57 protein-coding genes (1 of these 57 cut by a window edge) are annotated in these 55,771 nt (G+C 70.1%); 44 read left to right on the top strand and 13 right to left on the bottom strand.

The annotated features are described in order from the left end of the window. The first annotated feature begins 417 nt into the window (after window positions 1–417). The 9 genes from O9344_RS05505 to O9344_RS05545 all read left to right on the top strand — a co-directional run bounded on the left by O9344_RS05505 (window position 418) and on the right by O9344_RS05545 (window position 5,783). Entirely contained in the window at window positions 418–792 is a 375-nt protein-coding gene (locus O9344_RS05505; protein ID WP_298473908.1) for a hypothetical protein, read from the top strand. Between the two features lie 26 nt (window positions 793–818). Then, entirely contained in the window at window positions 819–1,223 is a 405-nt protein-coding gene (locus O9344_RS05510; protein ID WP_298473911.1) for a hypothetical protein, read from the top strand. Between the two features lie 31 nt (window positions 1,224–1,254). Then, window positions 1,255–2,406: a phage portal protein gene (locus tag O9344_RS05515; RefSeq protein ID WP_298473914.1), complete on the top strand. Its 1,152-nt coding sequence runs from the start codon at window positions 1,255–1,257 to the stop codon at window positions 2,404–2,406. 47 nt (window positions 2,407–2,453) lie between these two features. After that, window positions 2,454–2,675, top strand: coding sequence for a hypothetical protein (locus O9344_RS05520; RefSeq protein WP_298473917.1), 222 nt, complete (start codon window positions 2,454–2,456; stop codon window positions 2,673–2,675). 118 nt (window positions 2,676–2,793) lie between these two features. After that, window positions 2,794–3,324 (top strand): TIGR02281 family clan AA aspartic protease, encoded by a 531-nt coding sequence (locus O9344_RS05525; RefSeq protein ID WP_298473920.1) that lies wholly within the window; start codon window positions 2,794–2,796, stop codon window positions 3,322–3,324. 41 nt (window positions 3,325–3,365) lie between these two features. After that, complete coding sequence (locus O9344_RS05530) at window positions 3,366–3,563, top strand: hypothetical protein (RefSeq protein WP_298473923.1); 198 nt, start codon at window positions 3,366–3,368, stop codon at window positions 3,561–3,563. Beyond that, a complete protein-coding gene (locus O9344_RS05535) occupies window positions 3,560–4,027 on the top strand; it encodes an HK97 family phage prohead protease (protein ID WP_298473925.1) in 468 nt (155 codons plus the stop codon). Before O9344_RS05530 ends, O9344_RS05535 begins: the two co-directional genes overlap by 4 nt. Before the next feature lie 86 nt (window positions 4,028–4,113). Beyond that, on the top strand, window positions 4,114–5,370 hold the full coding sequence (locus O9344_RS05540) for a phage major capsid protein (protein WP_298473927.1): 1,257 nt from the start codon (window positions 4,114–4,116) through the stop codon (window positions 5,368–5,370). Window positions 5,371–5,417: 47 nt separating this feature from the next. Next, on the top strand, window positions 5,418–5,783 hold the full coding sequence (locus O9344_RS05545) for a hypothetical protein (protein ID WP_298473930.1): 366 nt from the start codon (window positions 5,418–5,420) through the stop codon (window positions 5,781–5,783). A gap of 4 nt (window positions 5,784–5,787) precedes the next feature. On the opposite strand, the gene O9344_RS05550 is transcribed toward O9344_RS05545, so the two are convergent. Then, window positions 5,788–6,642 (bottom strand): trypsin-like serine protease, encoded by an 855-nt coding sequence (locus O9344_RS05550; protein WP_298473932.1) that lies wholly within the window; start codon window positions 6,640–6,642, stop codon window positions 5,788–5,790. Then, a complete protein-coding gene (locus tag O9344_RS05555; protein WP_298473934.1) occupies window positions 6,642–7,385 on the bottom strand; it encodes a trypsin-like serine protease in 744 nt (247 codons plus the stop codon). The genes O9344_RS05550 and O9344_RS05555 overlap by 1 nt, the downstream gene beginning before the upstream one ends. Before the next feature lie 142 nt (window positions 7,386–7,527). On the opposite strand from O9344_RS05555, the gene O9344_RS05560 reads away from it, so the two are divergent. From O9344_RS05560 to O9344_RS05595, 8 genes are all read left to right on the top strand, one after another. Beyond that, window positions 7,528–8,100 (top strand): hypothetical protein, encoded by a 573-nt coding sequence (locus O9344_RS05560; RefSeq protein ID WP_298473936.1) that lies wholly within the window; start codon window positions 7,528–7,530, stop codon window positions 8,098–8,100. Next, on the top strand, window positions 8,097–8,429 hold the full coding sequence (locus O9344_RS05565) for a head-tail adaptor protein (RefSeq protein WP_298473939.1): 333 nt from the start codon (window positions 8,097–8,099) through the stop codon (window positions 8,427–8,429). The genes O9344_RS05560 and O9344_RS05565 overlap by 4 nt, the downstream gene beginning before the upstream one ends. Then, window positions 8,426–8,701: a hypothetical protein gene (locus O9344_RS05570; RefSeq protein ID WP_298473942.1), complete on the top strand. Its 276-nt coding sequence runs from the start codon at window positions 8,426–8,428 to the stop codon at window positions 8,699–8,701. The genes O9344_RS05565 and O9344_RS05570 overlap by 4 nt, the downstream gene beginning before the upstream one ends. Continuing rightward, window positions 8,698–9,108: a DUF3168 domain-containing protein gene (locus tag O9344_RS05575; protein ID WP_298473945.1), complete on the top strand. Its 411-nt coding sequence runs from the start codon at window positions 8,698–8,700 to the stop codon at window positions 9,106–9,108. Before O9344_RS05570 ends, O9344_RS05575 begins: the two co-directional genes overlap by 4 nt. 71 nt (window positions 9,109–9,179) lie before the next feature. Further along, window positions 9,180–9,587 carry a phage major tail protein, TP901-1 family gene (locus tag O9344_RS05580; RefSeq protein WP_298473948.1) on the top strand — a complete coding sequence of 136 codons (408 nt, stop codon included), beginning with the start codon at window positions 9,180–9,182 and terminating at the stop codon, window positions 9,585–9,587. Window positions 9,588–9,597: 10 nt separating this feature from the next. Further along, the gene (locus O9344_RS05585) at window positions 9,598–9,972 is read left to right on the top strand and encodes a gene transfer agent family protein (protein ID WP_298473951.1); all 375 of its coding nucleotides are present in this window, start codon (window positions 9,598–9,600) and stop codon (window positions 9,970–9,972) included. Next, window positions 9,972–10,133, top strand: coding sequence for a phage tail assembly chaperone (locus O9344_RS05590; RefSeq protein WP_298473954.1), 162 nt, complete (start codon window positions 9,972–9,974; stop codon window positions 10,131–10,133). Before O9344_RS05585 ends, O9344_RS05590 begins: the two co-directional genes overlap by 1 nt. 34 nt (window positions 10,134–10,167) lie before the next feature. Then, window positions 10,168–10,764, top strand: a complete 597-nt coding sequence (locus O9344_RS05595) for a phage tail tape measure protein (RefSeq protein ID WP_298473956.1) — start codon at window positions 10,168–10,170, stop codon at window positions 10,762–10,764. A 12-nt stretch (window positions 10,765–10,776) separates the two neighbouring features. Here the strand turns inward: O9344_RS05595 and O9344_RS05600 are convergent, their stop codons facing one another. Further along, the gene (locus O9344_RS05600; protein WP_298473959.1) at window positions 10,777–11,019 is read right to left on the bottom strand and encodes a YdcH family protein; all 243 of its coding nucleotides are present in this window, start codon (window positions 11,017–11,019) and stop codon (window positions 10,777–10,779) included. 81 nt (window positions 11,020–11,100) lie between these two features. On the opposite strand from O9344_RS05600, the gene O9344_RS05605 reads away from it, so the two are divergent. The 18 genes from O9344_RS05605 to O9344_RS05690 all read left to right on the top strand — a co-directional run bounded on the left by O9344_RS05605 (window position 11,101) and on the right by O9344_RS05690 (window position 32,925). Beyond that, complete coding sequence (locus O9344_RS05605) at window positions 11,101–11,727, top strand: DUF2460 domain-containing protein (RefSeq protein ID WP_298473962.1); 627 nt, start codon at window positions 11,101–11,103, stop codon at window positions 11,725–11,727. Between the two features lie 3 nt (window positions 11,728–11,730). Continuing rightward, complete coding sequence (locus tag O9344_RS05610; protein WP_298473965.1) at window positions 11,731–12,615, top strand: DUF2163 domain-containing protein; 885 nt, start codon at window positions 11,731–11,733, stop codon at window positions 12,613–12,615. A 40-nt stretch (window positions 12,616–12,655) separates the two neighbouring features. Further along, window positions 12,656–13,099 carry an NlpC/P60 family protein gene (locus O9344_RS05615; RefSeq protein WP_298473967.1) on the top strand — a complete coding sequence of 148 codons (444 nt, stop codon included), beginning with the start codon at window positions 12,656–12,658 and terminating at the stop codon, window positions 13,097–13,099. Further along, entirely contained in the window at window positions 13,099–16,929 is a 3,831-nt protein-coding gene (locus O9344_RS05620; protein WP_298473970.1) for a glycoside hydrolase/phage tail family protein, read from the top strand. Before O9344_RS05615 ends, O9344_RS05620 begins: the two co-directional genes overlap by 1 nt. Before the next feature lie 26 nt (window positions 16,930–16,955). Then, complete coding sequence (locus O9344_RS05625) at window positions 16,956–17,192, top strand: hypothetical protein (RefSeq protein ID WP_298473973.1); 237 nt, start codon at window positions 16,956–16,958, stop codon at window positions 17,190–17,192. 85 nt (window positions 17,193–17,277) lie between these two features. Continuing rightward, window positions 17,278–17,583 carry a PepSY domain-containing protein gene (locus tag O9344_RS05630; RefSeq protein WP_298473975.1) on the top strand — a complete coding sequence of 102 codons (306 nt, stop codon included), beginning with the start codon at window positions 17,278–17,280 and terminating at the stop codon, window positions 17,581–17,583. A 33-nt stretch (window positions 17,584–17,616) separates the two neighbouring features. Beyond that, window positions 17,617–18,294, top strand: a complete 678-nt coding sequence (locus O9344_RS05635) for a response regulator transcription factor (protein WP_298473979.1) — start codon at window positions 17,617–17,619, stop codon at window positions 18,292–18,294. Window position 18,295: 1 nt separating this feature from the next. Then, complete coding sequence (locus tag O9344_RS05640) at window positions 18,296–19,684, top strand: sensor histidine kinase (protein ID WP_298473981.1); 1,389 nt, start codon at window positions 18,296–18,298, stop codon at window positions 19,682–19,684. Window positions 19,685–19,773: 89 nt separating this feature from the next. After that, window positions 19,774–20,220: a glycine zipper 2TM domain-containing protein gene (locus tag O9344_RS05645; protein WP_298473984.1), complete on the top strand. Its 447-nt coding sequence runs from the start codon at window positions 19,774–19,776 to the stop codon at window positions 20,218–20,220. Between the two features lie 162 nt (window positions 20,221–20,382). Beyond that, on the top strand, window positions 20,383–21,759 hold the full coding sequence (locus O9344_RS05650; RefSeq protein WP_298473987.1) for a hypothetical protein: 1,377 nt from the start codon (window positions 20,383–20,385) through the stop codon (window positions 21,757–21,759). A gap of 158 nt (window positions 21,760–21,917) precedes the next feature. Then, the gene (ccmI, locus tag O9344_RS05655) at window positions 21,918–23,021 is read left to right on the top strand and encodes a c-type cytochrome biogenesis protein CcmI (protein ID WP_298473990.1); all 1,104 of its coding nucleotides are present in this window, start codon (window positions 21,918–21,920) and stop codon (window positions 23,019–23,021) included. A gap of 35 nt (window positions 23,022–23,056) precedes the next feature. Then, window positions 23,057–23,530, top strand: a complete 474-nt coding sequence (gene ccmE, locus O9344_RS05660) for a cytochrome c maturation protein CcmE (RefSeq protein WP_298474075.1) — start codon at window positions 23,057–23,059, stop codon at window positions 23,528–23,530. Beyond that, a complete protein-coding gene (locus O9344_RS05665; protein ID WP_298473993.1) occupies window positions 23,530–25,515 on the top strand; it encodes a heme lyase CcmF/NrfE family subunit in 1,986 nt (661 codons plus the stop codon). Before ccmE ends, O9344_RS05665 begins: the two co-directional genes overlap by 1 nt. 5 nt (window positions 25,516–25,520) lie before the next feature. Continuing rightward, the gene (locus O9344_RS05670) at window positions 25,521–25,994 is read left to right on the top strand and encodes a cytochrome c-type biogenesis protein (RefSeq protein ID WP_298473996.1); all 474 of its coding nucleotides are present in this window, start codon (window positions 25,521–25,523) and stop codon (window positions 25,992–25,994) included. 111 nt (window positions 25,995–26,105) lie between these two features. Next, complete coding sequence (locus tag O9344_RS05675) at window positions 26,106–27,647, top strand: Do family serine endopeptidase (RefSeq protein WP_298473999.1); 1,542 nt, start codon at window positions 26,106–26,108, stop codon at window positions 27,645–27,647. Between the two features lie 202 nt (window positions 27,648–27,849). Next, window positions 27,850–28,524 (top strand): response regulator transcription factor, encoded by a 675-nt coding sequence (locus tag O9344_RS05680; RefSeq protein ID WP_298474077.1) that lies wholly within the window; start codon window positions 27,850–27,852, stop codon window positions 28,522–28,524. Window positions 28,525–28,577: 53 nt separating this feature from the next. After that, complete coding sequence (locus O9344_RS05685; protein WP_298474002.1) at window positions 28,578–29,981, top strand: HAMP domain-containing sensor histidine kinase; 1,404 nt, start codon at window positions 28,578–28,580, stop codon at window positions 29,979–29,981. Next, entirely contained in the window at window positions 29,950–32,925 is a 2,976-nt protein-coding gene (locus O9344_RS05690; RefSeq protein WP_298474005.1) for a bifunctional [glutamine synthetase] adenylyltransferase/[glutamine synthetase]-adenylyl-L-tyrosine phosphorylase, read from the top strand. Before O9344_RS05685 ends, O9344_RS05690 begins: the two co-directional genes overlap by 32 nt. A 12-nt stretch (window positions 32,926–32,937) precedes the next feature. Here the strand turns inward: O9344_RS05690 and O9344_RS05695 are convergent, their stop codons facing one another. Further along, window positions 32,938–35,244: an ATP-binding protein gene (locus O9344_RS05695; protein WP_298474008.1), complete on the bottom strand. Its 2,307-nt coding sequence runs from the start codon at window positions 35,242–35,244 to the stop codon at window positions 32,938–32,940. Between the two features lie 149 nt (window positions 35,245–35,393). Continuing rightward, window positions 35,394–38,036 carry an aminopeptidase N gene (pepN, locus tag O9344_RS05700; protein ID WP_298474010.1) on the bottom strand — a complete coding sequence of 881 codons (2,643 nt, stop codon included), beginning with the start codon at window positions 38,034–38,036 and terminating at the stop codon, window positions 35,394–35,396. A 148-nt stretch (window positions 38,037–38,184) separates the two neighbouring features. Between pepN and O9344_RS05705 the strand changes: the two genes are divergently transcribed. Both O9344_RS05705 and O9344_RS05710 read left to right on the top strand, forming a co-directional pair. Beyond that, window positions 38,185–39,006 carry an alpha/beta hydrolase gene (locus O9344_RS05705; RefSeq protein WP_298474013.1) on the top strand — a complete coding sequence of 274 codons (822 nt, stop codon included), beginning with the start codon at window positions 38,185–38,187 and terminating at the stop codon, window positions 39,004–39,006. A gap of 67 nt (window positions 39,007–39,073) precedes the next feature. Further along, the gene (locus O9344_RS05710; RefSeq protein ID WP_298474016.1) at window positions 39,074–39,436 is read left to right on the top strand and encodes a cytochrome c; all 363 of its coding nucleotides are present in this window, start codon (window positions 39,074–39,076) and stop codon (window positions 39,434–39,436) included. A gap of 261 nt (window positions 39,437–39,697) precedes the next feature. Here O9344_RS05710 and O9344_RS05715 read toward each other — a convergent pair whose 3' ends face one another. The 8 genes from O9344_RS05715 to O9344_RS05750 all read right to left on the bottom strand — a co-directional run bounded on the left by O9344_RS05715 (window position 39,698) and on the right by O9344_RS05750 (window position 49,478). Continuing rightward, entirely contained in the window at window positions 39,698–40,915 is a 1,218-nt protein-coding gene (locus O9344_RS05715) for an acyl-CoA dehydrogenase (protein ID WP_298474020.1), read from the bottom strand. Window positions 40,916–40,985: 70 nt separating this feature from the next. Further along, window positions 40,986–42,215: an MFS transporter gene (locus O9344_RS05720; protein WP_298474022.1), complete on the bottom strand. Its 1,230-nt coding sequence runs from the start codon at window positions 42,213–42,215 to the stop codon at window positions 40,986–40,988. Window positions 42,216–42,297: 82 nt separating this feature from the next. After that, entirely contained in the window at window positions 42,298–43,914 is a 1,617-nt protein-coding gene (locus tag O9344_RS05725; protein ID WP_298474025.1) for an ABC transporter ATP-binding protein, read from the bottom strand. Beyond that, window positions 43,911–44,843: an ABC transporter permease gene (locus tag O9344_RS05730; RefSeq protein ID WP_298474029.1), complete on the bottom strand. Its 933-nt coding sequence runs from the start codon at window positions 44,841–44,843 to the stop codon at window positions 43,911–43,913. The genes O9344_RS05725 and O9344_RS05730 overlap by 4 nt, the downstream gene beginning before the upstream one ends. Then, window positions 44,840–45,781, bottom strand: a complete 942-nt coding sequence (locus tag O9344_RS05735) for an ABC transporter permease (protein WP_298474032.1) — start codon at window positions 45,779–45,781, stop codon at window positions 44,840–44,842. Before O9344_RS05735 ends, O9344_RS05730 begins: the two co-directional genes overlap by 4 nt. 66 nt (window positions 45,782–45,847) lie before the next feature. After that, window positions 45,848–47,452: an ABC transporter substrate-binding protein gene (locus tag O9344_RS05740; protein ID WP_298474035.1), complete on the bottom strand. Its 1,605-nt coding sequence runs from the start codon at window positions 47,450–47,452 to the stop codon at window positions 45,848–45,850. Window positions 47,453–47,600: 148 nt separating this feature from the next. Further along, the gene (locus O9344_RS05745) at window positions 47,601–49,040 is read right to left on the bottom strand and encodes an amidase (protein ID WP_298474038.1); all 1,440 of its coding nucleotides are present in this window, start codon (window positions 49,038–49,040) and stop codon (window positions 47,601–47,603) included. Between the two features lie 78 nt (window positions 49,041–49,118). Further along, window positions 49,119–49,478 (bottom strand): hypothetical protein, encoded by a 360-nt coding sequence (locus O9344_RS05750; RefSeq protein ID WP_298474040.1) that lies wholly within the window; start codon window positions 49,476–49,478, stop codon window positions 49,119–49,121. Between the two features lie 111 nt (window positions 49,479–49,589). On the opposite strand from O9344_RS05750, the gene O9344_RS05755 reads away from it, so the two are divergent. From O9344_RS05755 to O9344_RS05785, 7 genes are all read left to right on the top strand, one after another. Continuing rightward, window positions 49,590–50,375 carry a hypothetical protein gene (locus O9344_RS05755; protein ID WP_298474043.1) on the top strand — a complete coding sequence of 262 codons (786 nt, stop codon included), beginning with the start codon at window positions 49,590–49,592 and terminating at the stop codon, window positions 50,373–50,375. Window positions 50,376–50,470: 95 nt separating this feature from the next. Continuing rightward, window positions 50,471–51,406 (top strand): FAD-dependent oxidoreductase, encoded by a 936-nt coding sequence (locus O9344_RS05760; RefSeq protein WP_298474045.1) that lies wholly within the window; start codon window positions 50,471–50,473, stop codon window positions 51,404–51,406. Between the two features lie 98 nt (window positions 51,407–51,504). Further along, complete coding sequence (locus tag O9344_RS05765) at window positions 51,505–52,701, top strand: M20/M25/M40 family metallo-hydrolase (RefSeq protein ID WP_298474047.1); 1,197 nt, start codon at window positions 51,505–51,507, stop codon at window positions 52,699–52,701. 84 nt (window positions 52,702–52,785) lie between these two features. Then, the gene (locus O9344_RS05770) at window positions 52,786–53,709 is read left to right on the top strand and encodes a dihydrodipicolinate synthase family protein (protein ID WP_298474049.1); all 924 of its coding nucleotides are present in this window, start codon (window positions 52,786–52,788) and stop codon (window positions 53,707–53,709) included. 355 nt (window positions 53,710–54,064) lie between these two features. Beyond that, window positions 54,065–55,288 (top strand): site-specific integrase, encoded by a 1,224-nt coding sequence (locus tag O9344_RS05775; RefSeq protein WP_298474052.1) that lies wholly within the window; start codon window positions 54,065–54,067, stop codon window positions 55,286–55,288. Window positions 55,289–55,324: 36 nt separating this feature from the next. Then, window positions 55,325–55,603 (top strand): type II toxin-antitoxin system RelE/ParE family toxin, encoded by a 279-nt coding sequence (locus tag O9344_RS05780; RefSeq protein ID WP_298474055.1) that lies wholly within the window; start codon window positions 55,325–55,327, stop codon window positions 55,601–55,603. Window positions 55,604–55,616: 13 nt separating this feature from the next. Beyond that, on the top strand, window positions 55,617–55,771 hold the 5' portion of the coding sequence (locus O9344_RS05785; RefSeq protein WP_298474058.1) for a HigA family addiction module antitoxin. It continues 136 nt past the right edge of the window; the window shows 155 of its 291 coding nt (coding positions 1–155); its start codon is at window positions 55,617–55,619; the stop codon falls past the right edge of the window.

Here is a 55,771-nt window from a genome sequence, read left to right on the forward strand (position 1 = left end):
TCAATCACCGCCGCCTGATGCGCCCCATCGGCGATATCCCGCCCGCCGAAGCCGAGGAGCGCTACTATGCCATGCTGGACCAGGCAGCCATGGCCGCATAACTTAACCCAAAAGGCCTCCGGCGAACCGGGGGCGGTTCAGTCCGGGTCGATTTGCCGTGGAGTCTTTTCCAGCTCCTATTGGAAGACGATTTAATCAAGCCGAGCCTGACTTGAACGACCTCTTTGGCAACCGCAACGGTTGCAACACTTGCGGTGTCAGAACGCCCGGTACAGTCTCAGGTCATTGGTATTTCGATCATCAGCCAAACACAGGTTGGAATCCTTGGGGGCGTCCACAAGATGTCTGGCCCCAGTGCCAGCACTGCAGCAACACCCAGGGTGCCTACGTCCGATGGTTGAGAAACAGAGGTGAGCAATGATGCAAACCGCAATCGTTCGCCCAGAGCACTCCATCCTGTTCATCGAAGACCGCTCGGGTGGCGAAGTCCCCATCTTCATGCCGGAGGATTTCCCAAACCAGGCCTGCGCCACGGAGACCTCGATCTGCTTCATGCTCCTGCCCGAGCCCGACGGGCCGACCGAAGTCGTCATCGGCACCCGCGCGGAGGTCGATCCCGGCCGCGAGCCGAAATTCGTCAGGGAGATCCCCACACCCTCGCGCCTCATCCGCGTCGTCGAGGTCGACGACACCGAGGTCTTCGCTGTTCCCGTGCCGGGCGTAACGACGCGGGTCAGCCTCTGGTTCAGCCACCCGCGTTGGCCCGACAAGGTCATCATCGGCCTCGGATGACGTCGCGGTCGGCTGTTCGGCATTGATTGGAGGCCGAGCGGTTCGCGAATGAGGGACCCGGAATGAAGCAAAGCGTCTCCACAAGCCCCATTAACTCGATCCTCTTCATCGAGGACCGCCCCACCTCGAACATTCCGGTTGTCGATCCGCCGACCGCACCGGCCTGGGCCACGCCCGACTGCATCATCATCAAGGCCTATCCGGAACAGGATGGCCCGACCGACGTGCTCCTCGGCGACCACACCGACGTGGATCCGGGCCGGCCGCCGGACTTCACCTCGATGCTCAGGACTCCTGGTCGCCGCGTATTGGTCAGAGACGCCCTGGATCAGGCGGTCATCACCATGCCATCGGACCGAGACCTGACCCGCATCGCGATCTGGCTAAGCCATCCCGAGTGGCCCGAGAAGGTCATCATCGGCCTCGACTGACATCCCCACCCCGCCCCTCGCGGAGCCTCCCATGTCCTTCCTCTCCCGTCTCCTCGGCACCCCCGAGGCGAAGCGGTCGCGCACGGCCGCCCTCGTTGCGCTGTCGCCGCTCGGTCGGCCCGCCTGGTCCGCGCCCGAGCCGAAGCGCTTCCATGGCGAGGCGCTGGCGAAGAACCCGGTCGCCGCCCGCGCCGTCGCCCGCGTCGCCCGTGCGGCCGCCGAGATCCCCTTCCAGTTCACCCAAAGCGGCTCGGATGCCCCCGCCCATCCGGCGGCGCTGCTCATCGAGCGGCCGAACGAGACCCAGGACCGCGTGGCCCTCGCCGAAATGCTGGCGACGCATCTGCTCCTCACCGGCAATGCCTATGTCGAGGCGGTGAGCGTCGAGGGCCGTATCCGCGAACTCCACGTCCTGCGCCCCGACCGGATGCGCCTCGTGCCGGGCGCCGACGGCCGGCCCGCGGCCTACGACTATGAGCTCGACGGGCGGTCGCTGCGCTTCGTGCAGGAGGGCGCGGTGCCGCCGATCCTCCACCTCACCCTGCCGCATCCCTTCGACGACCATTTCGGCCTCGCCCCGCTCACCGCGGCGGCGGCCGCCATCGACATCCACAATGCCGCCACCGCCTGGACCAAGGCGCTGCTCGACAATGCCGCCCGGCCCTCCGGGGCCCTCGTCTATTCCGGCGGCGACGGCACCCTCACCGAGGAGCAGTATGAGCGGCTGAAGGCGGAGCTGGCGGAGGGGTTTTCCGGCGCGCGCAATGCCGGCCGTCCGCTGCTGCTGGAGGGCGGGCTCGACTGGAAGGCGCTGTCGCTGTCCCCGAAGGACATGGATTTCATCGAGGCCAAGCACGGCGCGGCGCGCGAGATCGCGCTCGCCTTCGGCGTGCCGCCGCTCGTCCTCGGCATTCCCGGTGATGCAACTTACGCCAATTACCAGGAGGCCAACCGCGCCTTCCACCGCGACACCGCCCTGCCGCTCGCCCGCCGCATCGTCGGCGCGCTCGTGGGCTGGCTGGTGCCGGAGGGAACGCTTCACGCCACGCCCGACGAGGACGCCATCGGCGCGCTCCATGCCGAGCGCGAGAGCCTGTGGCGGCGCATCGGCGCGGCGGGGTTCCTGTCGGACGGCGAGAAGCGCGAGGCGCTGGGCTATCCCAGGCAGAAGCCGGGGGTGTGAGGAGCCCATCCTGCCCTTCCTTTCCGCCCCACCCCGAAAGGATCGCCATGCTCCCCCAGGGCGCCGAACCCGTCGTCCGCGCCTTCATCGAGCGCGCCGACATCGCCGCCCTGGCCCTGTTCATGTGGGCCTCCGTCACCACCGGCCTCCTCGTCTGGACCTTGAGGGAACTCGCCGCCGCCAACCGTCGCTTCGACGCCTTCGTGCGCGAACTCGCCCGCTTCAACGCCCGTGCCGGCCGGCCGCACGGCTCCCGCGAGGACGAATGACCCCATGTGTCTCAATTGCCGTTGACCGCCCCTTCACCCTGCGGACAAGCGCCGCCGCCGCCTTAACGCCTCGCCAAGGACGAAGCCGCCAGCATGGCCGCGCACGGAGCTTGCCGTCATGCTGCCGAAAGCCTTCCTCCTGTTCATGCTGCCCGTCGCCGGTCTCGCGGTGCTGCGGCCCGACGCCTTCGAGACGCTGCTCGGCGCCTCCGGCCATCGCTCGCAGCAGGCAGCCGCCGTCACGCCCGCCGCCATACCGGCCGGCGGCAATGGCGGCTATCCCGCCAAGCGCCTCTATGCCGACCGCGACGGCCATGTCCGCGCCCGCGCTCGCGTCGACGGGCGATCCTTCGACGTTCTGGTCGATACCGGCGCGACCATCGTCGCCCTGACATGGAATACCGGCCTCGACCTCGGCCTCGTCCGGCCGGGCATGGTGATGGACGCGCCGATGCAGACCGCCAATGGCCGGGTCGTCGGCAAGCGCGTCACCATCCCGCGCCTCGAGGTGGAGGGGATGAGCGTCGCCTCGGTCGATGCTGTGGTGCTGCCCGCCGGGGCGCTCGCCACCAACCTGCTCGGCATGAGCTACCTGTCGCGGCTGCGCCGCGTCGAATTCGCCCAGAACACGCTGCTCCTGGAGCAGTGAGGCGCCCTCCCGCGGGAGGGCCTATCCCGCGGGACCATCCCATGATCGACCAGGTTCTCCGCCGGCTGCGGCCGGAACGCCGACCCATGCCCGACGCCGACCCGATCCGGCGCTTCGTCGAGACCCTCGCCACCCTGGAGGAGAGCCGTCCGCGCCCCGTTCGCGGCGGGGGCGGGCGCATCAGCGCCCTCGACCCCGGCGGCGCACCGTTCAGCCGGACCCCGCGGAGGCCATCATGAGCGCCGCGCTCCATCGCTTCGCCGCCCCGCCGGCCCGGCTCGACCCGGCCACCGGCATCTTCACCGGCTATGCCTCGCTCTTCGGCATTCCCGACGCCCAGAACGACGTGGTGGAGCGCGGCGCCTTTGCCGCCTCGCTGCTGCGCCGCGGCACGGGCGGAATTCGGATGCTCTGGCAGCACGATCCGGCCGAGCCCATCGGCACCTGGCTGTCGCTGGCGGAGGATCCGGTGGGGCTTCGCGTCACCGGCCGGCTGGTGACGGCGACGGCGCGGGGGCGGGAGGCGCTCGACCTCCTCGCCGCCGGCGCGGTCGACGGCCTCTCCATCGGCTTCAAGGCGATCCGTGCCGAGCGCCGCCGCCGTGACGGACCCCGCCGGCTCCTGGAGGTCGATCTCTGGGAGGTCTCGGTCGTGACCTTTCCGGCGCTCGCCGGAGCGCGGGTGACGCGGGTCGCGGCGTAGGCCCGCTCTCGCATCTTCAACCCCCCGAGCCCCGCCATCGCGCGGGGCATTTTGCGTTTCCACCCCCCTCAAACCCCGAGGAATCCATGCCCGAGATCCACACCGACGCCTCGCCCGAGACCAAGACCCTGCTCCCCCACGAGGCGCAGCTGACCCATCACGAGGTCATGCGCCTGTTCGAGACCTTCAAGGAGGCGAATGACACCCGCCTTGTCGAGATCGAGCGGCGCGCGAGCGATGTCGTCACCGAGGAGAAGCTCGCCCGCCTCGACCGGGCCCTCGACGAGCGGCTCGCCCGCCTCGACCGCCTGGTGCTGGAGGCCCGCCGCCCGCAGCTCAGCCCCGAGCGTCGGGAGGCGCGGACGGGCGCGAGCGAGCACAAGGCCGCCTTCGAGGCCTATATCCGCTCCGGCGAGACCGGGGCCTTGCGCGCGCTGGAGACCCGCTCCCTCTCGGTCGGCTCCGGCCCGGATGGCGGCTATCTCGCCCCGCCGGAGATCGAGACGACGGTGACGCAGCGCCTCTCCGCGCTGTCGCCGATCCGCGCCATTGCCGGCGTCCGCCAAGTCTCGGGCGCCACCTACAAGCGCCCCTTCGCCAAGGCGGGCCCCGCCACCGGTTGGGTCGGCGAGACCGCGGCGCGCAGCCAGACCGACGCGCCGCTCCTCGCCGAGCAGGTCTTCCCGGCCATGGAGCTCTACGCCATGCCGGCGGCGACCCAGACGCTCATCGACGACGCGGCGGTGGATCTCGAGAGCTGGATCGCCGGCGAGGTCGAGACCGTCTTCGCCGAGCAGGAGGGCGCCGCCTTCGTCCATGGCGACGGGGTCAACAAGCCGACCGGCTTCCTCACCCAGACGCTGGTCGCCAATGCGGCCTGGGAATGGGGCAAGATCGGCACGGTCGCCAGCGGCGCGGCGGCGGGCTTCCCCGAGGAGGATCCGGCCGATGTGCTCTTCGACCTCGTCTATGCGCTCAAAGCCGGCTACCGCCAGAACGGCCGCTTCGTCATGAACCGCAAGACGCAAGGCGCGCTGCGCAAGATGAAGGACGGGTCGGGGGCCTATGTCTGGGCGCCGCCGGCCCAGGCCGGCGGGCAGGCGAGCCTCTTCACCTTCCCCGTCACCGAGGCCGAGGACATGCCGGATATCGCGGCGGGCGCGACGCCCATCGCCTTCGGCGACTTCCGCCGCGGCTATCTGGTGGTCGACCGGGTCGGCCTGCGCATCCTGCGCGACCCCTATTCCGCCAAGCCCTATGTGCTGTTCTACACCACCAAGCGCGTCGGCGGCGGCGTGGCGGATTTCGACGCCATCAAGCTCTTGAAGGTGGCGGCGGGCTGATCCGGCATCGGCCGGACTGATCGGCTCCGGCGGACGGGATAGGCTTGTTGCCTGCCCATTCGCCAGAGGTCGCCATGGTGATCGGCACGCGGATTCTGACGCTGCGCACGGAGGCGGGTGAGGTGCCCGTGCCGGTGACGATCTATGGACCCGAGGCGGGGACGGATGGCGGCTGGCTCTGCCGCTACGAGATTGGCTGGCCGGATGAGCTGAGGGTGAGCGTCGCCGGGGGTGTCGATGCGCTGCAGGCCGTTCACCTGACGATGCAGAAGATCGCTGTCGATCTCTACACCAGCGATGAACACCGCGAGGGGCGTCTCTCCTGGTCCGGTCAGGGCGGGGGCTACGGCTTCCCGATGCCGAAGGGCGGCCGCGACCTGCTCGTCGGTTTCGACAAGCAGTTCGACGGCTGACCCCTCAATTCCCGCCGCGATCCAGCCGCGCCCAGGGCGGCAGGCCCTGGCGCTCCGGCGCACGGGGCGGCGGCAGGGTCGCAACCACCGGATTGGGCGGGGCGACGGCCTCGCCGGTCGCCATGGCGCCGCGGATCCAGCCGGCAATGCCGACCACCGGCATGGCCACGGTCAGCGAGCCGCAGCCGCGCGTCTCCGGCGGGCCGGAGACGAGGCTGACGACGCCGACCACGCTGCCGCCCACCATGGCGGGGCCGCCGGAATCGCCCTGGCAGGCCGAGGGGCCGAAGCCGCGGGAGAGCCGCTGCAGGTCGCCGAGGGCGGTGTAGCCGGAAGGCGAGCGCTGGAGCACGGGCAGCGCCACGCGGCGCAGCTCGCCGGCGCTGCGCATATTGTCGAGCTGCTGCCGGCCGAAGCCCGCAATGGTGACGCGGCTGCCGGGCGCGGGATCGCGCGTGCCGATCGGCGCCGGGCCGAAGCCGGCGGGGGGAAGGTCGCGTAGCGTCAGCACGGCCACGTCGATCGGGGCGGTGCGGCCGCCCTGGGCGGAAACGCCGGGATGGCCGGCCGCCGCCAAGACCGGGGTCAGCGCCACGATGCGGCCCTGGCGGATGAAGGCGACGACGGCGAGCCTGGCGCCCGCCACGCAATGGGCGGCGGTGAGCACCGTGCGCCGGCCGATCAGCGTGCCGGTGCAGCCATTGGCGTCACCGGTGACGATGAGCACGGAGGACCGGGCAAGCGCATCGCCGGGCGGCACTGCCTGCCCGCCAATGATGGCGTTGGCCGGCGTCACGGCCGCAAAGGCCGCGGCCAAGGCGCCGAGAACGAGAGATCGTGCGGGGGACACGACAGGCATCAGGAACCTCCAAGGCCGCGAGCGGCTTCCTCGATCCAGCGACGGTGCGGGGCGACGGGGACCGTGCCGGTCAGCGCGCCGCAGCGCGCGCTGCCACGCCCCGTCGTCCAGCTGACAATGCCCGATACGACCGGGCGCCCTGCTTCGGATGCATAGACCGGACCGCCGGAATCGCCGGTGCAGGCACCGAGCGCCTGGGGGCCCGGCCCGGTGAGCCGCACCTGATAGGTCGAGGGACGGCCGGTGACGGAGAGGGCGGCCGCCCTCAGCGTGCCGGCGCTGCGCCCGTCGCCTTCCGCTGCCGGGCCGAAACCGACGAGGCGGATGGATGTTCCGGGCGTCGGCAGGCTGCCGCCGGCGAGCCCCGCGGCGCGGCGGCCATGGCCGATGGGCTGCGCGGTGCGAACCACCGCGAGATCGACGGCGGTGCGGCGGGCCTGCCAGTCCGCCCGCCGGTATTGCGGATGAACGCGGCTGCCGACGACCTCGTTGATCAGCGGCTGGCGGCCGGAGCCGAAGACCAGCACGGCGATGCGCCCCGCGCCGTCGACGCAATGGGCGGCGGTCAGCACCAGCCGCTCGCCGATGACGGCGCCGGTGCAGAAGCCCTGGTTGCCGGTGATCATCACCGTTTCCGCCGACGCCGGATCGCCGGCGCCGACGGGAGATCCGCCGATCACGGCGAAAGCCGGGGCGGGGGAGAGACAAACGAGCGCCGCGAGCGCCCGGGCGAAAGCCTGCACGTGAACCTCTGATCCCGGACAAGAGCGGGCCGAGAAGGCCCGCCGCCGCCCGCCCTGTCAACCCGCGCCCGGTTCCGCCGCCGACACGCCCGCGTGAACCGCCGGGCGGCGTGCCGCCACTCAAAGCCCATGCGAGGCCACGATGAGCCTGATCCAGACCGCCCCTCCCGCCGGGGAGCCGCTTCCGCTTGCCGACCTCAAGGCCTTCCTGCGCCTCGACGGCGCCGAGGAGGACGCCCTCGTCCTCTCCACCGCCGCGGCGGCGCGGGCCCATCTCGAGGCGATGACCGGCCGGCTCTTCCTCAGCCAGGGCTGGCGCATCCGGCGCGATACATTTCCGCCGACCGGCCGGCTGATGTTGCCCATCGGGCCGATCCTGTCGCTCGATGCGGTGACGGTCGCGGGGGAGGGCGGTCCGGTCGCCGTTCCGGTCGACCGGTTCCTCCTCGATGGCACCGCCGCCCCGCCGCGCCTCGCCTGGCGGCCAGGGAGCCTGCCGCAGCCGGCAACCCCACTCGCCGGCATCGCCCTCGACGTCACTGCCGGCTTCGGCACGGCGGAGGACGTGCCGCCCTCGCTCCTGCAGGCGCTGCGCCTGCTCACCGCCCACTGGTTCGACAACCGCGCGCTCATCGCCGTCGGCCACGAGGTCGCGGTCATCCCGCGCATGGTCGAGGACCTGGTGGCCCCCTTCATCATGAGGAGGATCGCATGACAACCGGCCTCTATCCCGGCACCCTGCGTCACCGGCTCTATGTCGAGGCACCCTATGAGGTGCCGGACGGCATGGGCGGCGTCACCCGCGCCTTCGAGACGGTGGGCCTCGTCTGGGGCCTCATCGCGCCGCTCGGCGGCACCGAGGCCCTCGCCGAGGATCGCCTCGCCCAGCGCCTCACCCACCGCATCGTCATCCGCCGCTTCGCCGGCCTCACCGCCGCCCACCGCCTGCGCAAGGGCGCGCGGCTCTTCGACATCCGCGCCATCCGCGAGGACGTGCCGGTGCGCTCCTACCTGACCCTCTTTGCCGAGGAGGTCACGCCGTGAAGCCCCTTGTCACTGTCGCCTATGGCGGCTTGTCCGGCATCGGCCGCCTGCCCCGCTGGACCACGCCCTTCCTCGTGCGCCTCGCCGACCGCTTCCTCATCGCCGCCGCCAATGAGGGTCCACCGCTGCGCCTTGTTACCCGCGCAGATGGCGGGCTCGCCCTGGTCGATCCGGCCACGGACGCCTTCGCCCGCGAATATGGCGCGACGGGACGCCCGGCGACGCCGCGCCTCGGGCCGGCCGCCGACCGCATCCGCGGAGGCCTCGCATGACCGCGCCCGCCTCCCTCGCGCTCAGGCGCGCGCTGCATGACGGGCTGCTCGCCCATGCGCCACTTCTGGCGGTTCTGGGCGGGCCGAAGGTCTGGGACGAACCGCCGCGCACTGCCGCCTTTCCCTATGTGACGCTGGGCGAGGCCCGCACCACCGACTGGTCCACCGGCGACGGCACCGGCCACGAACATGCGATCACGCTGCATGTCTGGTCGCGCCAGGGCGGGCAGAGCGAGGCGCATCTGGTCGCCGGCGAGTTGGTTGCTGCGCTTGAGGCGGTGCCGCTCGCGCCGCAAGGCCAGCGCCTCGTCAACCTGCGCTTCGCCACCGCCGACATCCGCCGCGAGCCCGACGGACGCACCTGGCACGGCGTCGTGCGGTTCAGGGCCGTCACCGAGCCGGGGTGAGGGGTTCTCGGCCGCTCGTTCCCTGGCCCCCTCCCCCCGTCCGTCCCCCCCATCCACCCCCGGAGAACCCCATGGCCGCCCAGAAAGGCAAGGACCTGCTCGTCAAGATCGCCGACGGCGCAGGCTTCGTAACCGTCGCGGGCCTGCGCTCGCGCCAGCTGCGCTTCAATGCGGAGACCGTCGACGTCACCCATGCCGAGAGCGCTGGTCGCTGGCGCGAGCTGCTCGGCGGCACCGGCGTCAAGCGCGCCTCGGTTTCCGGCTCCGGCCTGTTCCGCGACGAGGCCTCCGACGCGCTCATGCGCCAGGTCTTCTTCGACGGCGCGGTGCGCGACTTCCAGATCGTCGTGCCGGATTTCGGCGTGGTCGCAGGTCCCTTCCAGATCACCGCGCTCGAGTTCGCGGGCAACCACAATGGCGAGGTCACCTACGACATGGCGCTGGAAAGCGCCGGGGCCCTCACCTTCACCGCTGCCTGAGGAGGCACCCATGGCCAATGCCCGTCGCGGCGAGATCGAGGCCGAGCTCGGCGGCACAAGCCGCCGCCTGGTCCTCACCCTCGGGGCCCTTGCCGAACTCGAGGCGCATTTCGAGGCCTCCGACCTCGTCGACCTTGCCGAGCGCTTTTCCGCCGGCCGCCTGTCGGCGGGAGATCTCGCCGCCATCATCGGCGCCGGGCTGCGCGGTGCGGGGGAGGCGATCACCGACCGCGAGGTCGGGGCGCTCGCCGTCGAGGGCGGGGCTGCCGGCTATGCGCGCATCGCCACGCAATTGCTCGCGGTGACCTTCGGCGGCGGCGCGGCGGAGGAGGGGGCCGGGCGCCCTTTCGGCGGAGCCCCGAGCCCTTCCCCTGGGACGAGGTGATGCGGCTCGCCTTCGGCGTCCTTGGCTGGCCGCCGCAGCTGTTCTGGCAGGCGACGCCGCGCGAACTCGCCGCCGCGCTGGAGGGATGTTTCGGCCGCATCGCCGCGCCGCTGGATCGCTCGGGGCTGGAGCGGCTGATGGCAGCCTTTCCGGATGGGTGAGCGGCAAACCACGCACGCACACAAGGAGTTTCCCATGACCGCCGTCGACACCCTCTCCGTCGAGATCACCGCCGACACGTCCGCCTTCCGCCGCGAGCTCGGCGAGGCCGACAAGCTCGCCCGCGGCTTCGGTGCCTCCATGTCCCGCGCCTTCGCCAATGCGGTGGTGAAGGGTCAGGACCTCGGCACCGTCGTCCAGTCGCTTGGACAGCAGCTCTCGGCCATGGCGCTGCGCGCGGCGATCCGCCCCATCACCGATGGGCTGTTCTCCGGCTTCCAGGACCTGATGATGGGCTTTCGCGGCCTCGGGCAGGGCATCACGGCCGAGGCCGGGCCGCTCTCGGGCCTGACGCCCATGGCCCGCGGCGGTGTCGTCGCGGCGCCAACCTATTTTCCTCTTGCCGGCGGACGGACGGGCCTCATGGGCGAGCGCGGCGCGGAGGCGGTCATGCCGCTTGCCCGCACCGCCGATGGCCGCCTCGGCGTCGCCGCCGGTGGAGGAGGGGCGGCGGGCCGTCCCGCCGTCGTCGTCAATGTCACGGCCACCGATGCCGGCAGCTTCCGCCGTTCGGAGGCGGAGGTGACCGCCATGCTGGCCCGCGCGGTGGCGCGCGGCCGCCGCCAGCTTTGACGGCCACCCCGCTCACGCCGCCTTGGAGAGCAGCGCAGCGATCTGGTCGAGCAGGTGGAGCCGCTCCTTCTTCAGCGTCTCGGCGGTCTCGTCGGAGGCCGGCGCGATCTCGGCCTCGATGCGGTGAATCTCGCGGTTCACCGCGTGATAGCGGTCGGCGAGCCGGGCGAAATGCGCATCCGCCTGCTTCAGGCGCGAGATGGCCGCCACCTTGTCGGGGAATTCGGCGGAAAGTTCATGCGGCGTATGGCTCACGAGGGCCTCCTTGGGTGGGATCGCCGCGATCATGGCCCGGCCGTCGATGCCCGGCCTTGTGCGAGATCAAGCGAGGAGCCCATGCCGGCCTTCCACGAGGTGACCTTTCCGCTCGATGTGGCGCTCGGCGCCTCCGGCGGGCCGGAGCGGCGGACTGATGTCGTCCTGCTCGGCTCCGGCCGCGAGGAGCGCAATGCCCGCTGGGCCCATTCCCGCCGCCGCTGGGATGCCGGCTACGGCGTCCGCAGCCTCGCCTCCCTTCAGGCCGTCGTCGCCTTTTTCGAAGAACGCCGCGGCCGCCTCCACGGTTTCCGCTTCCGCGACCGGCTCGATCACGCCTCCGCTCCTGCCGGCGTGGCGCCGTCGCCCACCGATCAGCCGATCGGCACGGGCGACGGCGAGAGGCTCGTCTTCGCGCTGGCGAAGACCTACGGCCAGGGTGACAGCGCCTATGTGCGGCCGGTGGCCAAGCCTGTCGCCGGTTCGGTGCGGGTCGCGGTGGCCGGGATCGAGACCACCGCCTTTGCCTGCGATGCGACGACCGGCCTCGTCACCTTCGACATGGCCCCGCCAGCGGGCGCCGCCCTCACCGCCGGCTTCCTCTTCGACGTGCCGGTGCGCTTCGACACCGACAGGCTAGACGTCAACCTCACCTCCTTCGCTGCCGGCGACATTCCCTCCATTCCCCTCATCGAGATCAGGCCCTGACCCATGCGCATGCTGCCCCCCGGCCTGCAGGCCCGGCTCGACACCGGCTGCACCACGCTCGCCACGGCCTGGATCGTCCGGCGCAGGGACGACGTCGTGCTTGGCTTCACCGACCATGACGCGGATCTGGTGGTGGACGGCGTCACCTGTCGCGCGGCTTCGGGCTTCGACGCCTCGGCCGCCGCCGAGAAGCTCGGCTTTGCCACCGCCACGGCGGAAATTGCCGGCGCGCTGGTGGATGAGGCGAGCAGCGAGGCGGATCTGCGCGCCGGGCGCTATGACGGCGCGAGCGTCGAGGTCCATGTGGTGGACTGGCAGGCGCCGGAGCTGTCCCTGCACCTCTCCACCCTGACGCTCGGCGCCGTCACCCGCGAGGGCCCGGCCTTCCGCGCCGAATTGCGCTCCCGCACCGCCGCGCTCGATGTCGAGCGGGGGAGGCTCTACACCCCGCGCTGCTCGGCCGATCTCGGCGATGCCCGCTGCGGTGTCGATCTCACGGCGCCCGACCGCCGCGCTGAGGTCCTCGTGGCCATGGTGGGCGAGGCAAGCCTCGTCGTCTCCGGCCTTGGCCTCGACAGCGACCGGCTGGCGGGAGGGCGGCTGCTGGTCACCTCCGGCGCGGCGGCCGGCTGGAGCGTCGAGATCGCCGCGGCGAGTGCCGTGACCGGCGGTGTGCGCCTGTCGCTGTGGCAGGCGCCGCCGGACCCGCCGGCCCCCGGCGATGCCGTGACGGTGACCATCGGCTGCGACAAGAGCTTTTCCACCTGCCGCGACCGCTTCGCCAATGCCCTGAATTTCCGCGGCTTCCCCCACATGCCCGGCATCGACCGCATCCTCTCCGTGCCGGTACCGGGCGAGGGCGGCCATGACGGGGGCGTGGTGGGGTAGGCGGGTCGCGGTCTTTGGCCCATCAACCGACGGCACACCCATGCCCACTCGCGCCACCATCATCGCCGCGGCGCGCGGCTGGATCGGCACGCCCTATCGCCACCAGGCCTCGCTCCGCGGCATCGGCTGCGACTGCCTCGGCCTCGTCCGCGGCGTCTGGCGCGACCTCCTCGGCCCCGAGCCGGAAACCGTCCCGCCCTACACGCCCGACTGGGCGGAGGCGCAGGGCCGCGAGACCCTCGCCCTCGCCGCTGGCCGGCATCTTCTGGCCATCCCGCTCGCCGAGGCCGCCCCCGGCGACGTCGTGCTCTTCCGCTGGCGCGCGCATCTGCCGGCCAAGCACTGCGCCATCCTCTCCGGGCCGGCGACGCTGATCCACGCCCATGACGGCGCCGCCGTCGCCGAGGTCGCCTTCGCGTCCTGGTGGCGCCGCCGCCTCGCCTTCGCCTTCGCCTTTCCCGACCTTGTGCCGGAGCCCGACTGATGGCCTCGCTCGTCCTGTCCTTCGCCGGCGCCGCCATTGGCGAGAGCTTCGGCGCCGCCGGCGCCATGGCTGGCCGCCTCGTCGGTGCGCTGGCCGGGGCCGTCATCGACCGCGCCCTGTTCGGCGCCCGCCCGCCGGACGGGCCGCGGCTGAAGGATCTCGATGTCCTCTCCTCCACCGAAGGCGCGCCCATCCCGCGCGTCTATGGCCGGATGCGGGTTGCCGGCCAGGTCATCTGGGCGACGAAGCTGACCGAACATGCCTCCGGCGGCGGCAAGGGCGCGCCGCGCCAGCGCAGCTACAGCTACACCGCCGATCTCGCCGTGGGGCTCTGCGAGGGACCTATCGCCGCGATCGGCCGCATCTGGGCCGACGGCAAGGAGCTCGACCAGAAGGGCCTGACGATCCGCCTCCATCGCGGCACCGAGGACCAGCCAGCCGATCCGCTCATCGTCGCCAAGGAGGGGGCGGGCGAGGCGCCGGCCTATCGCGGCCTCGCTTATGTCGTCTTCGAGCAATTGCCGCTCGACGCCTTCGGCAACCGCATCCCGCAGCTGACCTTCGAGGTGATGCGGCCGGTCGGCCGGCTGGAGGCCATGGTCCGTTCGCTGGTGGTCATCCCCGGCGCCACCGAGTTCGGCTACGAGCCGGGCATCCATGCCCGCGAGTTCGGCTATGGCCGTTCCGCGCCGGAGACGCGCCACACGACGCGCGATGGTTCGGATTTTTCCCTCGCCCTGGACGATGCACAGGCGCTCTGCCCGAACCTTCAATCCGTCTCGCTGGTGGTCGCCTGGTTCGGTGACGACCTGCGCGCCGGAACCTGCACCATCCGCCCAGGCGTTGAGCGCCGCGACAAGGAGGTGGCGGGTGTGGACTGGAGCGTGGCGGGCGAGAGCCGCGCCAGCGCCCGCCTCGTCAGCGAGGTCGATGGCCGGCCCGCCTATGGCGGTTCGCCCTCGGACGCGACCGTCATCCGCGCCATCCGCGACCTGAAGGCGCGCGGGCTGAAGGTGACGCTGATCCCCTTCGTCATGATGGACGTGCCGGCCGGCAACGCCCTGCCTGATCCCTGGACCGGAGCGGCGTCCCAGCCGCCCCATCCCTGGCGCGGCCGCATCACTGTGACGCCGGCGCCGGGCCGGCCCAGTTCGCCGGATGGCGGGGCGGCTGCGGCCAGCGAGATCGCCGCCTTCCTCGGTTCAGCCTCAGCGAGCCATTTCAGTATCGCGGGCGAGGCCGTCGCCTATGCCGGTTCATCCGAATGGCGCTACCGCCGTTTCGTCCTGCACCTCGCGGCCCTCGCCAAGGCGGCGGGAGGCGTCGACGCCTTCGCCATCGGCTCGGAAATGGTCGGCCTGACGCGGGTCAGGGGCGCGAGCGGCCATCCCTTCGTCGCCGGGCTGGTGGACCTTGCAGGCGAGGTGAAGAGCCTCATCCCCGAGGCGACCCTCACCTATGCCGCCGACTGGACCGAATATGGCGGCCAGGCCCGCGGCGCCGATCTCGACTTCCCCTTGGATCCCCTCTGGGCGAGCGAGGCCATCGGCGCGGTCGGCATCGACTGGTATGCCCCGCTCGACGACCGCCGCGACGACACACCCGGCTCGCCCTACGACCGCGCAGCGCTGGCGGCGGGCTTTGCCTCCGGCGAGGGCTTCGACTGGTTCTACGCCACGGAGGCGGACCGCAGCGCCGGCCTGCGCACGCCGATCACCGACGGGCTCGGCAGGCCCTGGGTCCATCGCCAGAAGGATCTTGTCTCCTGGTGGTCGAACCAGCACCGGCCGCGCATCGGCGGCGTCGAGGGCACTCCGACCGCCTGGGTGCCGCGCTCCAAGCCGATCTGGTTGACCGAACTCGGCGTGCCGGCCGTCGATCGCGGCGCTAACCGCCCCTCGGTCTTCCCCGATCCGAAATCCAGCGAGAGCGGGTTGCCGCCCTTTTCCAATGGCGACCGCGACGACCTCATCCAGCGCCGCGCGCTCGAAGCCGTGCTCGGCCGGCTCGATCCCGCCTTTGGCGCGGATGATCAGGCGAACCCGGCCTCGCCGCTCTATGGCGGCCGGATGGTCGATCCGGCGCGGATCGCGCTCTGGGCCTGGGACGCCCGGCCCTGGCCGGCCTTTCCGCGCGCTGGCGACGTGTGGGCCGACGGCGCGAACTGGGAGACGGGCCACTGGCTCACCGGCCGGCTCGGGGCGGCACCGGTCGGCGACCTGATCGCTGCCGTTCTCGGCGATGACGACATCGCCGTCAGAGAGCTGACGCCGGTCGAGGGCGTGCTCGACGGGTTCTCCATCGACCGCCCCATGACGTCGCGGGATGCGGTCGAGGGCCTTGCCCGTGCCTTCGGCGTCGAGATCCGCGACTCGGCCGGCGGGCTCGTCCTCGACGGCCGGCCCGCGCCGCCGGTGGCGGTGCTGACCTCCGCCGACCTCGTGGAGGACGGCGACACGCCGCCTCTCTCGCTCTCCCGCGGCGAGACCGATGACCTGCCGGCCGAACTCTCCATCGCCTTCGCCGAGACGGCGGCGGACTTCCGCGCCTCGGCTGTCACCAGCCGCCGCCTTGCCGGCGGCGGGCGTCGCGTTGCCGGCCTGTCGCTCTCGGCGGCGGGGGAGGGCGGCGAAATGACCATGCGCGCCGAAGCCCTGCTGCACCGGCTCTGGGCGGCGCGGGACCGCGCCAGCTTCGCCCTGCCGCCCTCGCGCCTCGCGCTGGAGCCGGGCGACGTCGTCTCCCTCGTGGCCGGCGGCTCGACCGCGCCGCTGCGGCTCGCGACGCTCGAAGGCGGGCTGATGCGCCGCGCCGAGGCCATCGGTCATGCCGCGCCGGTCCGCGCCCGGCGTCCGCCGCCTCTGGACCGCAGCTATGCTGTTGCCAAGGCGGAAGGCCCGCCCGCTGTTGCCGTCCTCGCCCTGCCACCGCTCGCCGAGACCGGCGATCCGCCGCTGCTGCACGTGGCCGTCGCCGCCGATCCCTGGCGCGGGCCCTATACGATCTGGCGGGGCGGTGAGGGCCTCGGCCACGAGGCCGTGGCGACCCTGTCGCGGCCCTCGCTGATGGGCCGCACCATCACGGCGCTTGGCGCCGGCCGTCGCTGGATCTGGAACCGCGAAGCCAGGGTCACGGTCGAGCTCGTCACCGGGGCGTTGGCCGGCCAGCCCGAGAAGGCGGTGCTCGGCGGCGCCAATGCCCTCGCGCTCCACCATCCCGGCGAAGGCTGGGAGGTTCTGCAGTTCCGCGATGCAGAGCTGGTGGCCGAGCGCACCTTTCGCCTGGGGACCTTGCTGCGCGGCCAGCGCGGCACCGAGCATCTCGCCGGTGCGGTCGCGGCGGGGGCCGAGGCCGTGCTTCTGTCGGGCCCGCTCGCGCCGCTCGTCACCGAACTCGACCTGGTTGGCCGCGCCTTCCGCTACCGCGTCGGCTCCTCGACCCTTCTCGCCGCCGATCCGGCGGTGGCGGAGGTCGCCGCGACCGCCGACCTCACCGCGCTCCGGTCCTTCGCGCCGGTCCAGCCGCGCGTCCGCAGAACGGCGGAGGGCATTGCGGTGAGCTGGATCCGCCGCACCCGTCTCGGCGGCGACGGCTGGGACCTCGCCGAGATCGGCCTCGGCGAGGCGAGCGAGCGCTACCGCCTCGTCATCCGCGATGCGGCCGGCACCGCGCGCCGCACGGTCGAGACCACCGAACCGGCCTTTCTCTATGCCAGCGCCGCCGAACTCGCCGATTTCGGCTCAGCCCTCACCGCCCTCCGCCTCTCCATCGTCCAGCTCTCCGCCGTCGCCGGCGAGGGCCGGCCGCTGGAGGCGGTGCTGCCGCTCTGACCTGTCCACCTCACGGGAGACCTGCCATGTCTGATCTCGACATCGATCGTTCGAGCTTTCGCCTCGCGCCGATCCTCGCCAGCCGCACCGTCTGGTCGAGCCTCGTCGGCATGGGCTGTTTTGTCGGCTCCATTGCCGGCGTCCAGACCGAGCTGATCGACCAGGGCGCGCTCGCCGAGGCCCTGCTCCAGGCGGCGACCGCCCTCGGTTTCGTCAGCTCCATCGTCTTCCGCGTCGTTGCGACGCGGAAGCTGGCGCCCTGATCGCGGCATCGATGAACGGCCATTCATCCGGGGTTCAGACCGGCGGGCTAGGGTCGCGGCTCACCCTCGCCCTGGTCCGTTCCCGATGACGCTGGTCCGTCGCACCGCTCTCGCCGTCGCCGCGCTTGCCCTCTGGGCGGCGCCGGCGCTCGCCGACGAGGCGTGCCTGTCGCCGGCCGAAAGGCGCGCGGCGGTGTCGGGCGGGCAGGCCATCCCCCTCGCGCAGGCCCAGCGGGCGCTCCGCCCCGAGCATCGCGGCGAGGTGCTCCAGGCGCGCCTCTGCCGCGCCGATGCCGGGCTGGTCTACCTGCTGACAGTCATGCAGCGCCATGGCAAGGTCGTCCGCGTGCGCATCGATGCGAAGAGCGGCCAGATCGTCCAGGTCCGCTGACGCCGCGCCCGAGCCTTTCAGGAGATTTCAGCCTTGCGCCTGCTCGTCGTCGAGGACGATCCCGACCTCAACCGCCAGATCACCACCGCCCTGACCGACGCCGGCTATGTCGTCGACCGCGCCTTCGACGGCGAAGAGGGCTATTATCTCGGCGACAGCGAACCCTATGACGCCATCGTCCTCGATATCGGCCTGCCGAAGATGGACGGCATCTCCGTGCTCGAGCAGTGGCGGCGTTCGGGGCGCACCATGCCGGTGCTGATTCTCACGGCCCGCGACCGCTGGTCCGACAAGGTCCAGGGCTTCGACGCCGGCGCCGACGATTATGTGCCGAAACCCTTCCATATGGAGGAGGTGCTGGCCCGCCTGCGCGCCCTGCTGCGCCGCGCCGCAGGCCAGGCGACCAACGAGTTCACCTGCGGCCCCGTCCGCCTCGACGCCCGTGCCGGCCGCGTCACCGTCGACGGCAACCCGGTGAAGCTGACCTCGCACGAATACCGGCTGCTCGCCTATCTGATGCACCAGCAGGGCAAGGTGGTCTCCCGCACCGAACTGGTCGAGCACATCTACGATCAGGATTTCGATCGGGATTCCAACACGATCGAGGTCTTCATCGGGCGCCTGCGCAAGAAGCTCGGCGTCGACGTGATCCAGACCGTTCGCGGCCTCGGCTACATCCTCCAGCCGCCGCCTGCTGCCGCGGGCGGCTGAGATGGCGACAGCGCCCCGCGCGCCGTCGCTGGCGCGGCGCCTTATCCTTCTGGCCCTCGCCTTCGCGCTCGTGCTGCTGACGCTGACCGGCTTCGTCCTTGCCACCGTCAACCGCGCCTCGGTCGAGCGCGGCTTCGACCGCCGCCTCGGCGTCTATGTGAAGCTGCTCATCGCCGACCTCGCCGGCGCTGTGGACGATACGCAGATCGTCGTCGGCGCCAATCTCGGCGAGCCGCTGTTCGAGCTGCCGCAATCCGGCTGGTACTGGCAGATCATCCGCACCGATGCCGGCCGCAACGAGGTGCGCGCCTCGCGTTCGCTCTTCGACGGCCGCCTGCCGCCCCTTGGCCCCGAGGCGGTGGCGGATGGGCCGACCCGGTCGCGCGAGGGCTATCTCGACGGGCCGAACAATGTTCGCCTGCGCGCCGTCGAACGCACCATCGAGCTCGGCGAGGACGGCGATTTCACCGTGCTGGTGGCCGGTCCCTCCGAGGACATTGCCGTCGCGGTGCGCGAATTCACCCTGACGCTGGTCGGCACACTGCTGCTGCTGGCGGTGGGCATGGCGGGCGCCGCCCTCCTCCAGGTGCGCGTCGGCCTGCAACCGCTGCAGACGCTTGTGGGCGGCCTCACCGCGATCCGCAAGGGCGAGCAGGACCATCTCGCCGGCGCCTTCCCGGTCGAGATCGCGCCGCTCGCCCGCGAGGTCAACGCGCTGATCGACAGCAACCGCGAGATCGTCGAGCGCTCGCGCACCCATGTCGGCAATCTCGCCCATGCGCTGAAGACGCCGCTCTCGGTCATCCAGAACGAGGCGACGGGGCGCACCGATCCGCTCGCCGCCAAGGTGGTCGAACAAGCGCAGATCATGCGCGACCAGGTGAACCACCATCTCGACCGCGCCCGCGCCGCCGCCCGCGCCCGCGTCGCCACCACCCTCGTCCCGGTCGAGGAGGTGGTGGGGGGCCTTGCCCGCACCATGCAGAAGATCCACCGGGATCGCGACCTCGCGGTGGACGCCGAGATCCCTGCCGGCGTGACGTTTCGCGGCGAGCGCAACGATCTCGAGGAAATGGTCGGCAACCTCGTCGACAATGCCTGCAAATGGGCCGCGTCCCGCGTCGTGGTGACCGCCGCCCGCGAGGAAAGCCCGACCGAGGCCGACCGCGCCTACTTCACCATCATCGTCGATGATGACGGGCCGGGCCTGACGCCTGAGCAGCGCGCCACCGTCGGCCAACGCGGCAAACGGCTCGACGAGACCAAGCCCGGCTCCGGCCTTGGCCTCTCCATCGTCTCCGAGCTCGCAGGCCTCTATGGCGGCGGCCTCACCCTCGACGCCGCGCCGACCGGGGGCCTCCGGGCTCTGCTGCGCTTGCCGGCGGTGTGAGGGTGCGCCCCCAATTCGCCTAAATCCGCTGGAGAGTAGCGACCGCCTTTCCGGCGGCCTTCGCCGCCATTCAGCAACGGACACTCTCCATGAAGCTTCGCCTCGTCGCCGCCACCGTCCTGATCGGCCTCACGGTCGCCGGATGCGAGACCCGCGAGCAGGGCGGCACCGCCGTCGGCGCCGTGGCCGGCGCCCTCATCGGGTCGCAGTTCGGCGGTGGCCCGGGTGAGCGGCTGGCCGCCGGTCTTGCCGGCGCCGCCATCGGTGGCCTTATCGGCAATGCCATCGGCCGCGACCTCGACGCCCAGGACCGCCAGCGCGCCTACGAGGCCGAGCGCGTCGTCTGGGTCGAGGGCCGCCGCTCCGAATGGCGCTCGGAAAAGGCCTATGGCTATGTCGAGCCCGGCCGGGCCTACTATCGCGGCGCCAATTACTGCCGCGAGTATACCCACACAATCTACATTGGCGGCCGCCCCCAGACGGCGGTTGGCACCGCCTGCCGCAATCCGGACGGCAGCTGGACGCCGGTGGGCTGAGGTCCGCGGCAGGCCGTCGCAGCGGGTCCGCCGGGTCGCCGGCGGGCTTGCGGTCGCCACCACTTTTTAACGCCCCGGCGTTAACGTGGTGGCCCCATGACTGACGCCGCCGCGGTCAAAGCCACAGCCGACAGTTCAGCCGCTCCGTCCGCGATGGAGCGCTTGCGGTCCTATTTGTCCGCGCTTCCCGACGCCGCCAAGCAACTGCTCTCCGCCGAGATCGCCCGCGCCCGCTCCCGCGGCGAGGACGTGCCCGGCGGCGATCTCATTCTTGCCGCCCTCGGCACCGCAGCACCTGCCGCCCAGCCCGCCGCGCCTGGCGAGCGGCCCGACGCCACGCCGCGATTCCTGTTCCGGTCGCTCGAGCCCTTCCTCATCGACGAGCGGCTGGAGACCAAGGCCCGCGGCCGCATCATGCGCGGCTCGCTGCAGGCCATCTGGACCTATTTCAAGCGCGACCTGCAGCCCGACGCCATGGCCGAGCTGGAGCGCATCTCCCGCGCCGCCGAGGATGGCGGTGACGAGGCGCCCGTCGCCTCAGCCATCGCCCAGGTCCTGCCGACGCTTGCCGCCTCCGCCCAGGCCGCTCTCGACCAGGCTGCGCGCAGTGAGCAGGACAGGAAACGCCTCACCGTCCGCCTCGGTGACGATCGGGTGAAGGAGGATCTCATCGACATCCTCGCCATCCTGGCGGAGCAGCAGATCATTGCCGGCTCGGTGTCCAGGGCGCCGAACGGCATCAAGAACCTCGCCGAGGAGGGCCTCGCCAACGCCCGGGCCATGCTGGAGCCGATCGCCACCCATCGGCCACAGGCGCTGCCCTACTGCCTCGCCCTGCTGCAGAACCGTCTGGTGCACCGGGCCCAGCTCGCAAGGCTCGCGGTGCTCGTTGCCGAGAGCGACGACCCCGTGAAGATCGCGGCGACGCCCTACAAGGCGGCGGTCGACCTCGTCATCGCCGATATCGAACGGGCGACGCAGCGCGTCTCGCGGGCCCTGAAGGAGGGCAATGGCGAGCGGGCCCAGGCAGGCATCAAGGAATTCCACGATTCGATCCGCTCGCTGCGCACCGACATGAGCCTTGTCGGGGAGGGCGTCTGGCAGAAGCGGCTCGGCATGCTGCGCGCCGACCTGTCCGGCCTGCTCTCGGCGCAGATCGAGAATCTGCCCGGCGAGGTCCGCCGTGTGCTGCGTCCGCGCCAGAAGTCCGACCATCCGATGGCGCCGCTCAGCGAGGAGACGGTGCAGGAGATCGAGGGGCGGCTCGACCTGCTCATCTGCTGCCGCAACCATGCTTCCGAGATCGCGCTGAACGAGATCACCTCGCGCGTTTTCTCCGAGATCCAGGGCTATCTCGATCCGACCCTGACCCAGTTGATGGACAGCATCCGCGCCGCCCCCGACACCGATCGGGAGCTGAAGATCAGCCAGATCGAGGCTGCGGTGCGCTTCTCGGCGCGCATTTTCGGCCAGAGCTATGCCCAGCTCCTGCAGAAGGCCGCTGACGTCGCCATCGCCTCGGGCAAGGCGGCCCGCTGAGCCCCCGCGCACCCTTGCGCCACATCAAATCCCGCTGAGCGCGACAACCCGGACGTTGTAGCCGGATGGGGTGCTGGTCTAATTGGGATCATTCCAAGTAGGGTGGCGTCACGGTTTGGCCCCCCGCTGAACCCATAAACGGGACGTCGTCGCAGTCCATGGACGGTTCTATCGGCATCTGGCTCGCGATCGCGGCCATGACCTGCGCCGCGGTCTTCGCCGTTCTCATTCCCCTGTCGCGCCGGACGGACACCGCCGCCGATGCCCGCGACGTCGAGGTCTATAAGGACCAGCTCGCCGAGGTCGACCGCGATGCCGCCGCCGGCCTCATCGGGCCGGCCGAGGCTGAAGCCGCGCGCATCGAGGTCTCCCGCCGTCTCATCGCCGCCGCCGAACGGGCTGGCGCCTCTGGTGCTGCCGGCGAGGGCATGTCGCGCCGCCGGCGCATCGCCGCCATCGCCGCCATCGTTGTCGTGCCGGCCATCGCGGCACTCGCCTATGGCCTGCGCGGCCAGCCCGGCTATCCCGGCCAGCCGCTCGCCGAGCGCCAGCGCGCCGCCCCGCAGCAAAGCGACGTCGCCACGCTCATCGGCCGCATCGAGGCCCATCTCGCGACCAATCCCGAGGATGGCCGCGGCTGGGAGGTCGTCGCCCCGGTCTATCTGCGCATGGGGCGCCTGCCCGATGCGGTGCGCGCCTATTCCAATGCCATGCGGCTGCTTGGGGTCACCGCCGACCGTCAGGCCGATCTCGCGGAGGCGCAGACCATCGCCGCCGGCGGCGTCGTCAGTGCCGAGGCCAAGGCCGGCTTCGAGCGGGCGCTCGCCCTCGGCCCCGGCCATCCCAAGGCCGGCTATTTCCTGGGGCTGGCCTCCGAGCAGGACGGCAAGCCCGAGGAGGCGAAGGCTCGGTGGACGCGGATGATCGGCGAGGCGCCGGCCGATGCGCCCTGGCTCGGCCTGCTGCGCTCCGAGATCGCCCGGCTCGGCGGCACTGCGCCGGCTGCCGCGGCCCCCGCACCTCAGGCAACGCCGGGACCGGCCCAGATCCGCGCCATGGTCGACGGCCTCGCCCAACGCCTTGCCGCCGATGGCTCGGATTTCGACTCTTGGCTCCGGCTGGTTCGCTCCTATGTGGTTCTCGGAGAGGGCGACAAGGCCCGCGAGGCCGCGGCCAGCGCCCGCCGGCTTTTCGCCGCCGAGGCCGAGAAGATCGCCCGCCTCGACAGTCTGGTGAATGAACTGGGGATCGGTGGATCATGACGACGATCGGCACGCCCGCGCCCGCCTCCCGCGGCATGACGCGCAAGCAGCGGCGGCTGACCCTCATCGGCCTCGCCCTTGGTGTGCTCGGCCTCGCCGCCGGCCTGGTGCTCTATTCGCTGTCGGGCTCGATCACCCTGTTCCAGTCGCCGACGGACGTCGTCGAGAAGAACCTCCAGCCGGGAACGCGCATGCGGCTCGGCGGTCTCGTCGAGGGCGGCTCGGTCCGCCGCGGCGAGAACATGGAGGTCGCCTTCGCCATCACCGATGGGCGCACCACCATCCCCGTCGCCTATCGCGGCATCCTTCCCGACCTGTTCCGCGAGGGGCAGGGTGTCGTCACCGAGGGCGTGCTGGGGCCCGACCGCTCCTTCCGCGCCGACAGCGTGCTCGCCCGGCACGATGAGAACTACATGCCGAAGGAAGTGGCCGACAGCCTGAAACGGCAGGGCCACTGGAAGCCGGGCGATCCGGCCCCCAACCCCAACGCCCCCGCGAGGCAGCGCTGATGTCCCCCGAGATCGGTCACTATGCCCTCGTCCTGGGCCTCGCCCTCGCCCTCTTCCAGTCGGTCGTGCCCATCTGGGGCAGCCGCAAGGGCGACGCGACGCTCATGGCCACGGCCCCCTCCGTCGCGCTCGGCCAGTTCGTCTTCGTGACGCTGGCTTTCGCCGTCCTCACCCACGCCTATCTCGTCTCGGATTTCTCGGTCGAGAACGTCTATCTCAACAGCCACTCGAGCAAGCCGCTCATCTACAAGATCTCCGGCGTCTGGGGGAACCATGAGGGCTCGATGCTCCTCTGGGTGGTGATTCTCACCCTGTTCTCCGCCCTCGTCGCGCTGTTCGGCCGCAACCTGCCGCTGTCTCTGAAGGCCAATGTGCTGGCTGTGCAGGGCTGGATCACGGTGGCCTTCCTCGTCTTCATCCTGAAGACCTCCAACCCCTTCGCCCGCCTCGCGCCCGCCCCCTTCGAGGGCCGCGACCTCAACCCGCTCCTTCAGGATGTCGGCCTCGCGATCCACCCGCCGCTGCTCTACCTCGGCTATGTCGGCTTCTCGATGTCCTTCGCCTTCGCCGTGGCGGCGCTCATCGACGGCAAGATCGACGCCGCCTGGGCGCGCTGGGTCAGGCCCTGGACGCTGGTCGCCTGGATCTTCCTCACCGCTGGCATCTCCATGGGCTCCTACTGGGCCTATTACGAGCTCGGCTGGGGCGGCTGGTGGTTCTGGGACCCGGTCGAGAACGCGTCCCTCATGCCCTGGCTCGCCGGCACGGCGCTGCTCCACTCCGCCATCGTCATGGAGAAGCGCGAGGCGCTGAAGGTCTGGACGGTGCTGCTCGCCATCCTCACCTTCTCGCTCTCCCTGCTCGGCACCTTCCTCGTACGATCCGGCGTGCTGACCTCGGTCCACGCCTTCGCGGTGGATCCCGAGCGCGGCGTCTTCATCCTCGCCATCCTCGTCGCCTTCATCGGCGGCTCGCTGGCGCTCTATGCCTGGCGCGCGCCGCTGCTCAAGCAGGGCGGCCTCTTCGCCCCGGTCTCGCGCGAGGGGGCCCTGGTCTTCAACAACCTCTTCCTCACCGCCTCATGTGCCGCCGTCTTCGTCGGCACGCTCTATCCGCTGGCGCTGGAGACGCTCACCGGGGCCAAGATCTCGGTCGGCCCGCCCTTCTTCAACTGGACCTTCGGGCCGCTGATGGTGCCGCTGGTCATCGCCATGACCTTCGGGCCGCTGGTCGCCTGGAAGCGCGGTGACCTGCTCGCCGTCGCCCAGCGCCTCACCGTCGCGCTCGTCGTCGGCATCGCCGCCATCGCCGTGACCTATGCGGTCACCACCGGCGGCCCGGTTCTGGCGCCGCTCTTCGTCGGCCTTGCCGCCTTCATCATCGTCGGCGCCATGGTCGATATTGCCGAGCGCACCCAGCTGTTCCGCGCCCCGGCTTCCGTCAGCTTCGCCCGTGCCCGCGGCCTGCCGCGCGCCGCCTGGGGTACGGCGGTTGCCCATGCCGGCGTCGGCGTCATGCTGCTCGGCATCGTCGGCGAGACCGCCTACAAGCAGGAAACCATCGTGCAGATGCGCCCGGGCGACAGCGTCCAGGTCGCCGGCTACGACCTGACCCTTCAGGCGCTGGTGCCGGTCCAGGGGCCGAACTACCGCGACCTCGTCGCCCGCCTCCAGGTGCGCGAGGGCGGCGTGCCGGTCGGCATGATGGAGCCGGCGAAGCGCCTCTACACCGCCCGCAACATGCCGACGACGGAAGCCGCGCTGAAGACGCGCGGCGTCTCCCAGCTCTATGTCTCGCCGGGTGACGCCACCGCCGACGGCTCCATCGCCATGCGCTTCTTCTACAAGCCGATGGTGCTGCTCATCTGGATCGGCACGCTGGTGATGATGCTCGGCGGCCTCCTGTCACTCTCCGACCGGCGCCTGCGCGTCGGCGCGCCGAAGCCCTCGGCCCGCCGTGCCGCGGCCGTGCAGGCGGCGGAGTGAGGCCGATGCGCCGCATCGCCCCGCTCGCCGCGCTGATGATGGCGCTGACCCTTGCGGCGCCCGCCCGGGCCGTGCTGCCGGGCGAGCGTCTCGCCGATCCGGCGCTGGAGCAGCGGGCGCGCACTCTCAGCCAGGACCTGCGCTGCCTCGTCTGCCAGAACCAGTCGATCGACGACAGCGACGCCCCACTCGCCCGCGACCTCCGCGTCCTCGTGCGCGAGCGGCTGAAGGCCGGCGACAGCGACAGCCAGGTGATGGACTTCCTCGTCGCCCGCTACGGCGAGTTCGTGCTGCTGCGGCCGCGCTTCGCCTGGCACACCCTGGTGCTCTGGGGCGCGCCGATCCTGTTCCTGGCCGGCGGCGGGATCTATCTCCTCCTCGCCGTGCGCCGACGCCGGGTGACGCCGGCCTCTGCGGTGGCGCCGCTCTCCGAGGAGGAGAAGGCACGGCTCGCCGCGGCACTGAAGGCCGAGGGCTGACCTTACGAAGATGTAATGCGCCCGACAGGGTCGCGTAATCTCGCCTCCTCCATGGTGACGCCATACACGGACGCAACCCCGTGTCCCGGCTTCCCCCATGGAGACTGTCGCATGACCTCCCCCACCACCACGACCCGCGGCGCCCGCATCCGCGCCGCCCTGCTCGGCACCGTTGCCATCGCCGCCGTCGGCGCCGGCATCGTCGCCTGGCAGCCGGTCCGCGCGCCCTTCGTCGCCAGCGCCACCGCCCAGGGCGTCCAGACCGCGCCGATGTCCTTCGCCGATGTCGTCGAGCGGGTGAAGCCCGCCGTCGTCTCCGTCCGCGTCACCCAGGCCGCCCCGCAGGCGATGAACTATCGCGAGCTGCCGGGCATGGGCGAGGACGAGAACGGCGACATGGAGCGCTTCATGCGCCGCTTCGGCGAGCAGTTCCGCAACGACCCGCGCTTCGGCGGTCCCCGCGGCGGCCAGGGCCCGCAGCGCGGCGGCCCGCGCGCCATGTCGCAGGGCTCGGGCTTCTTCATCTCGGCTGACGGCTTCATCGTCACCAACAACCACGTCGTGCGCGGCGCCACCGAGGCCGACGTTGTCCTCGATGACGGCCGCACCGTGAAGGCCCGCGTCGTCGGCACCGACGAGCGCACCGACCTCGCCCTGCTGAAAGCCGAGGGCCGCGACTTCCCCTTCGTGCCCTTCGCCCGCACCGCTCCGCGCATCGGCGACTGGGTGCTCGCCGTCGGCAATCCCTTCGGCCTCGGCGGCACGGTGACCGCCGGCATCGTCTCGGCCCGCGGCCGCGACATCGGCTCGGGTCCCTATGACGACTTCATCCAGATCGACGCAGCGGTGAACCGCGGCAATTCCGGTGGCCCGACCTTCAACGTCAATGGCGAGGTCATCGGCGTGAACACCGCGATCTTCTCGCCCTCGGGCGGCAATGTCGGCATCGCCTTCGCTATCCCCTCGGAGACGACGCAGACTGTCGTCGCGGCGCTGCGCGATGGCGGATCGGTCCAGCGCGGCTGGATCGGCGTGCAGATCCAGGGCCTCACCCCTGACATCGCCGAGAGCCTGCGCCTCGCCAAGCCGGAGGGCGCGCTCGTCGCCGGCATCCAGCCGGGCAGCCCGGCCGCTGCCAGCGACCTCAAGCCCTCCGACGTCATCATCGCGGTCGATGGCCAGCCGGTGAAGGACGCCCGCGAACTCACCCGCCGCATCGGCGCGGCCCGCCCCGGCACCACGGTACGCCTCGGCGTCATCCGTGACGGCGCCGAGCGCAACGTGGCGCTCACCCTCGGCCGCCTGCCGGGCGAGGGCCAGATGGCCGCCCTGCAGGACGGCCGTCGCGACCGCCGCTCCGACGCGACGCCCGACACGGCGCCGATCGGCCCGCGCCTCGGCCTCTCGGTCGAGCCCGCCGGCCGTGGCCAGGGCCTGGTCGTGACCGAGGTCGAGCCCGGCGGCCCCGCCGCCCAGCGCGGCATCCGCCCCGGCGACGTCATTCTCGACGTTGCCGGCCGCTCGGTCGCCTCGCTGCGCGATGTGCGGGAAGCGCTGGGTGCTGCCCGCGCCGATGGACGCCGGTCCGCGCTGATCCGCCTGCGCTCCGGCGAGGGTCAGCGCTTCGTCGCCATCCCGCTCGATCCGGGCTGAGAAAAATCCGTGCCGGCGTCGAACCTTTTCGGCGCCGGCCGCCACTCACGAGGGATCCCGGTGGCAACCCCAGTCGCCCCCCGCTGCCGGGATCCTCTCGCGCGGGGCGGTCGGTCACCATGCCGGCCGCCCCGTTTTTTGCGTTCCGCGCGCCGTATCGCCGTCTCGCAAAGCGCCCGAGGGGCCGTGTAACATGCAGACCATGCGCATCCTGATCATCGAGGACGACCGCGAGGCCGCGTCCTATCTCACCAAAGCCTTCCGCGAGGCCGGCCATGTCGCCGACCACGCCGCCGATGGCGAGGATGGCCTCGCCATGGCCATGGATGGCCCCTACGACGTGCTGATCGTCGACCGCATGCTGCCGAAGAAGGACGGACTGTCGGTCATCGGCGACCTGCGTTCCGCCGGCCGCGACACGCCGGTGCTCATTCTCTCCGCGCTCGGCCAGGTCGACGACCGGGTGAAGGGCCTGCGCGCCGGCGGCGACGATTACCTGCCGAAGCCCTATTCCTTCTCCGAACTGCTCGCCCGCGTCGAGGTGCTCTCCCGCCGCCGCTCCTCCGGGAGCGCGCCGGAGACAGTCTACAAGGTCGCCGACCTCGAACTCGACCGCCTGTCGCACCGCGTCAGTCGCGGCGGCGAGGACATCATCCTCCAGCCGCGCGAGTTCCGCCTGCTCGAATATCTGATGAAGAATGCCGGGCAGGTGGTGACCCGCACCATGCTGCTCGAACACGTCTGGGACTACCATTTCGACCCGCAGACCAACGTCATCGACGTCCATGTCTCGCGCCTGCGCTCGAAGATCGACAAGGGCTTCGAGCGGCCGCTGATCCACACCATCCGCGGCGCCGGATACACGGTGCGCGCGTGACGGTGGCCGCCCCTCCGCGGCCAGCCGGACCCATCCGGCGGCGCCTGTCCGGCATGCGGTCGCTGCTGTCGACGACCGCCTTCAAGATCATCGCCGCCTATCTGTTCATCTTCGTGCTCTTCGCCGGCTTCGTCATCGGCTGGCTGGGCTTTGCCACCCAGCGCCAGCTCACCGACCAGCTCACCGAGACGATCACGGCGGAAGTGCGGGGCCTTGCGGAGCAGTTCGCGGTCGGCGGCATCCGCCGCCTCGTCGAGGTGGTGGACGAGCGCGGCAACCGACCCGGCGCCTCGCTCTACCTCGTCGCGACCTTCTCCGGCGTGCCGATCGCCGGCAATATCGGCGAGCTGCCCTCCGGCACGCTTGGTCGGCCCGGCTGGATCGAGACGGACTATCGCCGCGCCGGCGAGAGCGCCACCGACCGCCCGCACCGCGCCATCGCCCAGGTCTTCGGCCTTCCCGGCAATTTCCGCCTCCTCGTCGGCCGCGACCTGGAGGACCGTGACCGGATGCGCGACATCTTCGGCCGCGGCTTCCGCCTGTCGCTTCTCGTCGCGCTCGTCCTCGGCCTGCTCGGCGCCTATTTCGTCACCCGCCGCGTGCTCAAGCGCGTCGATGCCATGACCGACATGTCCCGCCGCATCATGGACGGCGACCTCACGGGTCGCCTGCCGACCGGTGGCTCGCGCGACGAACTCGACCGCCTCGCCGGCTCGGTGAACGACATGCTCGGCCGCATCGAGGCGCTGATGGCCGGCATGAAGGAGGTCTCGGACAACATCGCCCACGACCTCAAGACGCCGCTCACCCGCCTGCGCAACAAGGCGGAGGAGGCGCTGCGCGGCGAGGCCTCGGACGAGGCCTATCGCGCCGCGCTCACCGGCATCATCGAGGAATCGGACGGGCTCATCCGCACCTTCAACGCCCTCCTGATGATCGCCCGCGCCGAGGCCGGCAACCAGCGCGACGGCATGGCCCCCGTCGACCTCGGCGAGATCGCCCGCGGCGTCGGCGAACTCTACGAGCCGGTGGCCGATGAGGCTGGCGTGACCCTCACCGTCGCCGCCGGGCCCATGCCGGTCACCGGCAGCCGCGAACTGCTGGGCCAAGTCATCGCCAACCTCGTCGACAATGCCTTGAAATATGGCCGCGTCGAGGGCCAGGCGGGCGAGGTCACGGTCACTGTCGCGGCCGACGGGCCCGACGCCGTCCTCACCGTCGCCGATCGCGGCCCCGGCATTGCCGATGCCGACCGCGGCCGTGTGCTCGACCGCTTCGTGCGGCTGGAAACGAGCCGGTCGCGGCCCGGATCGGGCCTCGGCCTCTCCCTCGCCGCCGCTGTGGCGCGCCTCCATGGCGGTTCCATCGCCCTCGATGACAATCGGCCGGGTTTGAAGGTCACGCTGCGTCTGCCAAGGTCGGCTGATGACCCGCGTGCCGCGAACCCCTCCAGCTGATTCGACGCCTCCCCCCGGCCTCGCCGCGCGGCTGAAGGCGGCGCCGGTCCTTCCGAAGGGCGAGAGCGCGGCGAAGCGCATTGCCGCCTTCCTCGACGGCGTCGAGGACGATGGCGTCCGCGACGGCCTCGCGGCGCTGCTGAAGGCCCCGAAGGTGCGGGGCCTCGTCGCCGGGATCCTCGTCCATTCGCCCTTCCTCGCGGGGATCGCCACCCAAGATCCGGCGCACCTGCTGGCCGCCCTCACCGAACCGCCTGAGGCAGCCTTCGCCCGTGTGAAGGCGGAGGCGGTCGCCGCCTGCCGCAAGGCGCGCAGCGACGAGGGCGTCGGGCGCGCGCTGCGGCGTTTCCGCGCGGAGGTGGCGCTGCTCGTGGCGCTTGCCGACATTGGCGACGTCTGGCCGCTGGAACAGGTGACGCGGGCGCTCACCGAGACCGCCGACCTCGCCGTGGCGGAGGCCGTCGCCCATCTCATGCGCGACCTCACCGATGGCGACATCCTCGCGCCGCCCGATCCGAAGCGGCCGGAGGAGGCCTCCGGCTACATCGTCCTTGCCATGGGCAAGCACGGCGCCTTCGAGCTCAACTATTCCAGCGACATCGACCTCATCGTCTTCTTCGATCCCGACAAGGCGCCGATGGCGCCGGGCAAGGACGCCCAGCCCGCCTATGTGCGGCTGACCCAGCGCCTGGTGCGCATCCTTCAGGAGCGCACGGCCGACGGCTATGTCTTCCGCACCGACCTCCGCCTTCGCCCCGATCCCGGCGCGACGGCGGTCGCCATCTCGGTGCCGGCGGCGCTGCACTATTACGAGACCATCGGCCAGACCTGGGAGCGCTCCGCCTTCATCAAGGCGCGGCCCTGCGCCGGCGACATCGCGGCGGGTGAGGCCTTCCTGCAGGAGATGCAGCCCTTCATCTGGCGCAAATATCTCGACTACACCGCGGTGGCCGATGTCCATGCCATGAAGCGACAGATCCACGCCTTCCGCGGCCATGATGCCGTGGCGGTCGAGGGCCACAACATCAAGCTCGGCCGCGGCGGCATTCGCGAGATCGAGTTCTTCGTCCAGACCCAGCAGCTCATCGCTGGTGGCCGCAACCCTGGCTTGAGGGTGCGCGACACGATCACCGGGCTCGAGCGTCTGCGCGAGGCCGGATGGGTGGCGCCGGAGACACGCGCCGCGCTCGAAAAGGCCTATCGCTATCTGCGCCGCGTCGAGCACCGGCTGCAGATGGTGGCGGATGAGCAGACCCATTCACTGCCCGAGAGCACCGAGGGCGTCACCCGCATCGCCCAGTTCCTCGGCTATCGCGACCACGCCGCCTTCGCTGAGGCGCTGACCGCCGAGCTGCGGCCGGTGGAAGCGGCCTATGCCAGGCTCTTCGAGACCCTGCCGCCGCTCGCCGAGGTGAAGGGCACCCTGGACCTCTCGTCGGAACCACCCAAGGCGACGACCCTCGCGGGGCTCAAGGATATCGGCTTCACCGATCCGCCTGCCGCCATCGCCACCGTCCTCGGCTGGCAGAACGCCAAGTCAGGCGGCCTGCGCGCGCGCGAGGCGCGCGAGCGCGTCGCCGAACTCGCCCCCGCCCTGATCGATGCCCTGTCACGCTCGGGCGATGCGGATCTTGGCCTTCGTGCCTTCGACCGCCTGCTCAGCCGCCACTCCCAGCCGATCGAGCTGCTGGCCATCCTGCGAACCCATCCGGGCCTCTTGGAGCTGATCTCGCAGATCCTCGGCTCGGCGCCGCGCCTCGCCGACCTGCTGGGCCGCCGCGCCCATGTCCTCGACGCGCTGCTGGAGCCGGCCTTCTTCGGCGAACTGCCCTCCGATGCCGCGCTCGCCGCCCGTCTTGCCGCGACGCTGGGCGATGCAGTCGATGCCGAGGACGTGCTCGACCGTGCCCGCATCTTCGGCCAGGAGCAGCTGTTCCTGACCAGTGTGCGCGTGCTTGCCGGCACGGTCTCGGCCGAGGCCGCCGGACAGGCCTTCGCCCGCCTCGCCGAACAGCTCATCAAGGCGCTCTATGCCGCCGTCACCGGTTGGATCGCCAGCGCCCACGGCACGGTGCCGGGAATGCGCACGGCGGTGGTCGCCATGGGCAAGCTCGGTGGCCGCGAGATGACGGCCGGGTCCGACCTCGATCTCATCCTGCTCTACGACCACGATCCCGACGAGACCGCCTCGGACGGGCCGCGGCCGCTCTCCGGCAGCCACTATTTCTCCCGCCTCACCCAGCGCCTCGTCAGCGCGCTGTCGGCCCCGACCTCCGAGGGCGTGCTCTATGACGTTGACCTGCGCCTGCGGCCATCCGGCCGCTCCGGGCCCGTCGCCACCCATCTCGCCGGCTTCCGCGCCTATCAGGTCAAGGAGGCCTGGACCTGGGAGCATATGGCGCTGACCCGCGCCCGCGTCATCGCCGCCTCGCCCGGTTTCGAGCCGGAGGTGACCGAGGCGATCCGCAAGGTTCTCACCGCCAAGCGCCCGGCCAAGGCGACCCTCGCCGATATCGTCGACATGCGCCGCGCCATTGCCGAGGACAAGGGCGAGGATGACCGCTGGGATCTGAAATATGTGCGCGGCGGCCTCATCGATATCGAGTTCGTGGCGCAGGCGCTGCAACTCGTCCATGGCGCGCGCCATCCCGAGATTCTCGATCCGAACACGATGAGGGTGCTCGACCGCGCGACGACGGCGGGGCTGGTGAAGCCCGCAGAGGGTGACGTGCTGCGCGCCGCCTGCCGGCTCTACCAGCGCCTCACTCAGATCCTGCGCCTCTGCCTCGTTGAGGGCTTCGACAAGGACAAGGCCTCGCCGGGCCTCAAGCGGCTGCTGGCGCGGGCGGGCGAATTGCCGGATTTCGCGACCCTCGACGCCCATCTCGTCGAGGTGCAGAAACAGGTGCGCAAAGCCTTCGAGGCGATCGTCGGGCCGTTGTGAGGGAGGAGCTCCTCACGCCTCCGCCGTCACGGGCCCACCCACCGGCAGCCGCACCACCACCGTCGTGCCCTGTCCGACGGTGGAGCGGATGCGCAGCGAGCCGCCATGCATCTCCGCCAGCGACTTGGCGATGGCGAGGCCGAGGCCCGAGCCCTGGTGATTGCGCGAGAACTGGCTCTGCACCTGCTCGAAGGGCTTGCAGAGCTTGGTGATAGCATGGCGCGGGATGCCGATGCCGGTGTCCTCAATGGCCAGCGTGATGAAGCCGCGCGCCCGCCGCGCCCTCACCGAAATCATGCCGCCGCGGGGCGTGAACTTCACGGCGTTGGAGAGCAGGTTCAACGTGATCTGCTTCACCGCGCGGCGGTCGGCGATGAGGTCCATGCCGGTCGGCACCTCCGCCTCGATGAGGATCTCCTTGTCGGCTGCCATCTTCGAGACGACGCGCATGGTCTCGTCGAGGGTCTCGTCGAGCCGCGTCTCGACCGTCTCCAGCCGCATCCGCCCGGCCTCGATCCGCGCCATGTCGAGGATGTCGTCGATGAGGGAGAGGAGGTAGTGGCCGCTGGCGTGGATGTCCTTGGCATATTCGCCGTATTTCGGCGCGCCGAGTGGCCCGAAATGGCCCTCCTTCAGCACTTCCGAGAAGCCGATGATGGCGTTGAGCGGCGTGCGCAGCTCGTGGCTCATATTGGCCAGGAATTCCGACTTGGCGCGGCTTGCCTCCTCGGCCTGGGTCTTCTGGTCGGAATATTTCTCCGCCAGTTCGGCGAGCTGCTGGGTCTGCATCTCCAGCACGTACTGGCTCTTCTGGAGCTGGGCGACGCTGGCGCGCAGGCGCTGCTCGCTGGCGGTGAGCTGGGTCTCGTGGCGCTTCAGCGCCGTGATGTCGGTGCCGACCGAGACGAAACCGCCGCAATGGGTGCGCCGCTCGGAGATCTGCAGCCAGCGGCCATCGGCGAGCTCCATCTCGATGTCGCGCGAGCCGGGTGCGCGCTCGGAGAGAATGCGCCCCTCCTTGATCTTGGCGCCGCCGCCCGCCGCGGCGAGGATCTCGTGGTAGCACGCACCGGGCCGCGCCTCGTCCTCGCTGAGGCCGTTCAGTTCGCGGAACTTGGAATTGCACACGACGATCCGGTCCTGGTCGTCGCAGACCACGAAGGCTTCGGAGATGGTCTCGATGGCCTCGCGGATGCGGTGGTCGGCGGCGGCGTTGCGGGCGGCGATCTCGAGCTGCTCGGTAATGTCGACGACGATGCCGACGAAGCGCGGATGGCTGACGCCGGCGAGCATCAGCCCGCGGCCACGGGCGCGCAGCCAGATCCAGCGGCCATCCGCGTGGCGCATGCGGAACTGGAAATCGACGGCGTTGCGCGGATCGAGGTCGGTGAGCTCGGCGATGCCGCCGAGATAGCCGTCTTCCGGGTGGAGCAGCGGCAGCAGCTCGTCGAAGGTGACCAGGCCCTCGCGGTCGCGGAAGCCGAGGATCTCGAACATCGAGGCCGACCAGTACATCTGGCTGGTGCCGATCTCCCAGTCCCACAGGCCGCAGCCGCCGCTCTCCAGCGCCGCGTCGATGGTGGCGCGGGCATTGTGGTTGATCATGTCGGCGGTCGCGGCGCGCACCGTCTGGACGTGGAAGGCGAAGCCGATGACGAGCAGCAGCAGGCCGGTCGTCGCGAAGAGCGTGCCGAGCAGCAACGAGGAGCGGCCCCACTGGGCGAGGGCGGCATCGGTCGCCTGGACGACGTAGAGCCGGCCGGGCGAGGCCGGCAGGGCCCGCGCCACGATGATGGCGCCGCTGCCGTCGGCGAGCGCGCCATGGGTGCCGGCGCCGAGCATCGGCAGCGCAGAGCGGACAGCATCGCCAGCCGGCCGGCCGAGCCAGCGCTGGCGCAGGGAGGGCGGGGTTGCGGCGACAACGAGACCGTCGGCATCGGTGGCCAACATCGCCCGGCCGGCCTGCACGCCGATGCGCGCGGCGGTGACGTCGAGGGCGGCCTGCACGGCGGCGGCGGCCTGCGCGGCGCCGGCGGCGGCGCTGCGATGGGCGAGGTCGATCTCGACCGCTGCGGCGGCGACCTCGAGGTCGGCCTCGACCGCGTTGAGGATGTCGGTGCGGTTGTTGAGGATCTGCTGGATGGCGCCGGCGCCCATCACCACGATGAAGGCGACGATGAGGGTCGGCACGAGGCGCCGCAGCAGCGGCTCGTAGGGAGCAAGCCGCGTCTCGATCGAAGCATTGATCGAGCGCGCGAAGCCCTCTGGCCGCAAGGCATGAATCAGCGCGTCCGCGCTGGGCGCAGCATTGCGCTCCATCGCCGGTGTCCCCCGTCGAATCCTGGATAATCCGGTCCGGAGTCCGAGCCCCAGCCCCCCCGAATCGCGGTCATAAGAATCGATTTGGACGACTCCTGTCTAGAGTCGCCGAATCGCGAAATCGGAAATTTTTGGTTAACGCCTTAGGACTATTTGCCGGGCTCGCTGAGCATCCGGTCGACGATGTCGCGCACGTCGGGCGACAGGCTCGCACCCCCCGCCACACGCTCCAGCGCGGCCCTCGCGAGAGACCGCCGGCCGGCCTCCAGTGCCCGCCAGCTGCGGAAGGCCTGGAGCAGGCGCGCCGCCACCTGCGGATTGCGCGGATCGGTGTCGATCACCACCCGCGCCAGGAAGGCATAGCCCGCCCCGTCCGGCCGGTTGAACTGCGTGGCATTGCCCGCGGCGAAGCCGCCGACGAGGGCCCTGAGGCGGTTCGGATTGCCCATGGCGAAGGCGGGATCGGCCAGCAGCGCCTCGACGCGGGCGAGCGTGGCCTCCTCGGGGATCGCCGCCTGGAGGGCCAGCCACTTGTCGAGGATGAGCGCGTCCGCGCGGTAGCGCTCGCGGAAGGCGGCGAGCGCCGCCTCGCGCCGCGCGCCCGGGTGCTGGGCCAGCACGGCGAGTGCGGCGAAGCGATCGGTCATGTTGTCGGCGCCGGCGAAGCGCGCCTCCACCACGGCGAGGCGGGCATCCTCGCCGGTGGCCGCCCAGAGATCGAGCGCGACATTGACCAGCGCCCGGCGGCCGGCGGAGGTCGCATCGGGGCTGTAGGGGCCGGGTGTGGCGAAGCGCTCCCGCAAGGCGGCGAGCCGGTCGCCGAGGGCCGTGGACACGTGCAGCTTCAGCGCCTTGCGCGCGGCGAAGACGGCGGCGGGATCGACCTCGGCCCCCATCTCGCGGGCAATGTCGGCTTCCGAGGGCAGGGTGAGCGCCTGGGCGGCGAAGGCGGGATCCGCCGCCGCGCCGTCGATGACATTGGCGAGGGCCGCGGCGATGGCATCCGCCCCGGCCGCACGGGTGTTGCCGCGGCTTGCGGCGACGAGATGGTCCGTCGCCAGCGACTGGATCGCCTGCCAGCGGTTATAGGCATCGCCATCATGCCGGGCGAGGAAGGCGAGGTCCTCGGCCGTGAGGTCGGTCTTCAGGGCCACCGGCGCGGAGAAGCCGCGATTGATGGAGAGCACGGGCCGCGTCGGGTGGCCGGAGAAGGTGACCGTCTTCTGCGGCTCGTCGAGCGTGAGGACGGCGGCGACCTGCCGCCCGTCCTCATCGAGCAGCGGCCGGTCGCGGCCGTCCTCGCCGACGAGGCCGAAGGCGAGCGGGATCACCATGGAATGCTTGTCGGTCTGGCCGGGGGTTGGCCGGTGGCGCTGGACCAGCGTCACGGTGAAGGTGCCGGCGACGGCGTCGTGGCGGGTCGCGACGCTGACCTCCGGGGTGCCGGACTGGCGATACCAGAGGAAGAAGGCGGTGAGGTCGCGACCGCTCGCCTCGGCGAAACAGGCGATGAAATCCTCGACCGTCGCGGCATCCCCGTCGTGGCGGGAAAGGTAGAGATCCATGCCGGCGCGGAAGGCCGTCTCGCCGATGAGCACTTTCAGGGCACGGATCACCTCGGCGCCCTTCTCATAGACGGTCGCCGTGTAGAAATTGTTGATCTCGTGGTAGATTTCCGGGCGGACAGGATGGGCGAGGGGGCCCGCGTCCTCGGCGAACTGATGGCTCTTGAGCAGCCGTACGTCGGCGATGCGCTTCACCGCCCGCGAGCGCATGTCGGAGGAGAATTCCTGGTCGCGGAAGACCGTGAGGCCCTCCTTCAGGCAAAGCTGGAACCAGTCGCGGCAGGTGATCCGGTTGCCGGTCCAGTTGTGGAAATATTCGTGGGCGATGATCGCCTCGATGGCCGCATAGTCCTGGTCGGTGGCGGTGTCGGGCAGGGCCAGCACATATTTGTCGTTGAAGATGTTGAGGCCCTTGTTCTCCATCGCGCCCATGTTGAAGTCGGACACGGCAACGATGTTGAAGACGTCGAGGTCGTATTCGCAGCCGAAGGCCTCTTCGTCCCAGCGCATGGAGCGCTTCAACGCGTCCATGGCATAGGCGCAGCGGTCCTCCTTGCCATGCTCGACATAGATGCCGAGTGCGACTTCGCGCCCCGAGCGCGCGGTGAAGCTGTCGGTGACCACCGCAAGGTCGCCGCCAACGAGGGCGAAGAGATAGCTCGGCTTCGGGTGCGGGTCGTGCCAGACGGCATAGTGCCGGCCATCGGGAAGGTCGCCCGCCTCGACGAGGTTGCCGTTGCCGAGGAGGACGGGTGCGGTCTTCTTCTCGGCCTCGATCCGCGTCGTGTAGACGGCGAGCACATCAGGCCGGTCGGGAAAGTAAGTGATGCGGCGGAAGCCCTCGGCCTCGCACTGGGTGCACCAGGTACCCGACGAGCGGTAGAGCCCCATGAGCTGGGTGTTGGCCTGCGGGTCGACCACGGTCTCGACCGTAAGCTGGAACGGGGTCTGCGGCGGGCGGTGGATGGTCAGGCGCTCGGGCGTCGCAGCATAGGCATCCGCCGCCAGCGCTACGCCGTCGATGGCGATGACCTCAAGCGTCAGGCCGTCCCCGTCGAAGGTGAGCGGCGCGCCGGCGCGTCCCTCAGGGTGGGGTGCGACATCACTGGTCGCGCGGATGCGCGTCGCGGTCGGGTGCAGCACCACGTCGAGATGCACCTGCGTCACCACATGGTCGGGCACCCGGTAGTCCGAGAGTTTCACGGGTGTCGCCTGGTCGCTGCGCATGTGCCGAATCCTGCCGATGGCCCCGGCGCGGGGCGGCGCGACCCTAGTCCATGACGGCGCCCGGCGGAATGGCGGACCGGCGGCAGCGGCGCTGGCATCGTCGGACCTCCTAGGGCAGCATGCGCGCCGCCGATCGGAAAGACCCGCCATGCCTCTCGACCTCGACGCCCAGTACAACAACCGCGCCATGGTGCCGGACCATCCCGCCATCATGGCTGGCTGGGCGCGCGATGCGGCGGCCTATCGCGCCGCGCGGCCGGATGCGGCGCTCGATCAGGCCTATGGCACCGGCGAGCGCCACCGCTACGATCTCTTTCCCGCGCCTGCGCCGCGTGAGGGGGCGCCGATCCTGCTCTTCATCCACGGCGGCTACTGGCAGGCCCTCGACAAGACCTCGTTCAGCCACATGGCGGCGGGCGCCAATGCCCATGGCCTCGACGTGGCGGTGATGAGCTACGACCTCTGCCCGCAGGTGAAGCTCGCCAAGATCGTCGATGACGTCATCGCCTGTATCCGGGTGCTGCACGAGCGCAGCGGCCGGCGCGTGCAGCCCTTCGGCCATTCCGCCGGCGGGCATCTCGCCGCCTGCATGGCCGCCGCGAACTGGCGAGCGATCGGCGAGTTCTCCGACCTCATCGCCGCGGCCATGCCCATTTCCGGGCTGTTCCATCTTGCCCCCCTGGTGCCGACCTTCGTCAACAAGGCCATGGGCATGGATGCGGGTGAGGCGGCGTCGCTCTCGCCGCTCGTCTGGTCGCCGCCATCGGGCCTCAGGGTGACGGTGGTGGTGGGGGGTGACGAATCCGCCGAATATCACCGCCAGACGCGCGCGCTCTGCGACTGCTGGGGCGCGCTCGGCGTCGCGGCAAAGGAGATCGTCGTTCCCGGCGCCAACCATTTCACCGTCATCGCCCCCTTCGCCGATCCGGCCTCGGCGCTGACGGCGGAGCTGGTGGCGCTCGCCGGTTGATCGACCGCAACGCGGCGCAGGGCCGGGCGTGGGAGAATTTCATTCGTTCCACCGCCCGGAGTCCCCCATGCGCCGCAGCCTCGTCACCGCCCTGACCCTTGCCGTCGGCCTCGCCCTCGGTGTGTCGGCCGCCGCCGCCCAGAGCCGGCAGGTGCTGATCCAGCGGGGCGAGGCGCTCGTGCGGCAGAACTGCTCGCTCTGCCACGCGGTTGGTCGCGAGGGCGCGAGCCCCTATCCCAACGCGCCGCTCTTCCGCGAATTGTCGAAGCGCTATCCGGTGGACGTGCTGGAGGAGGCGCTCGCCGAGGGCTTCACCTCAGGCCATCCGGCCATGCCGGAATTCACCTTTTCGGCCGAGCGCGCCGCAGCCATCGTCGCCTATCTGTCGTCCATCCAGGTAGATCCCAACGCTCGCCCGCAGCGGCGGTGAGGGCAGAGCTGTGCCCCCACCTCTCCCCGGCGGGGAGAGGTCGGCCGAAGGCCGGGAGAGGGGGCTCTTGGTCCTTGCGAAAGCTCCCCCTCTCCCGCCTCGCTGCGCTCGTCGACCTCTCCCCGCCGGGGAGAGGTGCGGGCTGCGCCCTTCATGCCCCCCGTGGAGCCGCTGCGGTCCTGCGTGAAGCCCTGTCGGTCCCCAAAAGCAGAAGGCCCGGCGCGGTGGCCGGGCCTTCCCAATCCGTCCGTCGAACGGCGATCAGAAGAACGCCTGGATGCCCGTCTGGGCACGGCCGAGGATCAGCGCGTGCACGTCGTGGGCGCCCTCGTAGGTGTTGACCGTCTCGAGGTTCACCATGTGGCGGATGACATGGTACTCGGCCGAGATGCCGTTGCCGCCGTGCATGTCGCGGGCGAGGCGGGCGATATCGAGGGCCTTGCCGCAATTGTTGCGCTTCATCAGCGAGATGGCCTGCGGCGCGAAGTTGTGGCCCTCCATCAGCCGGCCGAGGCGCAGCGCGCCGTGCAGGCCAAGCGTGATCTCGGTCTGCATGTCCGCGAGCTTCTTCTGGACGAGCTGGGTGGCCGCCAGCGGCTTGCCGAACTGCTTGCGATCCAGCGTGTACTGGCGGGCGCGGTGCCAGCAATCCTCGGCCGCGCCCATGGCGCCCCAGGCGATGCCGTAGCGGGCGCGGTTGAGGCAGCCGAAGGGGCCCGACAGGCCCTTGGCGTTGGGGAGCATGTTCTCCGCCGGCACGAAGACGTCGTCGAGGACGATCTCGCCGGTGATCGAGGCGCGAAGCGAGACCTTGCCCTCGATCTTCGGGGTCGAGAAGCCCTTCATGCCGCGCTCGACGATGAAGCCGCGGATGGCCTCGTCGGTCTTGGCCCAGACCACCGCCAGATCGGAGATCGGCGAGTTGGTGATCCACATCTTCGCGCCCTTGAGGATGTAGCCGCCATCGACCTTGGTCGCGCGGGTCTTCATGCCCGCAGGATCAGAGCCGGCATCGGGCTCGGTCAGGCCGAAGCAGCCGACCCACTCACCGCTGGCGAGCTTCGGCAGGTACTTCTTGCGCTGCGCCTCGGAGCCATAGGCGTAGATCGGATACATCACCAGCGAGGACTGCACCGAGCAGGCCGAGCGATAGCCGGAATCGACACGCTCCACCTCGCGGGCAATGAGGCCATAGGCGACATAGCCGAGGTCGGCGCCGCCATATTCGGAGGGAAGCGTCGAGCCGAGGAGGCCGAGCTCGCCCATCTCGGTCATGATCTCGCGGTCGAAGCGCTCCTCGAGGAAGGCCGAGGTGACGCGCGGCAGCAGCTTCTCCTGGCAATAGGTGCGGGCGGTCTCCTGCACCATGCGCTCTTCTTCGGTGAGCATGCCGTCGAGGTTCAGCGGGTCTTCCCAGTTGAACTCCTCGCTGTCCTTCACATAGGAGCCGGAAGCGGGGGTGATTGCGGCGACAGCCATGGCAATGATCCTCGAAAGAATGATGCCGATGTCTTAGGGCAGGAACCCTGCATCGCCAAGCGGTGGATGGTCATAGGCCTCCTGCCGTCGCGGCGGGGGCGGGCAGGGCGACGAGCCGTGCCAGCGGCGAGGCGAGGCAGGCGAGGGCTGAAGCCGCGAAGGCGATGGCCACGAGGCCGAGCGCCGCATCGAGCCCGAAGGCCTGCGCCGTGGCACCGCCGGCCAGCGCACCAAGCGGCCTGACGCCGTAGATCGCCACCTGGATCGTCGCGGTGACGCGTCCCATCAGCTCGGGCGGCGTGACGATCTGCCGGACGGTAAGCTGCATGACCAGCCAGAGGATCGGGCCGAAGCCGATCAGCGCGAAGGCAAGGCCCGCAAGGCCGATGCCGCCGAAGGTCGGAGCTACGAGGATGGCGATCGCCGCCAGCGCCGAGACGCAGGGGCCGAAGACCAACAGCACCCGCGGCTGCAGCTTCGCGAGCAGGGCCGGGGCGGCGAGCGCGCCGGCAATCATGCCGAGGCCGGCAAAACCCTGGGCGAGGCCGGCGCCGGCCGCATCGGTGCCGAGCCGCGAAAGGGCGAAGGGCACGAAGACCGCGAGCAGGGCGATGAAGGCGAAGTTCCAGAACACGGCGCAGAGCGCGATGGCCCGCAGCAGCGGCTGCCGGATGACGAAGCGGGTGCCCTCGGCAATGGCGGTGAGCACCGGCGGGCGCGCCGCGGGCGGCGCGTCGGCGGGGCGCAGGCCCGTGCCGAGCACCAGCGCGCCAAGGGCCAGCACCGCGGCGAGCGGATAGGCGGCGGCAGGCGAGAGCCACGTCGCAAGCAGGCCGACCAGAACCGGGGCCGCGGCGGTCGCCAGCGCCCGTGCAAGCTCGATCCGCGCATTGGCGACCGGCAGGCCCGCCGCCGGGACCATGCGCGGGACGAGGCCGACCTGCACCAGCACGAAGGTCACGGTGCCCGCCGAGGCGACGAAGACCGCCGCCGCCAGAAGCCATGGCAAGGCCAGTTCCGCCGCCGCGATGGCCGCCGCCATGCCGGCGAGGCCGAGCGCCAGGGCGATACGGATGACGCGCTTTGCCGGCAGGCGGTCCACCACCACGCCGGCGGGAAGCGAGACGATGAGCCAGGCCGCCGTCTGGGCGGCGACAAGCAGGCCGACCAGCGCCGGACCAGCGCCGAGCAGCAGCACGGCGGTGACGGGGAGAGCGGCCAGCGCAATCTGGTCGGCGGCCTGGACCAGGGCGGCCGTGGCGAAGAGGCGGGGGAAGGCCGAGGGCGGGCGAGGGGTCATGGCGGGGCTCCTGTCCCGCAGACCCTGTCAGCGCGGAAGCCGCGCCGACACCCGATCCCTGCACCCGTTTTCTGCGCGGCCCTCAGGCGACGCGCGCGAACTGGAAGTTCCGTCCCGGCGCCGCCTCGAACAGCGAGCGCGTATAGGCGTGCTGCGGATTGGCGAAGACCTCGGCCGTGCGCCCGTGCTCCACCACCACGCCGTTCTGCATCACCGCGATCCGGTCGCAGATCTGCGCAGCGACGCGCAGGTCGTGGGTGATGAACAGCACGGCGAGGTCGAACTTCTTCCGGACGTCGTCGAGGAGGTCGAGCACCTGCGCCTGCACCGACACGTCGAGGGCGGAGACTGCCTCGTCGGCGATGAGGATCTCCGGCTCCATGGCAAGCGCCCGGGCGATGCAGATGCGCTGGCGCTGGCCGCCCGAGAACTGGTGCGGATAGCGGTCGAGCGCATCCGGCGACAGGCCGACGAGCTTCATCAGGTCGCGCGCCTTGGCGACGGCATCGGCCTCGGACATGCCGAAATTCATCGGCCCCTCGATGATCGAGGCTCCGACCGACCGGCGCGGGTTCAGCGAGCGATAGGGGTCCTGGAAGACGATCTGGCAGTGCTTGCGATGGGGCCGGAGCTGCCGCTCCGGCAGCTTGGCAATGTCCATATTGCCCACGACGATGCCGCCCGAGGTCGGCTCGATGAGCCTGGCGATGCAGCGGGCCACCGTCGACTTGCCCGAGCCGCTCTCGCCGACGATGCCCAGCGTCTCGCCGCGACGGACGCGGATCTCGACATCGGCAGCGGCGCGCACCTCGCGCTTCTTCTGGAAGAAGCCGCCGCCGCCATAGACCTTGCAGAGCTTCACCGTCTCCAGGGCGACCTCGCCGGTGCGATCCTCGCGCTGCGGCGGGGTGAGCGTCGGCACGGCGTTGATGAGCATCTTGGTGTAGGGGTGCTGCGGGTTGGTCAGCACCTCCGTCGCCGTGCCGGTCTCGACCACGTGGCCCTTCTGCATGACGACGACGCGGTGGGCGATCTCGGCCACCACGCCGAAATCGTGGGTGATGAACAGCACGCCGGTGCCGCGGCGCTCCTGCATCTCGGCAACGAGCTTGAGGATCTGCGCCTGGGTCGTCACGTCGAGTGCGGTCGTCGGCTCGTCGGCGATGAGCAGGGCCGGGTCGAGCACCAGCGCCTGGGCGATCATGATGCGCTGGCGCTGGCCGCCGGAGAGCTGGTGCGGATAGGCGTCGTACATCTTGATGGGATCCGGCAGGCGCACCGATTCCATGACCGCGATCACCTTCTCCTTCCGCTCGGTGGCGGGAAGGTCGGTGTGGATGCGCAGCACCTCGTCGATCTGTTCGCCGCAGGTGACGACCGGGTTCAGCGCCGTCATCGGCTCCTGGAAGATCATCGACATGCGCGTGCCGCGCAGGTCGCGCAGCCGGTTGGCGCTCGCCTTCAGAACGTTCTCGCCCTCCAGCAGGATCTCGCCGCCGGCAACCGTGAGCTGGCCCTTCGGCAGGAGCCCCATCACCGCATGGGAGGACACCGACTTGCCGGAGCCGGACTCGCCGACGACGCAGACGATCTCGCCGGGATTGACGGTGAGCGAGACGTTCTCGACTGCGAACTTGCGGTCAGCGCCCTTGGGCAGCTGGACCGTGAGATTGCGGATCTCGAGGATGGGGCCGGTCATCCGCGCTTCTCCATTTTCGGATCGAGCGTGTCGCGCAGCCCGTCGCCGAGCATGTTCACGGCGAGCACCGTGAGGGCGAGGAAGATGCCCGGATAGAGGATGTTGTGGGGGAAGATGCGGAAGAGCTGGCGGCCCTCCGCCATGATGTTCCCCCAGGTCGGCACATCCGGCGGGATGCCGATGCCGAGGAAGGACAGGATGGCTTCCACCAGGATCGCCGAGGCGCAGATGAAGGTGCCCTGGACGATCAGCGGGGCCACCGTGTTCGGCAGGATGTGGCGGATGATGAGCTTCAGGGTCGGCGTGCCGGCCGTGACGGCGGCCTCCACGTAGGGCTCCTCGCGCACCGACAGCACGACGGATCGGACGAGGCGCACGACGCGCGGCACCTCCGGCACGACGATGGCGATGATGACGGAGGCCAGTCCCGCCCGCGACAGCGATACCACTGCGATGGCGAGCAGGATGGCGGGGATCGCCATGAGCCCGTCCATGATCCGCATGATGATGCTGTCGAGCCAGCGGAAATAGCCGGCCGCCATGCCGATCACCAGGCCGATGCTGACCGAGAGGATGGCGACGGAAATGCCGATGAAGATGGAGACGCGGGCGCCGTAGACGACGCGGGAGAAGACGTCACGGCCGAGCGTGTCCGTGCCCATGTAATGGGTGACCGTAGCGCGCGTGCCGTCGTCCATCCGCATGGTGCTGGTTGCCATCGGCACGCGGTTGCGGGCGCCGGGATTGATGGCGGTCGGGTCGGAGGTGGCGATGAGCGGCGCGATGAGGCCGATGCAGACCATCACCAGCACGATGGCGACGCCGACCACGACATTGGGGCTGCGCAGCAGCTTGCGCCAGACCGTCGGCTTGGCGGGCAGCGGGACCGCGGTTTCCGCCACGGGCGAGGAAGAGGCTGGGGCGGTCAATAGCGGATCCTCGGATCGAAGATCGTGTAGGACAGGTCGACGATCAGGTTGATGAGGACATAGACGAAGGAAAAGGCGAGGATGATCGCCTGGATCACCGGGAAGTCGCGCGCGAGCACCGCGTCCACCGTCAGGCGGCCGAGGCCGGGGATCGAATAGACGCTCTCCGTCACCACCACGCCGCCGATCAGCAGGGCGACGCCGATGCCGACCACGGTGACGATGGGCACCGCCGCGTTCTTCAGGGCGTGCTGGAACAGAACCTTCACTTCCGTCTGGCCCTTGGCGCGGGCGGTGCGGATGTAGTCCTCAGACAGGACCTCCAGCACGCTGGTGCGGGTCATGCGCGCGATGAGCGCGATGTAGATGACCGAGAGCGTGAAGGCCGGCAGCACCAGGCTGCGGAACCACGGGAAGACGCCGCCGCTGATCCGCTGGTAGCCCTGGACCGGGAACCAGCCGAGCTTGATGGCGAAGATGTAGATGAGCAGGTAGCCGATGACGAAGACCGGCACCGAGAAGCCGATGACCGAAAAGCCCATCACCACGCGGTCGATCCAGGTGCCCTGCCGGTAGGCGGCAAGGACGCCGAGCGGGATGGCGATGACGACGGCGAGGACGATGGTGAGGAAGGCGAGCGACAGGGTCGGCTCGATGCGCTCGGAGATGAGCTCGAAGACGGTCTTGCGGAAGAAGAAGCTCTCGCCGAGGTCGCCGCGCAGGATGCTGCCGAGCCAGATGAAGAACTGCTGCAGGATAGGCTCTTCGAGGCCGAGCTTGGTGCGGATGTCGAGGATCTGCTGGGTGGTGGCGTTGTCGCCGGCGATGATCGCGGCCGGGTCGCCCGGGGTGAGCCGTAGCATCAGGAACACCATCACGGCGACGGTGAACAAGACGGGCACGGTCGCCGCAAGGCGTCGGAGGATATAGGAAATCATGATGGAAAAGGCCTGTGGCAATGAGGAGACGGCGGCCGGACTGCCCGGCCGCCGGTCGTCACATGCTCACGCGCCGCGGCCCTTTTCGATGTTCCAGAACACCGGGGCGGGCGCTTCCAGCCAGCCCGAGATGTTCGACCGGTGGGCGCCCGGCTGGTACCACTGACCCAGATGGATATGGGTCGGGGCCTCGGCGACGCGGCGCTGCACCGCCTCGGCGATCTGCTTCTGCTCGGCTTCCGAGCCGGCGCGGGCAAAGCGGGCGCGCAGGGCCTCGATCTCCGGATCGTTCGGCCAGCCGAAGGCGGCACGGTCGCCCGAGGCGTTGAAGAAGCCGGCCATGACCGGGTTGAGGATGTCGGCGGCAACCCACGAGGTGAGCATGGCCGACCAGCCGCCCTGCGTCGGCGGATCGCGCTTCACGCGGCGGGCGACGACCGTCTGCCAGTCCATGGACTGCATGTCGACGACGAAGCCGGCGCGCTCGAAGAGCTGCTTGGCGACCGGGGCGAGGTTGGTGAGCACCTGCAGGTCGGTCGAGTGCAGCAGCACCACCGGCTCGCGGGCATAGCCGGCCTCCTGGAGGAGCTGGCGCGCCTTGGCGAAGTTGCTCTCGAGCTTGTCCTCCATGCCGGCCAGCGTCTCAAGCGGCGAGCCGCAGACGAACATGGCCTTGCAGACCTTGTAGTACTCGGGATCGCCGATCGTTGCCTTCAGGAAGTCCTCCTGGTTGAGCGCGTAGAGCGCCGCCTGGCGGATCTTCGGATTGTTGAACGGCGCCGTCGTGTGATTGAAGCGCAGCGTGTACTGGTTGCCGAGCACGTTCCAGTTGTGCAGCTTGACGTTGCGGTCGGCCTTCAGCAGCGGCAGCAGGTCATGGCTCGGCGCTTCGATCAGGTCGATTTCGCCGGCCTGCAGCGCGTTGATCGCCTGCTGCTGGTCGGTGATGACGCGCCACTCGACGCGGTCCACCTTGGCGACCTTGCCGCCGGCAAGGCCGGACGCCGGCTCGGAGCGCGGACGATAGCCCTGGAACTTGGCGTAGACGGCCCGGTCGCCCGGCCTCCACTCGTCACGCACGAACATGAAGGGACCGGAGCCGACGAACTCGGTGATCTGCGTCTGCGGATCGGTCTCGGCGACGCGCTTCGGCATCATGAAGGGCACGTTCGAGGACGGCTTGCCGAGGGCGAAGATGAGGAGGCCCGTCGCCTCTTTCAGCTTGATCTCGAAGGTCTTGGGGTCCTTCGCGTCCATCGAGGCGATGAAGCCCATCACCGTCTGGCCGAGTGGGTCGCGGGCGGCCCAGCGACGGATGGAGGGGATGATGTCGGCGGTGGTGACGGGCTGGTTGTCGTGCCACATCAGGCCGTCGCGCAGCGTGAACGTGTAGGTGAGCTTGTCGTCGCTCACCGTATAGCGGTCCACCATCTGCGGCTGGACCTGACCCTTCGAATCGAGCGCGAAGAGCGTGTCGTAGATCATGTAGCCGTGGTTGCGGACGATGTAGGCGGTCGTCCAGATCGGATCGATGATGCGCAGGTCGGAATGCATGACCACGCGCAGCACATTGGCGGCACCCTGCGCCGAGGCGCCCGAGGCCCCTGCCAGCGCGCCGGCTGCCGCGGCACCTGCCACGACGGTGCGGCGGGACATCTTGACGGATTTCATGATCACTCTCCCCTGGAACGACACGGCTGGACCTTGTGCAAGCCGATCCCTGACCGCACGGAGACCGGATGAGACGATGGTTGGTGAGAGGGTGTCAATCCCGTTGCGCAGGCAACAGTCGCGCAAAAACCGTGCAGACGTCTGATGTCTAGGCGGGCCGGTGCGGCATCGGGACGCGCGCCGGCGGGCGCTCGGATTCGAAGGCGCGCATGGCCTTGAGAACCGTCGCCTCCTGCCGCTTCCAGCCGACGATCTGCAGGCCGATCGGCAACCCTTCCCCGTCGAGGCCGCAGGGCACCGTCCCGGCCGGCTGCTGCGTAACGTTGAACGGCGGCGTGTAGGGGCACCAGTCTGTCCACAGCGGCCCCCATGCGGACTGGCCGGCGAAGCCCGGCGGCGGCAGGTCGGCGCCGAGCGGAATGGCTCCCGTGGGCATGGTCGGCGTGATCATCAGGTCGTAGCGCTCGAAGAAGCCGGCCATGGCGATGACCGCCTTCGTCCGGCGATAGAGCAGGGCGTCGATGAGGGCGGAGGCGGGGAACCGCGCGCCGGTCTCGGCGCAGGCGACGAGGCCGGGATCCATCTCGCGGCGCTGCTCCGGCGTGAAGGCCGAGAGGGCGAGCGCCGCGCCGGCGTTCCAGATGTCCCAGGCGATGGGGGCCGGGTCCTCCAGCGGCGGATCGACCTCCTCGACGATGGCCCCCATGGCGGCGAAGGTGGCGGCAGCCGCGGCGACCGCCCGCTCCACCTGGGGGTCGAGCTTTGTCACGAAGCCGAGCCGCGGCGAATAGGCGATCCGGAGGCCGCGGACGCCGTCATTGATGCCGACGCCGTAATCCGGCGCCGGGGTGTTCCACGCCATCGGGTCGCGCTTGTCCGGGCCCGAGAGGATGGTCAGCAGGGCTGCGACCTCCCTGACGTCGCGGGCGATGGGGCCGAGATGGGCGAGTTCGCCCATGACCGAGATCGGATAGGCCGGCACCCGTCCATAGGTTGCCTTGATGCCGGAGACGCCGCAGAAGGCGGCGGGGATGCGGATGGAGCCGAGCCCGTCCGAGCCGAGATGGAACCGGCCGATGCCGAGCGCTGCCGCCACGGCGCCGCCCGAAGTCGAGCCGCCGGCCGTGCGATCAAGGTTCCAGGGGTTGCGGGTATGGCCGGTGAGCGGCGAGGTCGACAGGCCGATCCAGCCGAATTCCGGCATGGTCGTGGTGCCGAGAATGACAAGGCCCGCCTCCTTGCAGCGCGCGGTGACCGGCGCGTCGAAGGTGACGGGGGCGGGGGGTGCGACCTTCGAGCCCTTCATCGACGGCCAGCCGGCGACCGCCATATTGTCCTTGATCGTCACGCCAACGCCGTCAAAGGGGCCAAGCGGCTCGCCCTTCGCCCAGCGCGCCTCCGATTCGCGCGCCCATCCGAGCGTCCGCTCGCGGTCGATCAGCGCGAAGGCATTGACGGTTGACTGGCTCGCCTCGGCCCGGTCCAGCGCGTCTTTCGCCGCCTCCACCGGCGACAGGCGCCGTTTCCTGAAAGCGTCCCCGAGCGCGAAGGCGTCGAGATCGGAGATGGCAGTGGCGTGGACGGTCATGGGAACTCCTGACCGGAGGCTGGCACGGTGTACTACCCCACGGTCAAGGGGGGCGTTCGCTTGAGCCCCATGCGTCCGTCAGACGTGACGGCGCCGGCGCCGTCCCTTGCGCGCCGCCTTGATGGCGGCGATCCGCTCCACGTCCTCAAGCTGGAGGTGGACGCCGCGTTCGAGGATTTCCAGCGTGTATTCCTCATAGGTGAGGCCCAGCCGGTCGGCCTTCTCCATCCGGAACCGCATCACATCCGGCGAGACCTTTTTCCAGGCCTCTGCATGGGCGCGTTTCCAGTAGAGGAAGCGCTGGATGTCGCCCTTGCCCCAGGGTGGCGTGTGCTTCTCGTCCTCCAGCGGCGGTCCGCCATTGTGGCGAGGGGAGGGGGCGCGAAGCGGGGCCGCCGCCGTCGATGGTCTGCTCCGCCGCTGCCGTTTCAGCCACATGCCATTCTCTCTCAAGAGAGATGATAAATCCATCATAATGGAATATTTGGCAAGGCCATGCTTGACCGGCAGCGCGTGGCGCGATCCAACCGGGAGATGGGAGGCGTCTGCATGGCCAACGACAACTGGGCGAGCCTTGCCCGCATCGGCATGTTCATCGTCGGCCGCGAGGTTGTGCCCGAGGCGGAGTGGTGGGCCATGGCGCCGCCGGGCGTGTCGATCCACGCCGCCCGCGTCACGGCCGGCACGCCATGGGCACCCTGGACCGCCGGCCGGTCAGGCGTGACGCTGTGCGACGATCTCCTCCGCGGCTGCCGGGATTTCGCCGCCATCGGCGTCGACGTCGCGGTGCTCGGCCATTCCTCCAGCAGCATCGTCGGCGGGGCGGGCTGGGACGAGGCGGCGATCGCAGCGCTCGGTGCGGCGCTGGGCAGCGCGGTGCGGCCGACGACCAATGGCGCCGATGTTCGCGCGGCGCTCGCCCATCTCGGCGTGAGCCGGCCCTTCCTGGTCATGCCCGCCTGGATGTCCGATGGCGTGCTCGCGGCCGCGGCGCGCTACCTTGAGGCCCATGGCACCCCGGCATCCGCCGTCTGGCGCTATCGGCCGCCCGCGCCCTGGGATGCGTTGCCACCCGACGGGCTCTATCCCGCGGGGATGGCGACGGCGCAGGAGACCGAGCGTCTGATGACTCAGGTGCTCGACCATTGTCCCGCCTCCGCCGACGGCGTTCTCCTCGCCGGCACCGGATTTCGTTGTGTCGGGATTATCGACGCGCTGGAGAAGCGCCTCGCAAGGCCGGTGGTGACGGCCAACCAGGCGAGCCTCTGGAACGCCCTGCGCCTTGCCGGTGTCACGGCGCGGCGCGAGGGCTACGGGACCTTGCTCGCGGGGTGAGGCCTTCACGTGCCGCCCTCTGCACGGCCTGCCGGGATGATCGCTCGCGCCACCCCGCGCGTAGATCCACCGCACGATATGGGAAGGGTATGCGCATGACAGGACGATGGGCGGTGATCGGGGCAGGCATAGCGGGTCTTGCGGCCGCGCGGCGCCTCGTCGGCGCAGGGTGTGACGTCAGCGTCTTCGACAAGAGCCGCGGCGTTGGCGGCCGCATGGCGACGCGCCGCGCCGAGGGCCTGCAATTCGACCACGGCGCGCAGTTCTTCACCGCCCGCGGTGACGGCTTCGTCCGCGAGGTCGAGGCCCTGGTCGCCGATGGCGGTGCCGCCGCCTGGGGCGAGGTCGGCTATGTCGGCACGCCCGGCATGAGCGCCGTCGGCCGGGCCTTCTCCCGCGGGCTGTCCCTCGTGCCGAGCCGGACCGTCACGCGTCTCGACCGTGCCGCCGACGGCTGGCGCCTCGCCACCGCCGAGGGCGACGGGACGATGACCGAGGCCTTCGACGGCGTCGTCGTCGCCGTGCCGGCGCCGCAGGCCAAGCCGCTCCTCGCCTCCGCCGGCATCGACTGGTCGGGCATCAGCCGCGCCCGCTACGCCCCGTGCTGGGCGATGATGCTGGCCTTCGCCGGCATCGAGAACCCGATCGGCCTGTCGCTGAAGCCGACCGACGAGGCCATCGGCTGGATCGCCACCGATTCCTCCAAGCCCGGCAGGGCCGGCGGCGCCACGACCTATGTGGTCCATGCGACGCCCGCCTGGTCGCGCCAGCATCTCGAGCGAACCCCGGAGGAGGCGGCAGCCATGCTGCTCGCCCGCTTCCAGGTGCTGACCGGCCTGCAGGCGGCGCCGAGCTATCTCGCCGCCCATCGCTGGCGCTTTGCGCTGGTCGAGCAGACGGCCGGCGCGCCCTTCCTCTATGACGAGGCCCGTGCCATCGGCGCCTGCGGCGACTGGTGCCTCGGCGCGCGGGTGGAAGCCGCCTTCGACAGCGGCGACGGCCTTGGCGCCGCCATCGCCGGCCGGGCCTGACCGGCGCGGGCAAGGCAGGGCGGCTCTGCCATCCCTGCACTTTTCCTCTCGTCGCCGCCGGGCATGATGCGGGTCCTCCGATTGCCAGGACCAACATCATGATTCAGCACGACGCCCAAGCCGCCCTCGACCGACTGATGCGCTTCCTCTCCATCGAGGGCGTGACCGGCGAGGAGAAGGCCATTGCCGAGGACGTGGCGAAGGCGCTTCAGGAAGCCGGGGTGCCCGCCGAGGCGATCGCCTATGACGACGCCAACACCCGCATTCCCGTGCCGACCCAGACCGGCAACCTGATCGTCAAGATCCCCGGCCGCGGCGCCCTCGGCAATGCCGAGCCGATCATGTTCATGACCCATCTGGACACGGTGCCGCTCTGCGCCGGCGCCAAGCCCCGCATCACCGGCGACAAGATCGTGTCCGGTGGCGACACCGCGCTCGGTGGCGACAATCGCACCGGCTGTGCCGTGCTCGTGTCGCTGGCGGCCGAACTCGCCAAGCAGAGCCTCGACCACCCGCCGCTGGTGCTCGTCTTCTGCGTGCGCGAGGAGAGCGGCCTGTGGGGCGCCCGCTACATCGATCTCGACATGCTCGGGCCCGTCTCCATGGGCTTCAACTATGACGGCTCGCGGCCGGCGGATGTCGTCACCGGCGCGGTCGGCGGCGATGGCTGGTCGGTCGAGATCTTCGGCCGCGCCTCCCATGCCGGCGTTGCCCCCGAGCGCGGCATCTCCTCCAGCATGGTCGCTGCCATGGCGCTGGCCGATGCGCAGGCCAATGGCTGGTTCGGCAAGGTGGTGAAGGGCGACAAGGCCGGCACCAGCAATGTCGGCACCATCGCCGGCAAGGATGGCCGCGGCGCGGGCGATGCCACCAATGTCGTCACCGACTATTGCTACGTGGAGGGCGAGAGCCGCAGCCACGACATGGCCTTCGTCGATGCCATCACCGATGCCTTCGAGGCCGCCTTCGTGAAGGCCGGCAAGACGCTCGCCTCCAGCGAGGGCAAGACGGCGCGTGTCGTCTTCTCCCGCCAGCGCAAGTACCACTCCTTCTCCCTCGATCGGGAGTCGGCGGTGGTCCGCCGCGGCATCAAGGGCGTGGAGGCCATTGGCCTTGCGCCGAACCCGCGCCTCGTCAATGGCGGCCTCGATGCCAACTATCTCTGCCTGCACGGCATTCCGACCGTCACCTTTGGCGCCGGCCAGAACGAGGCGCATACGGTGGACGAGTGGGTGGATATTCCGGCCTTCCAGAATGCCTGCCGCCTCGCCATCGCGCTCGCCACGGCGCGCTGAGCCGCAACGATCCCGCGCCGCCGGTTCGCCGGCGGCGCACCCATCCGAGTTCGCCACCAGAGCGGACCACCCCGAGGAAATCCCATGGCCTTCCAGCGCCCCTATCGCGGCGTCTTTCCCGTCGCGCCCACCATCTTCCACGACGACGGCACGCTCGACCTCGATGGTCAGCGCCGCTGCATCGACTTCATGATCGATGCGGGGTCCGAGGGCCTGTGCATCCTCGCCAATTTCTCCGAGCAATTCGTGCTGACGGATGCCGAGCGCGAGACGGTGATGGAGGCGGTGCTCGCCCATGTCGCGGGCCGCGTGCCGGTGATCGTCACCACCACCCATTTCGCCAGCCATATCTGCGCCGAGCGCTCGCGCCGGGCGCAGGATCTCGGCGCCGCCATGGTGATGATCATGCCGCCCTATCACGGTGCGACCTTCCGGGTGGCCGAGCCCGCGATCGAGGCCTTCTTCCAGCGCGTGTCGGACGCGATCTCCATCCCCATCATGATCCAGGATGCGCCGGTGGCCGGCACGCCGCTATCGCCGGCCTTCCTCGCGAAGATGGCGCGGGAGATCGACAACGTCGCCTATTTCAAGATCGAGGTGGCGCAAGCCGCCGCGAAGCTGCGGACGCTGCTGGAGCTCGGCGGCGAGGCCATCGAGGGACCCTGGGACGGCGAGGAGGCGATCACGCTGATGGCCGATCTCGATGCGGGCGCAACCGGCGCCATGACCGGTGGCGGCTATCCCGACGGGATCCGCGCCATCATGGATCCGTTCCGCGCCGGCGACCGCGCCACGGCGAAGCGGGCCTATGAGCGCTGGCTGACGCTGATCAACCACGAGAACCGCCAGTGCGGGCTCTCGGCGGCGAAGATCCTGATGCAGGCGGGCGGCGTGATCCGCTCCGCGGCGGTCCGCCATCCCCTGTCACTGCCGCATCTGGCTGCCCAGGCCGAGCTGATCGAACTCGCACGCGAGCGCGATGCGGTCGTGCTCCGCTGGGGGCGGTGAGGGTAGGGGCGCTCGCCCCCCCCCCCGTGAACGCGCAAAAGCCCCGCCGGTTTTGCCGTGCGGGGCTTTTGAGTGTTGGTTGCGGGGGCCAGATTTGAACTGACGACCTTCAGGTTATGAGCCTGTTTTTTGCGGCTCCGTGGAATTCCATCCTGCAACCTGACTATCGATTTTTTCCGTTTTATATCAATAATATGTGGTGCAGGCTGTAACATCATGTTCCGCCCCGATCCTCGACATTCTGCTACCCATATGCTACCCGGAATGACGCTCGGAATGCTGCCGTACGGCCCACCCAAATGGCCAAGTCCGGCACGCATCCGCACCCCGCCGCCGTCATTCAGGACCCGTCGCCATGCCTCAGAACTTCACCGATCTGATGCTGCGCAAGCTCACATCCGAAGGCCAGGCCCGCGTTGAAATCTGGGATGCCCGTATCCCCGGCTTTGGTCTGCGGGTCTCAAGCGCAGGCACCAAGACCTTCGTGCTCGTATACCGCCATCGGGGACGCCCGCGCCGCCTGACCTTGGGGCGCTATCCGATCCTCTCGCTCGCAGACGCCCGCACCAAGGCCACGCAGGCGCTGCTCGCCGTCAACGAGGGTGTCGATCCGGGCTTGGTCGAACAGGCGGAGGACGATCTGGCCTATCAGTTCGACGCCGTCGTGACCGCATTCGTGAAGGCGCATTGCGCCGTACACAACAAGGCAAGCACCGCGAAGGAAACCGAGCGTTTGCTCCGCAAGCACTTCGTGAGCGCCTGGAAGAAGCGCGACGTGCGGGATATCCGCCCCCCGCACATCAACGACATCCTCGACGCCCTCGTGGAGGCCGGAAAGCCAAGCGAGGCCAATCACGCTCTCGGGGTCATCAAGACCCTGTTCGGTTGGTGCGTCGACCGCGACATGATCGCGGTCAGCCCCGCCACAAAAATCAAGAAGCCCGCTAAGCACGGCTCACGATCCCGCGCGCTCTCGGAAGGTGAGCTTCAGCGCCTCTGGCCTGTGCTGGAAGACGAGGGGTACCCCTTCGGCACTATGACCAAGCTGTTGCTCCTAACCGGGCAGCGGCGGGGCGAGGTGACGCAAATGAAATGGTCGCAGCTCGATCTTGCCGCCAAGACCTGGCTCATTCCGGCCGAACTCTCAAAGAATGGGCGCGAGCATCTGGTGCCGCTCTCGGACCACGCCATGGCCATCATCACCTCCATCCCGAAGGACCAGAACGACCTTGTGTTCCCCGCGCGCGGCAACGGCGAGAACGTCGTCTCGGGCTTCACAAGGGCCAAGAACCGGCTCGATCGCCTATCGGGCATCAAGGACTGGACGCTCCATGACCTGCGCCGCACGGCGGCGACCCATCTCGCCAAACTCGGCACACCGCCCCACATCATCGAGCGTGTGCTGAACCACGTCTCGGGCAGCTTTGCGGGGGTGGCCGGGGTCTATAACCGCCATCCGTATTTCGAGGAAATGCGTTCGGCCTTGCAGGCCTGGGGCGAGCAAGTGGCCGCCATGCCGGCGCACGAAAGCAGTGCCTCGCAACGCGCATCCGAACGCCAGCCGCAACCCAATGCTTGACAAATGTCAATTGACATTTTACATTGAGAGTTGAATATGATCGATAGCTTTGCGCATAAAGGCCTGAAACGGTTTTATGAAAGTCAGGACGAGCGCAAGCTTCCGCCAGACATGGTTGAGCGGATCGCCATTCTTCTGGCAGCGCTCGACGAGGCGAAGGTCATCGAGGATTTGGATCGCCCGAGCTTCCGGCTACATAAGCTGAAGGGTGATCTGGCAGGATACTGGTCGATCACAGTACGCGCGAATTGGCGCATCGTGTTCAGGTTCGAAGACGGCAATGCGTCGAACGTGGACTTTTTGGACTATCACTAGGAAGGAGGACGCCATGCCGATGAAAAACCCGCCGCACCCCGGCCTTGGCCTGCGCGACGATCTCGTCGAGCTAGGATGGTCCGTGGCCGAGGCTGCCGTAGCCCTGGGGATCACGCGCCAGCAACTCTACAACGTCATCAACGGCAAGAGCGCCATCACGCCCGATAT

This window comes from Phreatobacter sp. (assembly GCF_027532945.1).
Taxonomy (GTDB): Bacteria; Pseudomonadota; Alphaproteobacteria; order Rhizobiales; family Phreatobacteraceae; genus Phreatobacter.

Bases quoted from the DNA above. Each gene is read 5' to 3' on its own strand.
- O9344_RS05505 (WP_298473908.1), top strand. From the start codon at position 418: ATGATGCAAACCGCAATCGTTCGCCCAGAGCACTCCATCCTGTTCATC.
- O9344_RS05515 (WP_298473914.1), top strand. From the start codon at position 1,255: ATGTCCTTCCTCTCCCGTCTCCTCGGCACCCCCGAGGCGAAGCGGTCG.
- O9344_RS05520 (WP_298473917.1), top strand. From the start codon at position 2,454: ATGCTCCCCCAGGGCGCCGAACCCGTCGTCCGCGCCTTCATCGAGCGC.
- O9344_RS05525 (WP_298473920.1), top strand. From the start codon at position 2,794: ATGCTGCCGAAAGCCTTCCTCCTGTTCATGCTGCCCGTCGCCGGTCTC.
- O9344_RS05530 (WP_298473923.1), top strand. From the start codon at position 3,366: ATGATCGACCAGGTTCTCCGCCGGCTGCGGCCGGAACGCCGACCCATG.
- O9344_RS05535 (WP_298473925.1), top strand. From the start codon at position 3,560: ATGAGCGCCGCGCTCCATCGCTTCGCCGCCCCGCCGGCCCGGCTCGAC.
- O9344_RS05540 (WP_298473927.1), top strand. From the start codon at position 4,114: ATGCCCGAGATCCACACCGACGCCTCGCCCGAGACCAAGACCCTGCTC.
- O9344_RS05550 (WP_298473932.1), bottom strand. From the start codon at position 6,642: ATGCCTGTCGTGTCCCCCGCACGATCTCTCGTTCTCGGCGCCTTGGCC.
- O9344_RS05560 (WP_298473936.1), top strand. From the start codon at position 7,528: ATGAGCCTGATCCAGACCGCCCCTCCCGCCGGGGAGCCGCTTCCGCTT.
- O9344_RS05565 (WP_298473939.1), top strand. From the start codon at position 8,097: ATGACAACCGGCCTCTATCCCGGCACCCTGCGTCACCGGCTCTATGTC.
- O9344_RS05575 (WP_298473945.1), top strand. From the start codon at position 8,698: ATGACCGCGCCCGCCTCCCTCGCGCTCAGGCGCGCGCTGCATGACGGG.
- O9344_RS05580 (WP_298473948.1), top strand. From the start codon at position 9,180: ATGGCCGCCCAGAAAGGCAAGGACCTGCTCGTCAAGATCGCCGACGGC.
- O9344_RS05585 (WP_298473951.1), top strand. From the start codon at position 9,598: ATGGCCAATGCCCGTCGCGGCGAGATCGAGGCCGAGCTCGGCGGCACA.
- O9344_RS05590 (WP_298473954.1), top strand. From the start codon at position 9,972: ATGCGGCTCGCCTTCGGCGTCCTTGGCTGGCCGCCGCAGCTGTTCTGG.
- O9344_RS05595 (WP_298473956.1), top strand. From the start codon at position 10,168: ATGACCGCCGTCGACACCCTCTCCGTCGAGATCACCGCCGACACGTCC.
- O9344_RS05605 (WP_298473962.1), top strand. From the start codon at position 11,101: ATGCCGGCCTTCCACGAGGTGACCTTTCCGCTCGATGTGGCGCTCGGC.
- O9344_RS05610 (WP_298473965.1), top strand. From the start codon at position 11,731: ATGCGCATGCTGCCCCCCGGCCTGCAGGCCCGGCTCGACACCGGCTGC.
- O9344_RS05615 (WP_298473967.1), top strand. From the start codon at position 12,656: ATGCCCACTCGCGCCACCATCATCGCCGCGGCGCGCGGCTGGATCGGC.
- O9344_RS05620 (WP_298473970.1), top strand. From the start codon at position 13,099: ATGGCCTCGCTCGTCCTGTCCTTCGCCGGCGCCGCCATTGGCGAGAGC.
- O9344_RS05625 (WP_298473973.1), top strand. From the start codon at position 16,956: ATGTCTGATCTCGACATCGATCGTTCGAGCTTTCGCCTCGCGCCGATC.
- O9344_RS05630 (WP_298473975.1), top strand. From the start codon at position 17,278: ATGACGCTGGTCCGTCGCACCGCTCTCGCCGTCGCCGCGCTTGCCCTC.
- O9344_RS05640 (WP_298473981.1), top strand. From the start codon at position 18,296: ATGGCGACAGCGCCCCGCGCGCCGTCGCTGGCGCGGCGCCTTATCCTT.
- O9344_RS05645 (WP_298473984.1), top strand. From the start codon at position 19,774: ATGAAGCTTCGCCTCGTCGCCGCCACCGTCCTGATCGGCCTCACGGTC.
- ccmI (WP_298473990.1), top strand. From the start codon at position 21,918: ATGGACGGTTCTATCGGCATCTGGCTCGCGATCGCGGCCATGACCTGC.
- ccmE (WP_298474075.1), top strand. From the start codon at position 23,057: ATGACGCGCAAGCAGCGGCGGCTGACCCTCATCGGCCTCGCCCTTGGT.
- O9344_RS05665 (WP_298473993.1), top strand. From the start codon at position 23,530: ATGTCCCCCGAGATCGGTCACTATGCCCTCGTCCTGGGCCTCGCCCTC.
- O9344_RS05670 (WP_298473996.1), top strand. From the start codon at position 25,521: ATGCGCCGCATCGCCCCGCTCGCCGCGCTGATGATGGCGCTGACCCTT.
- O9344_RS05675 (WP_298473999.1), top strand. From the start codon at position 26,106: ATGACCTCCCCCACCACCACGACCCGCGGCGCCCGCATCCGCGCCGCC.
- O9344_RS05680 (WP_298474077.1), top strand. From the start codon at position 27,850: ATGCGCATCCTGATCATCGAGGACGACCGCGAGGCCGCGTCCTATCTC.
- O9344_RS05685 (WP_298474002.1), top strand. From the start codon at position 28,578: ATGCGGTCGCTGCTGTCGACGACCGCCTTCAAGATCATCGCCGCCTAT.
- O9344_RS05690 (WP_298474005.1), top strand. From the start codon at position 29,950: ATGACCCGCGTGCCGCGAACCCCTCCAGCTGATTCGACGCCTCCCCCC.
- O9344_RS05695 (WP_298474008.1), bottom strand. From the start codon at position 35,244: ATGGAGCGCAATGCTGCGCCCAGCGCGGACGCGCTGATTCATGCCTTG.
- pepN (WP_298474010.1), bottom strand. From the start codon at position 38,036: ATGCGCAGCGACCAGGCGACACCCGTGAAACTCTCGGACTACCGGGTG.
- O9344_RS05705 (WP_298474013.1), top strand. From the start codon at position 38,185: ATGCCTCTCGACCTCGACGCCCAGTACAACAACCGCGCCATGGTGCCG.
- O9344_RS05710 (WP_298474016.1), top strand. From the start codon at position 39,074: ATGCGCCGCAGCCTCGTCACCGCCCTGACCCTTGCCGTCGGCCTCGCC.
- O9344_RS05715 (WP_298474020.1), bottom strand. From the start codon at position 40,915: ATGGCTGTCGCCGCAATCACCCCCGCTTCCGGCTCCTATGTGAAGGAC.
- O9344_RS05720 (WP_298474022.1), bottom strand. From the start codon at position 42,215: ATGACCCCTCGCCCGCCCTCGGCCTTCCCCCGCCTCTTCGCCACGGCC.
- O9344_RS05725 (WP_298474025.1), bottom strand. From the start codon at position 43,914: ATGACCGGCCCCATCCTCGAGATCCGCAATCTCACGGTCCAGCTGCCC.
- O9344_RS05735 (WP_298474032.1), bottom strand. From the start codon at position 45,781: ATGATTTCCTATATCCTCCGACGCCTTGCGGCGACCGTGCCCGTCTTG.
- O9344_RS05740 (WP_298474035.1), bottom strand. From the start codon at position 47,452: ATGAAATCCGTCAAGATGTCCCGCCGCACCGTCGTGGCAGGTGCCGCG.
- O9344_RS05745 (WP_298474038.1), bottom strand. From the start codon at position 49,040: ATGACCGTCCACGCCACTGCCATCTCCGATCTCGACGCCTTCGCGCTC.
- O9344_RS05750 (WP_298474040.1), bottom strand. From the start codon at position 49,478: ATGTGGCTGAAACGGCAGCGGCGGAGCAGACCATCGACGGCGGCGGCC.
- O9344_RS05755 (WP_298474043.1), top strand. From the start codon at position 49,590: ATGGCCAACGACAACTGGGCGAGCCTTGCCCGCATCGGCATGTTCATC.
- O9344_RS05760 (WP_298474045.1), top strand. From the start codon at position 50,471: ATGACAGGACGATGGGCGGTGATCGGGGCAGGCATAGCGGGTCTTGCG.
- O9344_RS05765 (WP_298474047.1), top strand. From the start codon at position 51,505: ATGATTCAGCACGACGCCCAAGCCGCCCTCGACCGACTGATGCGCTTC.
- O9344_RS05770 (WP_298474049.1), top strand. From the start codon at position 52,786: ATGGCCTTCCAGCGCCCCTATCGCGGCGTCTTTCCCGTCGCGCCCACC.
- O9344_RS05775 (WP_298474052.1), top strand. From the start codon at position 54,065: ATGCCTCAGAACTTCACCGATCTGATGCTGCGCAAGCTCACATCCGAA.
- O9344_RS05780 (WP_298474055.1), top strand. From the start codon at position 55,325: ATGATCGATAGCTTTGCGCATAAAGGCCTGAAACGGTTTTATGAAAGT.